Here is a 56878-nt window from a genome sequence, read left to right as displayed (position 1 = left end):
ACTGGCGCCGTTGAAGATGACGGACGAGACGCTCGAACTTTGCAAAGATCTCGCAGGCGTATCGGTGGACGCTATCGCTTCATGCGGCCGCGACAGTTTTCGCGAGAAGGTTCTATTCACCCATCGCGGTCTGTCCGGTCCTGCGATTCTGCAGATTTCGTCGTACTGGCGCGAGGACGAAACGATTTCGCTCAACCTTACACCTTCGTTGGACATAGAAAAGTTCCTCGCGGATCGAAAGCACAAGCGGCCGAAAGCTGAACTCAAAACCGTACTGGCTGAGGTGCTTCCGACGCGCCTCGCGCACGCCCTCGCCATTGATGCTGCGTCCAATCTTCCGATTGCTAATGTCCCAGACCACACGCTTTCCCAACTGGCGCAGCGGCTAAAACGGTGGCAGCTCAAACCGGCAGGCTCCGAGGGATGGCTGAAAGCCGAAGTAACCGTCTGCGGGATCGACGCCGCCGCGCTCTCTTCGAAAACGATGGAAGCACGCGCCGTGCCCGGCCTGTTCGCGATCGGCGAGGCGGTTGACGTCACCGGATGGCTCGGCGGTTACAATTTCCAGTGGGCGTGGTCGAGCGGATGGTGCGCGGGCAACGCCGTCTAATTTCGATGGACGCCAGGTTCACTGCTTACCTTCAGAATCTTCGAGCACGCCTTCCGCGATGAGCTTCGACACTTCCGCGTCGGGCATCGCAAGAATCGCGCGGCAGATTTCGCGCGTATGCTCACCCAGCGCGGGCGCCGGCGCGACGCTCGGTTCGGGGATCGACGACGCGTGAAAGGCCGGCCCCTCGAACATCATTGAGCCCACTCCAGGTTGATCGACTGGTTGAGGATAGCCACGCGCGAGCAGATGCGGGTCGGTCGGCATGTCGCTCGCGTACATCATGAAGCCTGCAGGCACTCCGGCACGTTGCAGTATCTCGGTCACTTCGCGATCGGTATGCGCGCAGGTCCACTCGGCCACGTTTCGATCGAGTTCCCCGCGAGCCTCAATTCGCCCGCGCGCAGTTTCGTATTCGCGGGCGCGCGCCCACTCAGGATCGCCGATAGCCGCGCGGAACCTGCGCCAATCGTCATCGTCGCGAATCGTGATCACGCACCAGCGCTCGTTCCCGTCACATGGGTAAACGCCCCACGGCGCGCCACGAGGATTGTGATTGCCCTGCGGTTCGACGGTGCCCGGCGCGAGCGTAGCTTTGAGCATCAGGTCGGCGAGGAGTCCGATTATCACTTCGACCTGCGCGACTTCGAGATGGCCGCCGCTCTGACGCTCGCGGGCGAGCAGCGTCGCGATTGCTCCCAGAGCCAGCATGCGGCCGACGAGATGATCAGGATGAATCGCGCCGGAGCCTGGTGGCATCCCGCCTTCGGGAAAATTCCACAGCCAGGTCATCGCGCCGGCGGTGCGGCTGTTTGGACCGAATCCGATCCAATCTTTCCACGGGCCGGTCGCGCCCATGAGCTGGCTCGAGGCGAGCACGATCCGCGGATTGATTTCGCGCATCTGCTCGTAGCCGAGCCCAAGTTTTTCCATCGTACCCGTGGCACTGTTCTCGATGACCACGTCGGCGACGGCGACGAGCCGTTTGATAATCTCGAGTCCGCGCTCGGTGCGGAGATTGATACCGAAACTGCGCTTGCATCGGCTCGACGAGGCGAACGCCGGATTCATTTCCGTGCCGTATATCGCGCGGATGAAATCGGGGTGCGCGCGGGTCTCGATTTTGATCACGTCGGCGCCGTATTCCGCCAGCAGCCGGCCCGCTTCGACGCCGACGCCGCCGATTCCGAAATCCAGCACGCGCAGGCCTGCGAATGGATATCGCCGCTGCGTAGCGTCGGCGAGCGTCGACGCCTTCGCGATGGGCGCTAACGGCTCGCGATCATTTTCCCCAACGGCTGGCGCGCGGCCGGTGAAGCCGAGCCGGCGTCCGTCGAGGATGAAAAAGCCGTCGGCGACGCGACCCTTCACGCCATCCGCCACTTCGGCCTCGCGAAACGTTTTGCGATCCGCAAAATGATCGGCCGCCAGCACTTCGTCAGGACTCAGCACTGGTGTCATCGCCAGGCCGCGCCGCTGCGCCTCGCGCGCGAGATCGAGCTTGTTCTTGTCCTTGAAGAATTCCGCGAACATCGGATCGAGGATATCGTGCTGGATCGACATCCGACCGAGCAGGTAGTCGAAGTGATCGGCTTGCAGGACCTGCGGCTCGCCGAGCCACGCACGCATCGCGCGCCACTGCCGGGGATTCAGGATGATCAGGCGGACGTAGCCGTCAGCGCATGGATACATAGTGTAGACTGGCGCCGATCCGGTGCGAATCTCGTAATATGAGCCGCCGCGCGCTTTCGACGCGCTGAAACTCGGCATCGCCCAGTCGGACGTCTGCGCCGCCGCTTCCATCACGGACACATCGAGATGCTGCCCGCGTCCGGTCTTCGCGCGATCCCACAGCGCTGCGACGGTTGCGAAGGCCGCAGTCGTGCCTGCGACGTCGTAGGCGATCGCGCCCGGCGGCAACAGCGGCGGCTTGCCCGGGACGCCGGATCGAAAAAGCAATCCCGACATCGCGACGAGTACCGCATCGGTCGCGGCATAATCGCGATACGGACCCGTCAGTCCAAATGCAGTGATAGACGTGATCACGAGTCCCGGATGACGCCCGAGAACCTCGCGACGATCGAGGTCGCCAGCGCGATGCGATTCGATCCATACGTCGGCCGCGCCCAACAGATTCTCGAGTCGCGGATGGCCTTCGGCGGATTCCAGGTTGAGCGTGACGCTCTTCTTGCCGAGGTTGCGGACCGTGAAATACAAACTGATGTCGTCGTGAAACGGTGGTAAGCGGCGCGACGCTGCTCCGCTCGGCGGATCGACGCGAATCACTTCGGCGCCGAGGTCCGCGAGCAGCCGCCCGCACATCTCGCCGTTCTCGTCCGCTTGATCGATCACGCGGATGCCCGCCAGCGGACGCTCGAAGTCAGACGCCATCTGATCCCTCGTCACTGAAGCTGCGCAGAGTCTTCAGCCTTTACGGCACACGACCTCGATGTTGTTGCCGTCCGGATCGAACACGAATGCGCCGTAGTAATCCGGATGGTATTGCGCGCGAATGCCGGGCTTTCCGTTGTCTCGGCCGCCTGCCGCTATCGCCGCCTGATAGAATGCGTCGACGAGGCCTCGCTCCGGCGCGGAAAATGCAATGTGCGACGGACTCCCCGGCTGAGCCTTGCCCATCCAGAAGTCGGCCCTCGTCTCTGTACCCATCCCGACAGCCTCTCCGAGATCCCTAATCACCTTGTAGCCGAGCGGCGCCAGCGCAGCGATGAAAAACTGCTTGCTGCGGGCGATGTCAGAAATTGGAATGCCGATATGATCGATCATTGTGGCACCTCCAAAGAAAAGAATTTCCGATCTCGAGTACTCTGCTCAGGCGGCTTTGCGCGCGCGCGGCGTAATTCGCACCGGCAAATGCTTCAGGCCGTTGATGAAATTAGATCGCAGGCGTTTCACCGGGCCGGTGCGCTCCACCGACGCGATGCGCTTCACCAGCTCCTCGAACAGGATGCTCATCTCCATCCGCGCCAGGCTCGCGCCGAGGCAGAAGTGCGGACCGCCGCCGCCGAACGCGACGTGCTGGTTGGGCGTGCGCCGGATGTCGAAGGTGAACGGGTCGGAGAAGATCTCCTCGTCGCGATTCGCCGAGATATACCAGATGCTGACCTTGTCGCCCGGCTTGAACTTCTGTCCGCGCAGCTCAGTTTCGCGCGTCACGTTGCGACGGAAGAACATCACCGGCGACGCCCAGCGCAGGATTTCCTCGGTAGCCGAAGGCACCAGCGCGGGATTGTCGGCGAGCATCGCGAATTGATCGGGATGCTCGATCAGCGCGTGCATTCCATGCGACATCGCATTGCGCGTGGTCTCGTTGCCAGCCACCGCGAGCAGCAGGAAGAAAACGTTGAAGTCCATCTCCGAGAGCTGGTCGCCGTCGAGATCCGCCTTGAGCAGCGCCGTGACGATGTCGTCGCGCGGATCTTCGCGCCGCTGCTTCGCGAGCTCGTTCGAGTACATGTACATCTCGATCGCTGCCTGCTGGACCTTGTCCTGGCTGACCGCGTACTCGGGATCCTTGCTGCCAATCATCCGATTGCTCCATTCGAAGAGCTTGTGACGATCTTCGTACGGGACCCCAAGCATCTCGGCGATCACCTGGAGCGGAAGCTCGGCGGCGACGTCGGTTACGAAATCGCAATCGCGCTTCTCGAGCGCCGGATCGAGGATTTTCGTCACCATCTCGCGGATGTGAGCGCTGAGCGCGTTGATCATGCGCGGTGTGAATCCGCGATTTACCAGCGAGCGGTAGCGCGTGTGATCGGGCGCGTCCATCGTGAGCATCATGCGGCCCTGCGACGACAGGTCGGCCTGCGCCTCAACGTCTTCCAGCGCAACGACGCCGCCGCGCGACTGCTCCGAGGAGTAGGTGACGCCGTCCCGGCCCACTTCGACCACGTCGTCGTAGCGCGTAATCACCCAGAAGCCAGGACCGCCGGGCTCGGGATGTCTGAAGATGGGCGCCTCGTGCCGCAGCCAGGTGAACCACTCGTGCGGAACTTTGTCCTCGAAAATTAACGGGTCGAGCAGATTGATCTCGCCAGCTTCCACGGCGATTCCTCCCGGAGCCGAAATTAGAATGGGTTCTAATCTACCAAGAGCGGAGCCGCATGCGTCAACGGAACCTAACGTGAAACCCGCGAACGTTTTCCTCAGCGACGACGCCAAGGAAGGGCCGCTTGCGTTCATGCAGAAGCGCAAGCCGGAGTTCAAAGGCCGCTAGCGGCGTCAATTCGCTATGCAGCGAATCGGCTGCATTTCGCCGTTCCCATTCCGCGGGTAACTAATCTAACATCACGCTGGGACTCGCACTCCGAATAGTGCGAGCAGTCCGGAGGTCTCGATGGATTCAGCGGATGCGAAAATTACGGGCGGAGGCGCCACCACTGCCGCGTATACTTCCCACCAGCCATTGAGCCTCAAGACCAAGATTCTATACGGCGCGCCGAGTTTCGCGGGCGCCGCGATGATTATCCCGATCCTGATCAACATGCCGAAGTTCTATGCCGACGTGGTGCTGGTGCCGCTCGGATTTCTCGCGATGGCGATTGCGATCGCTCGTTCGCTCGACGCGCTGAGCGACCCGCTGATGGGCTGGATTTCCGATCACACGCACACGCGCCTTGGCCGGCGCCGTCCGTATATGTTGATAGGCGCTCCGCTGTGCGGCGTCGCATTCTTCTGCCTGCTGAATCCGCCCGCGGTATTTACGGGTGGCCGCGCGGCAATCTGGTTCGGCGTGACCTTCATACTCTATTTTGTATTTCATACTATCTACGTTCTGCCGCATTACGCGCTCGGACCGGAGCTGACGCAGAACTATAACGACCGCTCGAGCCTGTTCGCGTGGCGCGAGTCGTTTACCATCCTGGGGACGATCGTGGCCGCAGGCGCTCCCGGCGTCATGATCGGGACCTTTCATCTGAGTCAGCGCCAGGCGTACTTCCGGCTCGGTATCTTCTTCGGCATCCTGGTCACCGTTCTCTACACATTGCTGGTAGTGACAATAAAGGAGCGTCCCGATTTCGTCGCGCGTGAGTCGAATCCGCTGGTGCCCGGCGTCAGGCGCGCGTTGCGCAATCGTCCGTTCGGGATTCTGCTCGCCAGCTACGTTGTTGGGAGCATCGCCGGCGCGATTCCGGCGACGATGATGCCGTTCTTCAATGCCTACGTGATCCGCCCGCCCAATCCAGACGTTTGGCTTTCAAAGTTGCTGGTCGGTTACTTCGGACTTGGATTTCTGTCGATGCCGATGTGGGTCTGGATCGCGCGTCGAATCGGCAAGCTCAATACGTGGCTCGCCAGCTTTTTCCTGGGCATCAGCGGCGGCGCTGCGATGTTCCTGCTGCGGCCCGGCGACATCCACTGGCTGATGGTGGTGATTTGCTGGGCCGGTATCGGCTTCGGCGCGGGCTTGTTCCTGACGCCCTCGATGCAAGCCGACGTGATCGATTATGACGAGCTGTACACCGGCAAGCGGCGCGAGGCGCAGTACACCGCGTTCTGGTCGATGCTTCCGAAGTTCATCGCGATTCCGAGCGCTGCGGTTCCGATCGCGATTCTCGCCTCGCTTGGCTACAAAGCGAATCACGTGCAGACACCACAGGTGGTTTTTGCGATTCGGGCGATCTTCGCGCTCGCGCCCGCGACTTGCTCCGCGCTTTCGTTTCTGATCGCATGGCGCTTCCCGATCACGCAGACGATTCACAATGCGATCCTCGAAGGCATCGAGCTTCACGGACGCGGCGAAGTTGCCGTCGATCCGATGACCGGAGCAAGCGTGCCGCCGCCGACTCCCGGCCACGACGAGGACGTTGGATGGTTCCTCGACTACTTCTCCAGCGGCGAGCTGAAGCGCTATCTGGCCAGGGGCGCATCGCAGCCGGTGCGCGACGTGATGAGGGTCGCCACGATGTCGATCGCGGTCTCGATCATTTCGGTCATCTACGTGTTGCATCGCGTCAGCTCGCTCAGAGCCGATCCCGGCGCGATGATCTCGCTGATTGTCGTGGCGGGAGGGCTCGCCTTCGCAATCTTCGTCTTCCATCTGATGCGTCTCGGTCCCGCCCGCCGGCTGGCTGCGGGTGAAGTGCCGGCGGACGTCGTCCGCGCACATTTGGGCCAGGTGGTAGAAGCTATTCGTGAAGGTACCCCTGAACGCGCAGTGGGGTGAAGACGCGCATCGAAGGTCAAATGTAGGTAGTGTCTCAGTTTGAAAGACTGCTCACGCGTCTCGGATGCGCTGCGCGACCTGCGGCATCACTTGGTCCAGCAGAGCCAGGCAGTCCCGATAACCGGCCATCCCAAGTTCGTAGGGGTCCGAGATGCCGCCTTGATGTTCGTTCGCAACCATCACGCTGGCCGAGTCTGCGCTTAGGGCGGAACGCACCTCATCGGCCTCGTCGTGGCCGACACAAACGATCCATCGGTACTGGCCGAGATCTAAGTCCCCGATCCAGCGGCTGATATGGCCGCTCAAATCAACCCCGCGTTCCTTCATGCACGCGACAGAGCGGTAATTGGCGGGACGGCCTGCCAACTCCTTACGCAAACCCGCACTTTCGACTAAGAAGGTGGTACCAAGGTGCTGCTGAAGAACCGCCTGCATCATCGGGCTGCGGCTGATGTTGCCAACACAGACGCAGAGAACCTTCTCCATCATGCGATGAAAGCACAACGGGCCACGCATTTGAACCTCTGGCGGCTGGACTCAATACAGACCGGGCGGATCGGCGACGGCGGAGCCCCGATCTACAGCGCGCCGCGCGGAAATTCAAAGTGAGACACTACCCAAATGTAATACCCGCGGTGGGTTTCACGCTTCCTTCGGCAGGGTGACCCCTGCACCCGGCGAAAAGAGAAGGTGCGGGACTTCGTCTCCGTTCGGAAGTTTGTAGGGGGAAGGATTTCTTTGCGTCCGGTTCCTCTTCCCTCTTGTCTAGTGCCACCTAATTTCCTTTCCGTGAGGACGGAAAAGGGGGAGCGGCAGAGGGGATGTTGAGTGTTCGAGCGCTTCTCGGCCTTGTAATTACACTGTGGATGCAATAACTTCGACCACCTTATGCCGCAGCTAGCCGCCCTCGATGGACGCTTCGCCCGCTCCGCTCGCACGCGCCATGCCGTGGTGGACGCTCTTCTCGACCTCCTCAATGAAGGCGATCTCAGTCCGACTGCTGCGCGTATCGCCGAACGCGCTGGCGTCTCGCTGCGGCTCGTGTTCCATCACTTCGACGATCTCGAAGCCATTTACAGCGAGCTCGCCGATCGGCAGGCCGAGCGCGTCAAGCCACTCACCGTGCCGATTTCTGTCGCGCTCCCTCTGCCGCGACGCGTCGAAGAATTTTCCGCGCAGCGCGGCCGCCTGCTCGAGACCTTGTCGCCCGTGCGCCGCGCCGCGGTGTTGATGGAACCGTTTCGCGCTGCCCTTGCCAAGCGCCTCAAGCATGCGCGCAATCAGACGCGCGCTGCCGCGATTGCCGTTTTTGCGCCCGAGCTATCCAAACTCGCGGCAGATGAAAGGCGGGCGGCGACCGCGGCGCTCGATGTGATTACGTCGTGGGTCGCGTGGGAGCAGATGCGGCGGCATCAGGGGCTGTCCGAAACCGAGGCGCGCGGGGTGATGGCGACGACTATTCGCGCATTGCTCGCAAAATAAAATTCCAACGGGGGAGACCGCAAAGACAAATGGGACGCAACATTCTTTTTATCACCACCGATCAGCAGCGCTACGACGCGCTAGGATGTAACGGCGGCAAGATCGCGCAGACGCCAGTCGCCGATCGGCTCGCCAGCAGCGGAATCAATTATCGGCGCGCGCACAACCAGAACGTGGTCTGCATGCCGGCACGCTCCACTATGATCACCGGCCAGTACGTGCGGACTCACGGCGTCGTCGCCAACGGCGTCGCACTGCCGCCCGACTCGCCAAGCGTCGCCGCGTATCTGCACGAGAAGGCGGGGTACCATACCGCGCTGCTGGGCAAGGCGCATTTCGAGCCCGCCTTCGATTTGCAGGGGCGATGGTTTGAGAACAAGATGGCCGGCAAGAATTCAACCGGGCCATACCGCGGCTTCGATCGGATGGAACTTGCGATGCATGTCCCGATCGGCGGATGGCACTATTCGCAGTGGATGCTGAAGAACCATCCCGACGAAATCGCTGGCTTCGCACCGATTCTGAGCGCACTCCCGGGCGGCGACACCGGCGCGCCCGAAGTGAAGTACAATCCCGTTCCGCGCGAGCATTACCACACCGACTGGGTTGCCTCGCGCACAATCGCGTACCTCGACTCGCTCGATCCCGACGACAACTGGTTCGTGTGGATGAGCTTTCCCGACCCGCACCATCCTTGGGATCCGCCGCAGGACGAGGCGCGTCGTATCAACTGGCGCGATCTCGATCTGCCAGCGGGCTATCCCGGCTCGCGTGAGAAGATCGAAAAGATACTCGCCGGCAAGCCGCGCCATTGGCTCGATTGGTATCAAGGCCGCTTCGGCAATTTCGAAGGCGGCCCCTCCAGCTTCGTTCCGTGCCAAATGACCGAGGATCAGGTTCGCGAAGTCAATGCGATGACCCACGTCGAGAACGAATTGATCGATCAGGCATGCGGACGCGTGCTCGCGCGCGTCACTGAGCGCGGATGGGAATCGCGCACCGACGTCTTTTTCACGACCGACCACGGCGAGCTGCAAGGCGACTTCGGCCTGCTCTACAAGGGCCCCTATCACGTGGACGCTCTGATGCGCCTGCCGATGATCTGGCGCCCAGCGCCGTCGGCCAACGTCGCGCACAACGAAATCGCGGAGCCGGTCGGGCAGCTCGATCTCGCGCCGACCTTCTGCCAAATCGCCGGCCTTCCAGTTCCGGACTGGATGCAGGGCAAGCCGCTGCCGATCGCGCCGGGCTCGGGCCGCGAGCGCGTAATCACCGAATGGGACAGCCAGTTCGCCGCCATCGGGATGCATCTGCGGAGCATCTACCGGGACGGCTACACGCTGACGGTTTACGAGAAGTCGACGCGCGACTACGGCTTCGATCTCGCCGGCGTTCCTCCCATGCTCGCGCCGCGCCTCCCGATCGAGGATATCCGCTACGACGGCACCGAAGGCGAGCTCTACAACCTGCGCGAAGATCCGATGCAATGGCATAATCTGTGGGATGATCCCGCGTATGCGAAATTGAAATCCGATTTGCGCGCCGACCTGTATGACAATTTGCCCCCGGAGCGGAATCCAAAGCTGCCGGTCGAAGCACCGGCGTGAGCGGAGGGATGGAAGGGGAAATCACTTTATTGAATGTGAAACCCGCGGTGGGTTTCACACTTCCTTCGGCAGGGGTGACCCCTGCACCCAGCATTAATCGCGAAATGGCGAGGACGCCATTTCGCTCTCAAGTTCTGCCTTGTGTCATTCAGAGCGAAGCGAAGAATCCCGGCTCCTTCTTCGCCTCGCCCAGTTCGTGGGGAGAGGTCGGCCTGCTGTATTGACGGATCGCTGATGCGCACCTAAGTTCTTGAAATCCACGTCTGGAGCCAGCTGTATGATCAAGCCGTATCGCACCTCGAGCGCATTCCTGACCATCGCCGTTTTGATTCTGACCGTAGTGAGCGCGTCGTCGATGGCGCACGCCGATCGTGAGGCGGAACTGATGAACCGGGTCAATGCTGCCTTGCGCAGTAACCCTCGGCTCAACGGCGCGAAGGCCTACACGGCGGCCGAGGGCGTGGTGGTGCTTTACGGGACGGTCTTCGACGACAAGGATCGGGCGATGGCCGAGCAGACGGCGAACAGTGTGCCCGGCGTCAATTCTGTCGTCGACAATCTGCGGACCAAGACCGGCAAATGGGCCCAGGAAGAAGAGCGTATCAACACCCAGCTCCTCACCAACGGCTTCACCGACGTGCAGGCGCGAGTCGTGGGACCGTACATCTACCTTTCGGGCAATGTTGTCGGGCAAGCTGCCAAGGATCGCGCTGCCAGCGTGGCTTCGTCAATATATCCGAACAAGCAAATCAGCAACATGATTTTCGTCCACCCAGGATCGATGTTCTAAGCACGCCGCCCTGCCTGCTTTGACGGAATCTTCCGGCGTCGGATGATCTTTTTCACTACTCTAAGTACTTATCTGCTACCTTTCGCTCTCCTAAGCAACTCTAATTGTTGCTTACGCTCTAAGACCCACGCAAACTGCTCGTGAAACAACATGTAGTGCTTGACTCCTGTATGTAATATATAGACACTACAGAAAGTAAGTTTGGTAACTAATTCACCATGTGAAGTGATGGTGACTAATTAGTAGCAAACGTTTGGCGAGAGACTAGGCATTACTGCCTCGGGAGGGGAGTACTTATGTCGGACATGGAACATCACGCGAAACCACAGCCCTCGGACGATCAAATCGAAGGTCAATCGACTCAGGGCAGCGCCTTCGAAGAATTCTACGGCGACTTCGAAAGTATCGAGAGCCTGGGCGTCACCAATCAGGAGCTACAGGCATTGTCGCGCGCATCTCTGCTCGGAATTCCGAATAGCAGAGAAGACGTGATCTTCATCCTGCGCCAGATTCGTGAATCGATGAAGAGCATGGAGGCGCAGGCGTCGGACCCGCTCGGGTCTATTGATACGCCAGCAAAAAAGATCGAAGAGCCGGTGCGTGACTTTGGCAAGATCACCGAAGCTATTCGGCGCGAGGCGTTGGCGAACCTGGACGATCGGGACTTGAAGGCTGCCATCCGGCGCAGGACCGCCGTGGGACGCCTGGAGTCGGCCTGGGGGCTCGTTACGATGGTGATGAGCCGGACGCATTCACTCGTCATGCAGGTATCTTACAAACTAGTCGGCCATTCTGTTATTTCGCGGCCAGTTTGAAGCGCTTGGCGCGCCAGCCCAGGTGCGAGCAAGTTCCTCGACAAGTGATGCCCCGGGATTAAACCTTCGCGATCATCTCGAAGTACGACATCTCGATCAGATCGCTCTGCCCTACATTGAGCGCAGCGAGGATTTCGTTCACTGCGCTCCGGCTGCGCTCGGGATCGTCGCCGTCCGCAATCACCGCCTCGATCTCGCCGTAGTCGCCGAGCCGCGTGACCTGATCGAGATGGAACCGCACGTTGTCGCGCATCATCAGGGTACGTACTTTTTCAACGACCGCAATTGGGCCGAGCGCGGTGGCGAGAATTCGTAGGGTCCGCGGCGGATCAGCGACCTTCACAATCTCGTAGTTGCTCAGCATCAGCGGGCCGCTCTCGTCGCGATGGTAGTAGATGAGAACGGCGGTGCCGTTTTCCTCGCGCAGCTTCAGCTTGCCGTTCGCGACGCGAAAAAAGGTGTCGCGCTGATGAAGTACCGCGCGCCGGGTGTATCCAAGGTCGCTCGCGCGCGCCTCGGCCTCGGCATGATTGGTGAGCGGGAACTTCGCTTCCAGGTTCTTCATTTTTCGTTGATCGCGACCTCCTTGCCGTGAAAAACTTGACAGTTCGGGAAGCGCGCGCATAGGCTTCCACGACTTTCGCATCGGCATTCATTTGAGTAAGTCACCCGACACGAATCCGAACGACACCAAGCTGATTGAGGCAGGCTTCGATCCGGCCGCCGCGCCGGCCGACGCGATTGCGAAACTTCGCGACCTGAGAGGCAGCCCTGGAGTCACGGAGGTCGCGATTGCGCGCGCGCTCGGGACGATCGCGGACCCTGCCGCGGCTGCGATGCTCGCCGAACTGGAAACGGGCGCATCGGGCGCGATGCGGCGCGAAGTCCGTCGCGCGTTGTACAAGCTCAAGCAACACGGCATCGACGCGCCTCATTCCGCCATCCCGTCCACGGCCACCTCCATTCAGGACACTGCCCCTGAAAAAACTGAAAAAACGGCGATGCTTTCGCCGATTGACGGTGAAGGGGCGCGGATCGTGTGGATCGTCAAGCCGCGCGTGCAGGGCGGCGTGATCCGGATGTGGGCGCTGATTTCCGAGCGCGAGGGTTTGGTCGGCGCGCAGAATACTCACCTTACCAGGCGCGAGCTGAAGTCCGAGCGCGACGAGCTCGAGCGTCGCGCGCAGGTCAAGCTGGTCGACGCCGACTGGCGCGTCGCCGACTTCATCGCATGCGAGGCGTGGCGCAATACACCCGAGTCGCGCCGTGGCCAGGTCGGAAACTTTCTCGCCCTGCGCTCCGAGTTGATAACGTCGCCGCCGCCGACCGAACTGGTTCATCCCGTCTACGCCGAGCTTGCCACCGAAACTGCCGGGGAGCCGTCGGTCGAGCTGCTGAAGGAACCTGAGCTGCTCGAGTGGCGTTTGCCTGACGATCTGCTCAAGCGATACGTCGACGAAATCAATGAGGCCGGCGAAAGCGTCATCGTTTTGAGCCCGATGCATAAGCAGGAGCGCGTGAATGCGGTCATCGATCGCGCGACCGCCGAACTTTTGCGCGGTGACACCGGCAAGCGGATCCAGCGGCGGCTCGAAGATATCGCCTACTACCTCGCGCGTGTCGGACGTCGCGAGCAAGCGGGATGGGCTGCGGGTGCTGCCTCGCGCCTTCGCGACGGAATCGACGTGACCAAGGTCCTCTTCTTCCAAGCCTTCATCCGCACGGAACTTGGAACGGTCGCGGCGGCCGAACAACAGAAGGCCGAAGAGGAGCCACGCCTGATCATGACGCCGGCCGAAGCGATGCGCGCGCGCGAAGCCAGGACCCGCCGCCGCTAACCGCGCGTCCGTCTCGTCACCAGGTCTTCGTTTCGCCCGGAAACCGGCGCTGGCTCATCGGTATACCCTGGCTGTAGTTCTGAACTCCCTCATACACCTGGCGAGAGCCGTGCCATCGGCGATCGCTCGCGATCAGATCGTTAAGATCCTCGATGCGTTCGTGGTTCAACGGATGCGAGCGCAAATAGTCTCCGAGCGCGTCCACCGTCGCCGAAGCGGCCTCGGTCGCCGGGCCCGGCTGTGCCTGCGATGCGGCCGGATCGGGCGCGACCGTGTCGAACCGCGTCATCTCATTTACCATCGCGCGCGGATCGTAGCCGGCCTCGATTGCGAGCATCATGCCATTTTCGTCGGCTTCGGCCTCCTGGTACTTGCTGTAGCCGATGGTCATCGGCATTCGCGCAAAGTCCACCACCTCTCCCAGCGGCTCCGCACCCACGCGGCGCAGCGCAAGCTGGTATTGGTATTGATCGATGCAATGGCGAAGGTCGATGTGCGAGATCTCGTGTCCCAGCACGCCGGCCAACTCGGCCTCTGAATGAAGGAAGGCAAGCATCCCGGTCGTGATGAAGACGTGGCCGCCGGGAACAGCGAACGCGTTAATCTCCGGCGACTGAACAACGTGAAACTTGTAGCTGATATCTTTGCGTGTGGTGTGTTGCGCGAGGCGGTCGCCGACCGCGGTCAGGTAGGGCGCGGACGCCGACTGCCCATACTGCGCGGCGATTGCGCTCGCGATTCTGTCGCCGAGTTCCGTTTCATCGTGCACGGAGACTCGCGTCAGTTGAAGGCCGAAGTCGTCGGCGTCGCGCAGGACGTCGCCCCACAGTTCCATCGCCGCAGAGAGATTCACCCGGTAGGTCGAGCGTCCCAGCGTCGTGACGATCACCGCCGAGAGCGCCAACATTCCAAGCACGACTGCGAGGCGGATTTGAACTCTGGTCACCATTTAGAGAAACCGCCGCATCTGTTCGCGGTAGCGCGTGTAGACGAATGACATACTGATCAGCAGCGCGCCCAGCACGATGAACGACAGGATTCGCGGCAGCGCGTCGAGGTGCTGCAAGTCGTGGGTGAAGACCTTGATGATGCAGACGCCGAAGAGTCCAAGCCCGGACAGGCGCAGCACTCGCTCACGAATTGCGAAACCCGCTATCAGCAGCGCGACCGCCTGCAAACCCCACGCGACGGTCAGCAGGCGCCCCGAGATTTCGTAGAAGAGCAGCAGCGCGAGGAGCGCCGACGCGAGTATCGAGAAGATTGTGCGCGCGTTGAGGTCGATGTACTCGAGCGCCTGCTCGATTCGATTGCCGTTGGTCGGGGTGAACACGCGGTCGCTTCGCGGCGCGAGCATCTCGCATGCGTACAGGCATCCGATCACGATTGCGCCGGTGACCACGCGCTCCGGCATCCCGCCCAGCGAGCCCGGGATGTAGAAGTTGCTCGCCCAACTGCGCGCAAACGTCGCCGCTGCCAGCGCATAGCTCTGGTAGCGAAAATCGACGTCGCGCAGACGAAGGCCGGCCTCGAGCAGGATCACTGCGAAAATCGACCATCCGATTACTGCGGCGACGCGGCCGGCTTCGAACCGAATCAGCACCACGATTAAAATCGCGCCGGCGTGCCGGAAGACTCGGCGGGCGAGGTATTCGAACCATTCCAGGTGCACCCGCAGCTTTTCCTCGTCGAGGCGCTGGGCGGCGTAGTAGAACGCGACGATTACCGGCGCGACGGTCAGCAAACGCTCCGACACGATGCCGAACGATCCGGTCGCGGTGAAGTTCGCGAGGAACAGTCGCGCGAAGGCGCAGGCGGCGAGCGCGTAACCCTCGATTCGCGGCGCGAGCAGTCCGGTCACGAAGCCCGCCTCGATCAGTACGATCGCGAGCGCTGTCCACGCGACTGCGACTGCCGGCGCAGGGAGCATCTGCCACGCCAGTAGCATCGCAAGGACTGCGCCCGCGGCGGATGCTGCGTCGCGCGCCCAGGAGCGCTCGGGTTCCGGCACGGTAGCGTCGGTCTCGCGCATCAACTGGAAGGTCGCCGCGAACGCCATCAAGGTGGTCGGCACTAGCGAAATCCACGGATGCAGATTGGGGAAGCCGAGATCGCCGACTCCGTTGATCAACGCGAGGGCACCAACTCCCGACACGCTCGCCGAGTATCCTTGCGTGCGGAGATCGAAATCGCGCGCGAAGATGCCGTATTCGAACAGGCATCCGCCGAGGATTATCCATCCAAGCCCGACGTATGCGTCGGGAAGTTCTTGCGCGAGCACGACCCACAGGATGAACGTCGCCGTCCACGCAAATGCACGCCAGCCTTTGAATCCGATTCGATTTGCGTAAGCGGCCGCCGCGGTGAGGATCGCGGTCGGAGTCCCTGCGTAAAACAGGTGACCGGCGATCGCCGTCTTCGCGTCGTCTTGTGAATCGTAAATGAGGACTTTTCCGGCGGCCAGCGCAAACACCGCGCCGCCGAGCATACGCAGATATTTGAGTTGGAGGCGCAGACCGAGGATGAACAAAAACTCCGCTTCGAGCAGCAGAGCGACGTTGATGGCGTAGCCGGTGAAGCGGTAGAAAATCGCCGCGGCCATCAACCCCGACGCCAGCGTCGCGGCAACTTCGAAGCTTCCCGATTCAAGGCGCTCGATGATGACTTTCGGAGACGGCTCGACGACTGACGGCGGCACCAATTTCCATCTCAATGCCGCGGTCGCCGCGAATGCGAGGGCGGCATAGGTGAAAAGAATATGGATGGTCGAGGGTGAGAATGCTGACCACTCGATCGTCGCCATTCCAAGGAAACCGACGGCGTTGAGTGCTGCCAATGCCTTCACCGCGTCGTCGCGATTTTCGCGCCGCATGAGTCCGACCAGGTCGAACGCCTCGAACAGCAGCCAGTAAGCCGCGAGTGCGACCTGTCCGGAGACGAATGTGAGATGCGTATCGGCCGGAATTTTCGCGCCCCAGATGTAAGTGACGTACGCGACAACGACGCCCGCAACCGCCATCCGATCCCACGTGAAGCGATACGCGAGATACAGCATCGAAGCGATCAGCACCACCGACGCGAACAGCGCGAGCGACGTGATCGGGCTGATCGCGAGCGTTGCGAAGCCGACGAAATACGCGACCCCGGTTACGACTTCCGATCGGTAGCGGAGCGAGTGAAGAATCATCCCGAGCGCGACCGCGCATAGCACGAGGCTTGCGAGGAGCGGACTCTGGATTACGCGCGCGCTTTCAAACGCGTGCGCCGCGTATGCGGTCGTGTAGAGCGCGGCCCATCCGCCGCCGATCAGTCCGCGCGAGACAATCACATATCGTGCCCGACGCTCGAGCACGACGCCGCCTGACAGCATCGCAAGGCTGACTGCGAGTCCGGTCGCGACTCGCGCGAGCGGGCCGTGATGCGTCAGCGAGTGAGCAAGAAACAACGAGATACCGATCACCAGCACGAGCACGCCGAGCTTGTTGAGCCAGCTACCGCCGACGATCGCTTCCCATTCCTCGCCGGCGAACTGCTCGCGAACGCGTCGCGCAAAAGCGCGCGCGCTTTCAGTCAGCGGTGCGATCGGCCTCCGATAGCTTTCGTTCGTTTCGAGTGGCGCCTGTGAGATCGGAGGCTGTTCAGGCGAAGGCGGCCATTTCAGATCAGGCGTTCCGACCGACGCCTCGCGAAGTGCACGGGCTACTTGTCTCTCTCGCGCTCGCTCAAGGTCCCGGTCGAATGCTGTAGGTTCAGGTGCTCGCGCCGGTTCCGGCTGTGGCGTGACAGGAGCTGGCTCGCCGGAGAATTGCGCAGCTTCGAGCCGCGCGAGACGCTCCTCGAGACGACGAAATGCCGACAAGACGGATTCATAAGTAGCGAGTGCTGCGTCAACTCGGGTACCGATGTCTCGAAGGCGGCGGAAACCGACCACCAGCGCGATTGCCCCTGCAATGATGAACAAAACATCCAAGCGATCGTTACCCCCAGTTCGGCGCCGGACAAATTGCTCCAAATAAATACCACACCGGGTCGCCAGCCGCGCCTATAAAGGTTTCTCTCGTAATCCACAGTCGGCTACGATGCGTCGAGATCGGCAGTCGGGAAAATAGCGCTGACTTAAGCATTGCTTTAATATTTGAACGGCCCGCCGACAGAAACTTGCACGAGGATAACCTTCGATGATCGATCAACAGCCGCTTCGCGGAGTTCGCGTATTGGACCTGACGCGCGTTTTGGCGGGGCCGTTTTGTACTATGAATTTGGCGGACCTCGGCGCCGACGTGATCAAGATCGAGGTGCCGGGGCGGGGGGATGATTCCCGCAGTTTTGCGCCGACGATGCCGTCGGGCGACTCGGGGTATTTTTACAGCGTCAATCGCGGCAAGCGCAGCGTCACGCTCGACTTGCGTATCGAGGAAGGGGCGAAGGTCTTCCTCGAGCTGGTGGCGAAATCGGATGTCGTGGTCGAAAATTTCTCGCCGGGCACGATGGATCGGTTCAAGGTCGGATACGCGCAGCTCAAGGCGGCCAACCCGAAGATTATTTTGTGCTCGATTTCGGGATTCGGGCAGACCGGGCCCATGACTTCGGCGCCCGCTTACGACATCGTGGCGCAGGCGCTCGGCGGTACGATGAGTATCACCGGCAATCCCGGCGGCGAGCCGGTGCGATGCGGCGTGTCGGTCGGCGATCTGTCGGCGGCGCTGTATGGTGTGATTGCGATCTTGTCGGCATTGCGCGTGCGCGACCGCGACGGTGTCGGCAATCATGTCGATATCGCGATGCTCGATTGCCAGGTCGCGATGCTCGAGGACGCGCTCGCGCGCTACTCGGTGTCGGGCAAGATTCCCGGAAGACTCGGCACGCGGCATCCGTCGATCACGCCGTTCCAGCAGTTTCGCGCCGCCGACGATTATTTCGTGATGGGTGCGGGCAACGAGGCAATCTGGCTTCGCTTCTGCGATGCGATCGCCGCGCCTGAGCTCAAGGACGACCCGCGATTTCTGACTAATGCCGACCGTACCGCGAATCACGCGGTGCTCGAGGCGATCCTCGCGCGAATTTTCGCGACCCGGCCGCGCGACCATTGGCTGCGCCTGCTCGGCGACGCGTCGGTGCCATGCGCGCCCATCGCCAACCTCGAGGAAGTGACTCGCGATACGCATCTGGCGGCGCGCAACATGATTCTGCACGCGGAGCATCCGGAGTTTGACGGGCTGATCGTGCCGGGCTCGCCGCTCAAGAGCGCCGGTGATACGGATATTCCTTCGACGCGCTCGCCGCGGCTGGGCGAGAGTACCGACGAAGTGCTGACGAGCGTTCTCGGTTACGATAATTTGCGGCTATCGGAACTGCGCAAGCGGAGTATCATGTAGGGTCAAGGTTTGCGGCCGCGCCAACATCGCACGATGCCGCCGAAGGAGAACATGGTGCGCGAAGTTGTTATCGTCGATGGAGTCAGGGTTCCGATTGGCAAGGCCGGCAAGGACAAGGGCTACTACAAGGATATCCGCGCTGACGATTTGGGCGCGATCTGTATCCGGCGCCTACTCGAAAAGAATCCGAAACTCGACCCCAAGGAAATTGAGGACGTAGTTTGGGGATGCGCGAATCAGACCGGTGAGCAGGGGCTCAACGTCGCCAGGATGATTGGATTGCTGTCGGGACTGCCGGTGGAAGTCGCGGGCACGACGATTGATCGTCAGTGCGGATCGAGCCTGCAGGCGGTGAACTTCGCGGCGCAGGAAATAATGACGGGCGCGGGCGAAGTCGCGATCGCTGGCGGCGTCGAGCATATGACGCACGTCGCGATGGGATCGGGAATCCTGCCCAATCCCAAGCTGATGGATATGTTTCCGCGCGACATGTTTTTCATGGGAATGACGGCTGAGCGGCTGGCCGAGATGTACAAAATTACGCGCGAGCAATCGGATGCGTTCTCGCTCCGATCGAACATGCGCGCGGTGGCGGCGCGCGAACGCTTCAAAGAAGAAATCGTCCCGGTCAAGCTGCCCGATGGCATCGTCGTCGACGTTGACCAGGGACCGCGCACCGAAACCACGATGGAAAAACTCGCGGGGCTGAAGCCTTCGTTCAAGCCCGACGGCCAGGTGACTGCTGGGAATTCCTCACAGTTAAGCGACGGCGCGGCGGCCGTGCTGCTAATGAGTGCGGAGCGGGCGAAGTCGCTCGGCTTGAAACCGTTTGCGAAGATTCGCGCGACCGCAGTGGCGGGAGTCCGTCCCGAAATCATGGGATGGGGTCCGGTCCCGTCGACGCATAAAGCGCTGGCGCGCGCCGGACTGAAAATCGGCGACATCGACTTGTTCGAGATCAACGAGGCTTTCGGCGCCCAGGTGCTCGCGTGCAACACCGATCTGAAGATCGACGAAGAGCGGCTCAACGTGAACGGCGGCGCGATCGCACTAGGGCATCCTCTCGGATGCTCGGGCGCGCGACTGGTCGTAACGTTGACTCATGAGATGCGCCGGCGCGGAGTCGCACTCGGGGTCGCCACGATGTGTATCGGTATTGGCCAGGGAATCGCGACCGTCATCGAGCAGGTATGAGCGGCAGGCAACAACTACTCCGCGTTTTGGCTTTCGTGGCGTCGCTCGCGTTGATCGCTGGCGCATTCTTTAACCTCGAATCCCTGATGGGCGGAAAGCCCAAGACGTTGCTGCGCCTCGACACGCCGCAAGCGGCCTCGTCGCCGGCGGATGAAGGCCTGGAATTCAGCGCACCGGGCCTTGACGGCAGGAGTATCGACCTCAGCAGCTACCGGGGGCATCCGGTTATCGTCGATTTCTGGGCGACCTGGTGCGGGCCGTGCCGCAAGCAGATTCCGGAACTGGTGGCGCTCTACAAAAAGTACAACCGGTCGCGCGGGCTGGTGATAATCGGGGTCTCGTGCGACCTGATTCAGGGTGACGGGGCCAAGGCGGTCGCGCCGTTCGTCGAGGAGTTCCAGATAAATTATCCGATCGCGCTGGCCGACGAGCGGCTGGTCGACAGCATGGGCGTCGAGGCGATACCGACGACGCTGTTCGTCGGGCCTGACGGCAAGCTGGTATCGCGAATCGTGGGAGCGGGCCATGCGGGCGAAATCACCGACAGCGCGAAGCAATTGCTCGACGGCGTGAAACCTCCGGTCTCGCCCAGCAAGCCCGACGACATCAACGGGCACGTCGTCGACATCTCGGTCGTCAGATAATCTCGAAAGGGAATCGTCAACATGCCCGCCACGGCCACGCCAGCCGACCCTATCGCGTGAAACTGCGGATTGTTCGCGGGATAGAGAAGTTTCGACATCGACCTCGTGCGCCAGTCGAATGGACCAGGAAACATCCAGATTGCGAACGTCAAACTGCCGAAGTACGTTACCAGAATCAGCGGAATGAAAATCCGGATGAGAGTTCGCTGTTTCAGCCTGCCGGAGCAGATATCGATCAAGCGCGAGACAGCGGTGGGCAAACGATTCGACATGGATTCTGCGGCGTACGACGGGCGTCCGCACGTCGATAGCATCATTCATGATGAGCGCGCTGTCGGTGCGAGTTGAATCTTCCCGGTTAGATTACATTTGATTTTAATGATCCAGGAAAAGGCGCAAAAGGATGACCTCGGCGGTCCGGGAGTAGCCAGAATCCCGCTGCTGGTGGATTCATGGGCGCGATGCGGGTTAAGATGCCGGGTTAGTGATGGACCCTAAGGAAATCGAGACGATGATTGCGCGCGGGATTCCTGATGCGCAGGTCGAGGTGCGCGACTACACCGGCGGCGGAGACCATTTCGAGGCGCTGGTGGTGAGCCCGAGTTTCGAGGGCAAGGGTCTTATCGAACGGCATCAACTGGTTTATAAGGCACTGGGCGATGCGATGCGCGTGCAGGTGCATGCGCTGACGCTTAAGACGTTGACCCCGGCGCAGTATCAGAATCGCAGATAGAGGAAAGAACATGGCGAGCATAGTCGAAAAGATCGAAGCAGCAGTCAAAGAAAACAAGATCATGATTTTCATGAAGGGCAATCGCAGCTTTCCGCAGTGCGGATTCTCGGCCGCCACGGTTGCGATTTTCGATGAGATCGGCGCGCCGTATGCGACCGCCGACGTGCTGAGCGATCCCGAGCTGCGCGACGCGATCAAGCAATACAGCAACTGGCCGACGATCCCGCAGGTTTATATCGACGGCAAGTTCGTCGGCGGCTGTGATATCATCCGCGAGATGCACGAGTCGGGCGAGCTCGAGCCGATGGTGAAGGCCGCCGTCGGGGCCTCCGCGCAGCAGTAGAAGTTTCCGGAGATTTTTCCAGTCCCCCTTCCCACTATGGGAAGGGGTTAGGTCGCTGTACCTTCACGGAGGCTCTCATGCTTACCGAACAGGAACGGGCTTTTCTCGACGCTCTCGCCAAGGCTCCGATTCCTACTGACGTGATGGGGCTGCGCCAGGCGATGGAAACGTTCACGCCGATGATGAACTCGAATCCGCCCGAGATTGGTGCGTTTCACGAGGGCGTCGAGATTCGTCCCGGCCTCACCGCGGATGTCGCGGTGCCGAAGGGCAACGGACCTCATCCGGTGGTCGTATATCTGCACGGCGGCGGATGGATCGGAGGCAGCCCGAAGACGCATCGCAAGCTCGGGATGCAATTCGCGGACGCGGGGTATCTCACGATCAATCTCGATTACCGGCTCGCGCCCGAGCATCCGTTTCCCGCGGGACTCGACGATTGCATCTATGCGGTGAAGTGGGCCGGCGACAACGCCAAGCGATGGAACGGCGACGCGGCGCGCCTCGCAGTCGGCGGCGATTCTGCCGGCGGCAATCTTACCGCGGCGACGCTCACGTCGCTGGCGGCGGAGAAATATGCAGGCCCGGCGAAGCCGAAAGCGGCGCTTTTGATTTACGGGCTGTTCGATTTTCCCGCGCAGATGAAACGCGACGGCAACGACACGTTCGATGGAATGATCAGGGCATACGCAGGCGCGGGCTATCCGGCGATTCTCGAGGATCCTCGCGTCAGTCCGCTGCGTGCGGTGAAGGCGGGCGCGATGCCACCGAGCTTCGTCATCTGCGGCACTGCGGACACGCTGCTGCCAGAGACGCATTCGATGGCGGACGCACTCAAGCGCGCCGACATCCGGCATGAAGTTGTGATTCTCGAGGACATGCCGCACGGCTTCCTGCAGATGGACGTGCTGTCGGGATGCAAGCAGGGGCTCGACAAGATGTTCGATTTTCTGCGCCGCACGATTTAGCGCGCAAAGTCCGCGACATCCTCACCTGACACGGCGGTCGACCTTTGTAGCAGGTGCACAACTATGGCTTCCGTCTGGCCGGATGGGTCCGATTGACGCATCGATGTCGGGGTGCGATATCGGTGCGCAGGGAGGATCGAACAGTGGGAGGATCAGCCAGTCGCTCAATGACCGCAATCTGTTCCGCATTTTTGATGGGTTTGCTTGCCAGTTCATCTTCCGCTGTCGCTGGCGGAAACTGCCAAACCAAGCTGTTGGGGAAATCCTTCGCTTGCAACCTCAAGCTCTCGAATGGGCCACCAACCACCGATTGCTTCGAATTCACCAGCGGAACCTCTCAGAATTTTAATTTTTTCGATGATACATTTGGCAACTTCGGCTGCGCGTGCGACACAACAGGTTCCTTCAATTCGCCCAAATTCGATAGTTCATCGGATGCCTTCGAATGCGTCGACGATTCCGGAACTCAAATCAACGGTAAGATAAAAGGTAAGAAGATCAGTGGCCAGGGAACCGATATAGATGGCAACTCGCTGATCTATACCTGCACAGTTGGTCCATCTTGCGGCTGACTCCGAAGGATAGAACGGGACGACTCGCCACCCGATAGGAGTGGGTCTACCAGAAGCGGACGCGGCCGGTGTCTACGTGGACGAAGTTGCTCTTCGGGTAGTAGCCGACGCCGCCGGCTTGCTGCGCGAGTGCTGCGCCGCGAAGTTGCGCGAGGCTTCGGCCCGGGACGCAGATGTCGATCGCCTTGCCGTCGATGTGCAGGCTGTGGACAGCGACGCCTTCGCTGTTCGCATGGAGCATCGCGTTGGTCAGGGGAGAGCGATATCCGGAAATCACCTGGAACGGCTCCTTGGTGCCTAGTCGATGTTGGATCCGGGTGAGCAAATCGAGGAGCGTGGGATCGATCGGCTTTACTTCGTTAGCGCGGAAGTCGCGCAGGACGTAGTTGACGCGATCGAGTTCCCCGGGAATGTAGTGCCCATTTTCCCAATAAGTCGTGGTCAGGCTTTCACCGGTGTGCAGAGCGTAGAACTTGAGCGATCGGCGCCGAAGCTGGACGGTGGTACGCGCCATCGCGACCGCGGGCACAACTAGTTGTGCCGCGGCAATCGCGCTAATGCGGAGGAAGCTCCTCCGCGATAATGCCCCGCGATGCGTCAGTTGCGACTCTGGCTTTTCGGTCACTTGTCGTCGCCGCGATCGAATTCGCCGGCGTTCCCCTTGCGCGTTCGGACCCAAGCGTCACCTCGCGCGCGATTCCTTCTTGATCGTCTAAGACTTCCCCAGCCCGAGACCAGTCAATAAGAGTATCAATACCGTCAGCCCGCGCAAGAGCCTTCACCGCGTCGATTCCGCCGGTGCCTCTGCGGTAAATGTCGCGATCGCTCTCGAGGAAAATCCGGCCGTCGTCCAGCCGCGCCAGCATCAGGGGATAATAGGCGATTACGCCGCGATCATTCAGATCGACGTCGTTGAACAGCGCCTCAATGTCGTCAGGATGCAGGCGGACGCATCCGTGGGTTCGGTAACTGTATACGCTGACGGGGTGATTGGTCCCGTGGATACCGATCACCGGGAAGCTCAGGCCGATCCAGTATTTGCCGAGCGGATTGTCCGGTCCGGGGTCCACTTCGTCCTCGACGTCCTTGCCCGCCTCCTCCTCTTCGCGCTGAATCGAGGCTGGCACGCGCCAGGTCGGATCTTCTTGCAACTGGATCACTTTGAACGCGCCGATGGGAGTCTGCCACTGCCGGGCAGGTTGCCCGATCGCAACCGGATAGGCGCCTCTCAAACGGCCACCCTCGAAGTGAAAAAGCATCCGCTGAGGCAGGTTGACCTCGATCAAGTCGGCGTCTTCGATGGGAACGATATGGCGATTGTCGATATGAACCGTGTCGCCGGCATGCAGCCGATCGGTAACCTGCTTGCCGTTCTCGAGGGCCAATACTTTGGGGCTCTCGCCGAAACGCGATCCGATACTGGTGAAGGTGCTGCCCTCCCAGACGATGAAATCAAACTCGCCGCCGGAGATCTGATGCGAAATCGGCGGGAGCGGCGCGGCGGGCTCCTCGGCCCTGGGAGCGGTAGTTGCGAGTAAAAGAAAAGCGAAGATGATCGCAGTAGTCAGTTTTCCAATCGACGTCGTCACACTTCAATTGTGACGAATTTTGGAAATCGGGACTAATCGGTTCGTCCATAAGGGGTCTCACCGGGACGCTATTGTCGAATATTAATTTCGGCTAGGCGTTCATCGAACGCGAATAGCGAACGGCGCGGCCTACTTTCTTATTTTCTTGAGCGCCTGCTCGACCCCGGGCATCCGCTTGGGAAGCTCCTTGCCTTGCATTTTGACCTGCATCAGACCGCCGATGCCGAGAATCATGTGATGCGAGTGGGCGTTGCGAATCGAGGTGCTGAAGCCCATCGCATCCTGCGCGGAATTGACGGCCCACTTGACCATCCGCAGAGTGAAGCGATCGCTCTCGGCGATTCGATTTGCGAGCGCCATCGTTTCGGCCTCGAGCTCGGCGCGCGGCACCACCATGTTGACGAAGCCGAGGCGGGCCGCCTCGTCGGCGTCGACGAAGCGGCTCTGGAAAAGAATTTCCTTGGCCTTGCGCGGTGGCATGTCCCACGGAATCGAGAAGTACTGCAGCAGCGAGGGCAGAAACTTGGCGTCGTCGGACGCGACGACCAGATCCATCGCCGCCGCGAACATCCAGCCGCCGAAGATGCACAGGCCCTGCACCTGCGCGATGGTGGGCTTGTCGAGATCGCGCCATCGCAAGGTGTTGTCGAGGAACATCTCGCGCGAGCGGGCGTATTCACCGCGGACGCCTTTGGGAAACGGGCGGCGAGCCTGGTCCTCTTTTTCTTCGGGCGTGCCGAGGTCGTGACCCGAGCAAAAATTGTCGCCGGCGCCCGCGAGTATGATTACGCGGATGTCATCGTCGGCTTTGGCCTGGGCGAAAGCGGCGTCCATTTCCTCGAGCAGCCGCCGCGATTGCGCGTTCTTGTAGCGCGGGCGGTTGAGGATGACTTTGGCAACGCGATCATGCTTTTCGTAGAGAACTGGTTTTTCTTCCATAGTCGTTTTCATCCTGACAGCGAGCTTTGAGATGATCGCGCGACCTAACCCCTTCCCATAGTGGGAAGGGGAACAAAAGTAAAAGCGTCGTAGGCCCGCGCGGCGGGCTTGATTGAAGTTCGATGCGTTGGGTACGGTCGGGATCATCTTTGCGGAAGGCGGTGCGAATTCATGGCGCTGTGGAAACCTGATCAAACTTTCTACCCGTCGGCGCGGATGGCGATGCAGGCGCCGCGGGAGAAGCTCGGCTACGTCGTCGCGTTCAATCCGAACACGAGCAACGGAAAGCATGACGCGCTGTGCGTGCTCGATCTCGAGCCGAACTCGAAAACCTACTCGCAAGTCGTCGGCCGCACCGAAGTGCCAAACGTCGGCGACGAGTTGCATCATTTCGGTTGGAACGCATGCAGCGCGGCGCTGTGTCCCTATGCGCCGCATCCTCATATAGAGCGCCGATACCTGCTGGTGCCGGGCCTGCGATCATCGCGGATTTACGTTTTCGATACCAAGCCCGACGCGACCAAGCCGAAGCTGGTGAAGACGATCGAGGCCGAGGAGATTGCGTCGCGCGCGGGATACAGCCGGCCGCATACGATTCATTGCGGGCCCGACGCGATATACGTGAGTGCGCTCGGCGATCCCAAGGGCGACGGGCCGGGCGGAATTTTCCTGCTCGACCACGAGAGCTTCGACGTGCTTGGACGATGGGAAGTCGATCGGGGGCCGCAATTCTTCGCCTACGATTTTTGGTGGCATCTCGGCTGGGACGTTGCCGTCACCAGTGAATGGGGCACGCCCAACATGATCGAAAACGGCGTGGTGCCCGACCTGCTGCTCGGCAACAAATACGGTCACGCGATTCATATCTGGAACCTGCGCAACCGGCGGCATCTCAAGTCGCTCGACCTCGGCGCCGAGAATCAATTGGTGCTCGAGCTCCGTCCGTCGCACGATCCGACCAAGACCTACGGATTCGTCGGAGTGGTCATCTCGACCAAGGATTTGTCTGCGTCTATTTGGCTGTGGCATCGCGACAACGGCGAATGGAAAGTTCGCAAGGTGATCGAGATTCCCGCCGAGCCCGCCGACGAAGGCGTGCTGCCGCCCGCGCTCAAGCCGTTCAAGGCGGTGCCGCCGCTGATTACCGACATCAACCTGAGTCTCGACGATAAATTTTTGTACGTCGCGTGTTTCGGCACTGGCGACCTGAAGCAGTACGACGTGAGCGACCCGTTCAAGCCGAGAGAGACTGGCAGCGTGCGGCTGGGCGGGATCGTGTCGCACGGGAAGCATCCGAAGAGCGGGCCGCTGAACGGCGGATCGCAGATGATCGAGCTCAGTCGCGACGGGCGGCGTGTCTACATGTCGAATTCGCTGTACGGAGCGTGGGACGCGCAGTTCTATCCCGAAGGCATTCGCGGCTGGATCGCGAAAATCGATTGCGCGCCGACGGGTGGCATGACGATCGATCCGAATTTCTTAACGACCTTCGACGGCGAGCGGCCGCATCAGATTCGGCTCGAGGGCGGCGACTCGTCGTCCGACTCGTTCTGCTATCCGTGACCTCCGCGTGGCCGTGGATAGCAGTCGCGGCGCTCGGCGCGTATCACGGGATCGATCCGTCGATGGGCTGGCTGTTCGCGGTCGCGCTGGGGCTGCAGGAGCGTCGGCGCTCGAAGGTGATTTGGGCGCTCGGTCCGATAGCGCTCGGACATCTGGTGTCGATCGCGGCGGTCGTGGCGATTATCGGCGGTCTGCGGCTGTTCTTCGCGATTGCTTTGCTTCGCCCGATCGGCGCGGCCGCGCTGATCCTGTTTGGGCTGTTTCGTTTTATCTGGCCGCGTGCGCATCCGCGATGGGTTGCGATGCGGGTGAATGCGTCCGAGCTGGCGCTGTGGTCGTTCCTGATGGCGTCGGCGCACGGCGCGGGCCTGATGCTGTTGCCGATACTGATCGGGATGACGCCGAATTCCCCGCAGGTACATCAGATGGCGACAGTCTGCGGATCGTATACGGTCGCGCAGGCGATAGCGGTGGTGCTGGTGCATACCGGCGCGATGATCGCGGTGACCGGAGTGATTGCGATCCTCGTCTACGAATGGGTCGGTCTGGCGATCTTGCGCAGCGCCTGGATCAATCTCGACACAATCTGGGCGGGCGCGCTGGTAGCCGCGGGAGTCCTGTCGCTGGCTATCTGACGGTCATCGGAGGTCTGGGGGTCACTTTTTTTGGATGCGGCGGCATGGCAGCATCGGGGGGTATGAACGCATTGCGGATTCTGCTGATCGAGGATGAAGCCCGGCTGGCTAATTCGGTCAAGCAGGGACTTGTCGAGGACGGCTTTGCGGTCGAAATCGCCGGGAGTGCCGAGGCGGCCGAGCCGATAATCGCGCACGGCGCGCTCGACCTGATCGTGCTCGACATCGGGCTGCCCGGGAAAAGCGGGCTCGAACTGCTGCGCGAGATGCGCGCGGCGGGCAACCAGACGCCCGTGTTGATCCTGACGGCGCGCGGGACGCTCGAGGAGCGCGTGGCGGGACTCGACAGCGGCAGCGACGACTACCTGGCCAAGCCGTTCGCGTTTGCCGAGCTGGTGGCGAGAATCAAGGCGCTGGCGCGGCGTCCGCGGACGGCAGTATCGGCGATTCTCAAAGTCGGCGACCTGGAATTCGACACCGTCAAGCGACGCGCGAAAATCGGCGAGCACAATCTCAACCTCTCGCCGAAAGAAAAGATGCTGCTCGAACTGCTGATGCGAAACGCCGGGCAGGTGGTGACGCGCGACATGATCGCGGAGACGGTCTGGGATTCGAACTACAACTCGCTGACCAACCTGATCGAAGTATTCGTGAATCGGCTGCGGCAGAAGATCGATCCGCGCGCCGATCGGTCGCTGATAGTCACCGTGCGCGGAGTTGGATACACGATGCGCGCGGAATGACGCCGCGGATGACAACGAAACGCGATCGCCGCCAATGACGATCAGACTCAGGCTGACAATTTATTGGGCGACGGTGCTGGCGGCGATTTTGCTGGTCGCGGCAATCGCAGCGATCCAACTGTTCGAGCGTCAGCAATTCGGCGCGCTCGACGCCGCGCTGCTGGAGGAGGCCGAGAACGCAGCCGACCAAATCCAGCGCGGCGGCACTTCGAGTGCGATCGGAATTCTGCAACGGCTCAGTCTCGAGACCGATATCGGGCCGGGCCGACGCGTGCGAATCGTCACGGCGCACGCCGAATTTGGAAATGCCGGCGACGTCCACACGATCCCGCCGCCATTCGATCCGTCACTGCCCACTCATCCGGCGATCGTCGGCAACCGCCTGTTCAGGTTCGCGGTGGTTCCGATGCTCTACAACGGCGATATCGCGTATCTGCAGAGCGGCGTGCAGGCGGGCCTGGTCGAGGAATCGGTGAGCGGCCTGCGCAACCTGCTGTTGTTGATGTTGCCGATCGTGCTGATGCTATGCGTCGGCGGCGGGTACCTGCTGGCGGGCCGGGCGCTGCGTCCGATTGAATCGGTGACCGAGGAGCTCGACGCGATTGGGCCCACCAATCTCAGCTCGCGGCTGACGGTCCCGCCGGTGGCTGACGAAGTCGCGCGGCTCACGGCAGAAATCAACTCACTGCTGGATCGCCTCGAGCGCGCGTCCGCGACCGAACGCCGGTTCGCGTCCGACGCGGCGCATGAGCTGCGGACGCCGCTGGCTGTTCTGCGCACGGGGCTCGAGGTTGCGCTCGCGCGCGACCGCACGCCCGCGGAAAATCGCGCTGCCCTTGGCGCGGCGCATCGCGAGGCGCTGGCGCTGTGCAGGATTGCCGACGAGCTGCTGATGCTGTCGCGGCTCAACGGCGAAGTGATGGTCGACAGGCACAAGCTGAACCTTCGCGCGCTGCTGAGCGAGATAGCCGGGACGGTTGGACCACTGGCGCAAGCGCGGGAGATGAAACTTTCGGTCAGCGCGCCCGAGGACGTGTTCGTCAACGGCAACGAGGGGCATCTGCGCCGCCTGATTGTGAATCTGCTCGACAATGCGCTGAAGTTCACGCCGGCGGGGGGATCGATCGACGTCAGCCTGAAGAGCGACGCCAATCGGGCGGTTATCCGGGTCGCCGATACCGGCGAGGGGATCCATCCGGCGGAGCTGCCGCATATTTTCGATCGCTTTTTTCGCGGCTCAGGATCGCCCGGCGAAGGTAGCGGCCTGGGTTTGAGTCTGTGCCGGGAAATTGCGCGGGCGCACGGCGGTGATATTGCCGCCGCGAATCTCCCGTCGGGGGGATCGGCGTTCGTCGTGACGCTGGCGCTGTTTCACGAAGATCCAAACAAAGCGACCGTGCCGCTCCGATAGCCGCCGCCCACATTTAGCTTAACTTCCATTAATTTGGACCGTTGGCGGGCCGCTGTTAGAATTTTCAAAATGGAGCCGTCTTGCCGCCACCTATCTGCGGCCGTTCTTGCTACCGCGATCCTTTGCTGGACGCCGGTGGCGCGCGCCGCGAGCATCACTCTGTCCGACGCGATCGATCGCGCGTTGCACGTAGCGCCTTCGGTCGATGTCGCCGCCGCGGCGAGCGACATGAGCGTCGCGCACGTGCGCGAGCAGCGCGCTCCACTGTTTCCCACGATCGGAGCGGGCGCCGAGTATTACCAGGCCCCCGGCTACAACGAGGTCGTTACCAACCGCGGGCTGTCGGCCGCGATGTTGACGCTCGACTATACGGCGTGGGACTGGGGACGGCGGCGGGCGCTGCTGCGCGCGGCTGAGTACGTGAACGAAGCGTCGCGGCTCGGGGTGGCGGCGGCGCGTGCACAAATTGTTTTTGATACTTCGATCGCGTACTTCGATCTGCTTCGCGCCCGCGGTGAGCAGCGCGCTTTGCAGGACAGCCTGGAGCGGATGACGCGCTACGTAACGACGATCCAGGCGCTCGAAAAAAGCGGGCGCGTGATCACCAATGACGTTTTGAAGTTCCGCACCGCGCGCGACAGCGCCGAACTTGCACTCGACGCGGCGCGGAGCAACAGCGAGCGCGCGACCGCAACCCTCGGCATTTTAATCGGCGAGCCGAATCAGCCTGATCTCGACATCGCGAGCCTGACCGGACTTCCGCCGCAGCCGTCGGGCGATCTGGCGCAAAGCCCGGTGATACAGGCGGCGCAGCGCGCGATAGCGTCGGCGAACTCGCAAATCGAGGCAGCGAAGGCCGAGCGCCTTCCGACCTTCCAGGTCGCATTCACCACCGGGTTTGTCGGTATCGATCCACCCGAGACTGTCTCGCACAACTTTGGCGGATCGTACGACGGCGTCATGTCGCTGCCGATATTCGACGGCGGGCTGATCGCGTCGCACATCGATCAGGCGAAGGCGAAAGCGCATTCAGCGGCGGCGCAAGCACGTCAGGCCGAGTACATCCTCAAGCGGCGAGTCGCGGACGCGTCGCTTCGCTACGATGAGGCGAAGCGGCAGCTCGATATCCTGTTGCGCGCGCAGCCGACCGCGGACGACAACTTCGGGCTGACGTGGTCACGATTCCTCGGCGGCGGATCCGCGACGATGCTCGAGGTGCTCGACGCCTATCAACAGGCCGAGCAGTTGCGGCTCCAGCGCTTCGACCAGGAATTCAACGCGCGCGAAGCGGTGGCGGAGACCAGCCTCCTCTTCGGCCATATTCAGTGATGAAGCGCGCGGACGGGAACCGTCGCGCGATCGCGGCCTTCGCGGCGGTGCTGGCGATCGCGATGGCGCTGCTGACGGGATGCGGCGGCGGAAAATCAGCGGACGACGAAGACTCGACGCCGCCGTCCAATCCCACCCTGCTGGTGAGTGCGGCCAGGGCCGAAGTTCATCCGATGACGAGTGAGCTGCGGCTGCTCGGCAAGACAGTCGCGATGCGCCACGTGATCATACGCGCGCCGACCGCGGGTCGGGTCACGGGAATGAAGCTCATCACCGGCGATTCGGTGCGCAAGGGCCAGGTCGTCGCGCACGTAATCAATCGCGAAATCGAAGCGGCGGAAGCGGGACTTGCGGTCGCACGCAAAATCGATCCGCAAGACGCGCCGCGGCTGGCTGCGTCGGTGCAGCGCTACAATCACAGCGTGGGAATACCGGTGGTCGCGCCGGAACCCGGCATCGTCTCGCAACCGCCGGTTACCAGCGGCCAGATGGTGGCCGACCTCGACACGATTGTCGACCTGATCGATCCGGCGAGTCTCTATATCGAGACGTCGGTGCCGGTGAGCCAGCTTTCGCTGGTGAAGCCCGGAATGACCGCAACCGTGACGACGCCGTTTCGTCCCGGCGTCGAGTTTCCTGCGCGCATCGCGGCGATTCTGCCGACCTTCGACGCGGCCAGCGCGACCTCGTCGGTGCGGACGGACTTCACCGGCGCCGAGCGTCTCGCGGAAGCGGGCGCGCCGGTTGAAGTTCGGGTCGAGACGGCAAGCGCGCCTAACGCGATCGTGGTTCCGGTCGCCGCGCTGTTTCAGGATCAGGGCGTCGATCGTTACCACGTGTTCGTGATCGGTCCCGACGGCAAGGCGCATCGTACGGACATCAAAGTCGGACTGCGCGATCAGGATCATGTTCAAGTGACTGAGGGCATCAAGGCGGGCGACCTGGTCGTCACTTCGGGCGGCTACGCTTTATCCGACGGCCTTGGCGTTCGCGTTGCGCAGGGAAATCAATGACGCGCAGCAGCTCGACGCTGGCAGTGCTGTCTGTCCTGGCAGCAAGCGTGCTCGGGGTGATCCTGGCGCGGACGATTCCGAGCGCGGTGTTTCCCGAGATCATTTTTCGCCGCGCGACGATTCTCGCCGACAGCGGTGACTTGCCCGCTGACCAGATGCTCGCTTCTGTCACGCGGCCGTTGGAGGAGAGCGCTTACAGCATTCAGGGCGTGCAGCTGGTGCGATCGACGACGACGCGCGGCAGCTCTGAGATAGACGTCACCTTCGGCGAAGACTCGGACCCGCAGATCGGTTTCCAGGTGCTCAGCGCCGCGGTCGCGCATACGCGCGCGCAGTTGCCCAACGATACCTCGGTCGACGCCGTGCTGCTGACGACCGGCACGTTCCCAATCGTCGATATCAGCCTGAGTTCAAAGACTCGCAGCCTGCCGGAGCTTACCGACGTCGTAAACTACGACCTGGTGCCGAGTCTGCACAGAATCGAGGGCACTTACCGCGTCGGCGTGATCGGCGGCAAGCATCGCGAGTTCGTGGTGCGGCTCGATCCGGCGCGGATGCTGCAGCATGACATGTCTCCGGGCGATGTCGTCGCCGGGCTGACGAAGAACAATGTGATCGCGTCGGCGGGCAGGATGAACGAATCGCATCGGATGCTGCTGACGGTAGTGACCACCGACCTGCATCAGGCGGATCAGATTGCGTCGGTACCGATAACGTCGGTGAATGGTCAGCCAGTGCGCGTCAGCGATATCGGCTCGGTGGAACTTGGAATCCAGGAAGACTACGTCCGCGCGGCGTCCGAGCACGGCCCCTCGGTGCTGGTGGGAATCTCGCGGCGGCCGAGCGGCAGCACTGAACAGGTCGCAGCCGAGGCGCGCCAGATCCTCGCGGAGTTTCGCCAGCGCTATCCCGACATTCAGTTCTCGATCTCGTACGATCAGTCGGACCTGGTTGCCGAATCGCTCAAAAGCGTGCGCGACGCGATCGTGCTGGGCCTCGCGTTGTCGGTGCTGGTGGTGCTGGGCTTCACGATGAGCCCGCTCAGCGCGCTGGTCGCCGCGATCGTGGTGCCATGCACCGTCGCGATCACTTTCATCGTGATGAAGGCGGTCGGCCTGACCTTCAACATGATGACGCTGGGCGGGCTGGCGGCGGGAATCGGACTTTTCATCGACGACGCAATCGTGATGATCGAAGCGATTCATCGCGAGCTCGGAGCCGGCAAGTCCGCCGGCGATGCGGTGGCCGAGGCGCTCCATAGTCTTCGGCGACCGCTGATCGCCTCGACCATGACGGTGATCGTCGTATTCGGGCCGCTGGTATTCACTTCAGGCGTGACCGGCGTTTTCTTCCGATCACTGGCAGCGACGCTCGGCGGAGGATTGGCGATTTCGTTGATCCTCGCAATCTACTTCACGCCGGCAATGGAACTGGCGATTGCGCGGTTTCGCGGCCGCGCGCGCGAAGCAGGACGCATCTATCACGGCGTTCAGACTGCATTTCTCATGGCAGTCCGGCCTTTCGTCCGGATTCCGGCGCTGGCAATTCCGGTCGCGATCGTTTCAATGCTCGTTGCGTACTTCATCTACAACAACATCGGTACTGACTATCTGCCGCCGCTCGATGAAGGCGCCTTTGTTCTCGACTACATCACGCCGCCGCAGAGCACGATGGCCGACACGACCGCGATGCTCGAGTCTATTCAATCGATTCTGAAATCGACGCCGGAAGTAGCTTCGTTCAGCCGCCGGACCGGCACCCAGCTTGGATTTTTTCTGACCGAATCGAATACCGGCGACATGTCCGTGCGGCTCAAGCCTGACCGCAAACGTGATATCGACGAGGTCACTGATTCGATCCGCGGGCGCATCCTGAATACGGTGCCCGGAGTACAGGTGGAGTTTTCGCAAGTGCTGCAGGATTTGATCGGCGACCTTTCGGGCGTTCCGGAGCCGATCGAAGTGAAGGTTTTCGGCACCGATCAGAAAGTTATCGAAGCGACCGCGCGGCAGGTGGCCGACAAGATGCGCTCGATCCACGGGCTGGTGGACGTCAAAAACGGAATTATCGAAAGCATCCCGGAAGAAGCGGTCGTCGTCGATAACACTTCGGCGGCGCGCTACGGATTGAACGCCGATGATATCCGCACTGCGCTCGATTCCGTGATTCAAGGGACCGTCGCCACCAGCGTGCTGTCTGGAGATCGCCTGGTCAACGTGCGCGTCCGCTATCCAGACGCATTCCACGAAGATCTCGGGACTCTGTCGGAGGTCATCCTCAAGTCGAGCACCAATGCGCGCGTGCCGCTCTCGTCGGTCACCAAGCTAAACTTTCTCGGCGCGACCAACGAAATCGATCGGGAACGTCAGCGGCCCGTCGTGCACGTCACCGGGCGGCTCGAGGGTGTCGACCTCGGCACGGGCGTCAACGCTGTGAAGCAGAGCCTCTCGAAGATGCCGCTGCCTGCCGGAGTATCGCTCGAATACGGCGGGCTATACGCACAGCAACAACAGGCGTTTCACGAGCTCGCGCTGGTGCTGGTGGCGGGCACGATCTTGATGTTCCTGATCCTGGTCTGGGAGTTCGCGCGAATTGCGCCCGCGCTCGCATGTCTGATAGCCGCGATGGCGTGTCTGGCCGGTAGCTTCATCGCGCTCGACGTGACCGGCATGACGCTCAACATCTCGTCGTTCATGGGAATCATCATGGTAGCGGGAATCACCGCGAAGAACGGCATCCTGCTGCTCGACCATGCCGAGCGTGAAGTCTTCTCCGGCACCAGGCCGAGAGCGGCGCTGTTGGATGCCGCCACGGTGCGGCTGCGGCCCATCATGATGACAACGCTCGCGACGGCGGCGGGCCTGTTCCCGCTGGCACTCGGCTACGGGGCCGGCGCCAAGGTTCAGCAGCCGTTGGCGATAGCGGTGATCGGCGGCCTCGCGTTCGCGATGTTTCTATCAACTCCGCTGGCAGGTGGAATCTATCTGATGGGGACGCGTAGCAGTGGCCGCAACGAAGATCGCTCGTCGGGCAGCCTGCCTTAGATCACGCCGGGCAGCAGACGGTACCCGACGTGATCCATGTAGCCGCGGTACGCGGTATCTGCGCTCAGGTGGGTTTCTTCCTGGTCGATTCGCCACACCATGAACGGAAGCGTCGCGACGATCAAAATAACATTGCGCGGGTTCGTGTAGGACATCGCATAGCCAATCGAAAGGATGAGCCATCCTAAATATATTGGATGACGGACCCATCGGAACGGGCCTTTCGACACGATTCCACGGTTCGCCGGCAAGATACCGAAGCTGCGGCCCATGTATACTCGCGCGACCTGGGTCAGCACGACGCCGCACAACTCAAAGAGGAGTCCGGCCGTGGCGAGCGCGCCGGTCGATCGATCGATCGGACGCATGAAGCACGGAAGGATCAGCATCGCGCCAGATGCGGCGATCGTCCGTAGATTCACAGTCGCGCTGCGCGGGGCGAATCGCGCAAATGACATCACGGCCATAATTGCGGCGCCGGTCAACCAGACAATGTTTGCGGCTCCGGCCAAGCTAAAGCTGAGTTCGCGGCCGGCTGGCAGCGTCGCGAGTAAAAAGGATACAGCGAGCAGGCAATCGCCGAGAGCGTGCCTCAATCCCGCGACTGTCACATGCGATTGCGGAGCCGTGGTGGGCGCCGGAATACGGGCGGCGACTGCTTCCATGAATACATAGTGCGCTGCTCACATTATATGAAGCAAGCAATCGTGATTATAAGTGAGTATTGTACTTAGTATTCACATCTATACTCACTCGTAACAGTCAAGGTCCCGCGAAGCTCGTCACTGATTAGCTATTCAGGTCGCAGCGTCGCGTGATTAGTGCAATCGGATAAAGGATCTAAATGTAGCGTCGGGGATTGATACGTAACTGGGCCGAATCGGCGCCATTGCCGCCCGCGATACCTTTGCTAAGATGACCGACCTGAGTCTGGGAATCTCCTCGAGTGCCGAGGTGGCGGAATGGCAGACGCAGAGGACTCAAAATCCTCCGTGGGCAACCACGTGCGGGTTCAAGTCCCGCCCTCGGCACCACCTCGCGCCCCAGGATGGCAATCGCCGTCACGCTAACTCCTGCATCCGATCGCGCGTGGATCTCGCGTTGATCCGAGTGCTTCAGCACACGCAGTCACTCATAGCGGAGCGCTTCGATAGGATCGAGTCTCGACGCCTTGCGCGCCGGATACCATCCGAAGAACAGCCCGACCGCCGCCGCGAAGGCAAACCCGCCGAAGACTGCGACCGGCGAAATCAGGGTAGGCCAGGACGCCAGCGCGGACAGTATCTTGGACGCAACTATTCCCAGCGCGACACCCGCGAGTCCTCCCACGATGCTGAGTAGCGCGGACTCGACCAGGAACTGAAAAAGTATCTGCACACGCCGCGCGCCGACCGCCATCCGGATTCCGATCTCTCGCGTTCGCTCAGTAACCGATACCAGCATGATGTTCATGATTCCGATCCCGCCGACCAGCAGCGAGATCGAAGCTACCGCAGCCAGCAGCAATGTCATCACCGCGCTGGCACTTTCCGAGGCTTGTGCGATTTCGCTGAGGCTGCGGACGGTAAAGTCGTCGTCTTCACGAGGACCGATGCGATGACGCCGATGCAACAATTGCTGGACCTGCGTTTGCACCGAATCGACTTCCTGGGCGCTGCGAGCCGTGATGAAGATCAGATTTACCACTCCTGAGATCTTTGACGACCCGCTGAATGGGCTGATCATTGTGATACTTGCTGCATAGATCGGATTGGTGGCGGTGGTGCTTGGTACACCAATATAAGGGTTGAGAACGGGATTGCTCGATCCAGTAGAGCTCGGAGGGACGCTCTCCGTTACTTGCGAAGTACCCAGCACCTTTCGCTCCGCGGTGTTGAAAGGAAGGAGGACCACATCGTCCTGGTCTGTGCCGAAGCTGGATTGCCCTTTGACGCCGAGGACCCCGACAACGCGCAGTGGAAAATTTTTCACCCGGACTACAGTGCCGACCGGATCCTCACCCGGACCGTACAGATTGTTAACGACTGTACGTCCGAGCAAGCACACGGGCGCGGCGCTGCGCTCTTCCTCGTCCGTAAAGTTGCGCCCATCGACCACCGGCCAGTCGCGAATCGTCAGGTAGATCGGAGTGGTGCCAGCGATGCTGGTGCTCCAGTTCTGATGCGCGTATACGACCTGTGCCACCTGGTGGTCAGCGTAGCTGACGGCGGCAGCGCCAAGGACTTCTTTCTGAATTGCCTCGCCATCCGCGACGGTCAGAGTCGAGATACTGCCCGCCCCCGCACGAACACCGTTGGCGGTCGTCGCACCGGGCAGCACCACCAGCAGATTGGTGCCGAGGCTTTGGATCTGCTGCTGCACCGAATATCGCGCGCCATTGCCCACCGCCACCATCGCGATCACCGCGGCGACTCCTATGAAGATGCCGAGCATGGTCAGCGCGGCGCGGGTCTTGTTGCGCCTGAGCGCTCGTGCCGCGGCACTCAGCGCCATCGTGCCGAATTTGCGCGTGCGGTTTAGGCCGTTGCCGTTCGCCGCCTGCTCGAGAGACCCACTCATTGCGGCGAGGGTTTCGGCCTTGGCTGGGGCGCGTGTTCGAACGTCCGACAGAATCGCGCCGTCGCGGAATGTCACCACCCGATCGGTGTAGGCGGCAACGTCCGCGTCGTGTGTCACTACCAGGACAGTTATCCCCTGTTCGCGGTTAAGCCGGCTGATGATCTCCATGATCTCGGCGGAGTTCTTCGAGTCCAGATTTCCGGTGGGCTCGTCGGCCAGCAGGATCGCAGGACGGTTGATTAGCGAGCGCGCTATGGCAACGCGTTGTTGCTGGCCGCCGGAGAGCTGATTCGGATTGTTGTTCTCGCGACCTTTGAGCCCGAGCATTTCGAGCAGTTCTCCGGCGCGTTGCTCGCCATGGAGGTTGCGCTCCGAGTAAAAGAGCGGTAGCTCGACGTTCTCGATCGCGGTGGTTCGCGCTAGCAGGTTGAAGGTTTGGAAAACGAAGCCAATTCGACTGCTGCGAATCGCTGCCAACTGTTCTTCTTTGAGCGAGGCGACATGGATGCCTTCGAGCAGGTAACGGCCACCGGTGGGACGATCGAGGCATCCGATGATGTTCATCAGGGTCGACTTGCCCGAACCCGACGCACCCATGATTGCGAGGAATTCGCCGCGCTCGACGCTAAGCGAGACGTTCCGCAGAGCCTGCACTTCGACCTCACCCATGCGGTAGGTCTTGTTCAGTCCTTCGATCTGGATAACCGCCGACATCGTTATGTTCAATGCGCGAGCCGCAGTGGAGATGATGAACCCGCCAGCGATGCCGTGGGACTCGTATCTCCTGAACGCAACTCCGCGGTTACGACCAGATCGCCCTGCTTGAGCCCGCCGCTCATGACCTCGACATAGTGGCCATCGTCGAGTCCGGTCACGATGGATACTGGCTTGATTGCACTCCCATCCGCGATCCAGACTTGCTTTTCGCGCGCAGTTAAAGGATTTGCGGACTTGCCCTTCGCGAACGTCGGCGAGAACTGTATCGCTTGAATTGGAATGCGAAGCACATTGTCCCTGCGTGCAGAAATGATTGTCACATTTGCGGTCATACCGGGCTTCAGGAGGAATTCAGGATTGGGTACATTCACGACGACGTCGTAGGTCGTGACGTTCTGGATACTGATCGGGACCTGGCGTACCTGCCCTACGGTCCCCTCGAACACACGGTCCGGGAATGCGTCAACGCCGAAGTCCGCAATTTGTCCGTCGCGCAGATCGCCGATATCAGATTCGCTCACGTTGGTATCGACCTGCATCTGCGTCAGGTCCTTGGCGATCAGGAAAAGCGTCGGCGTCTGAAAGCTGGCAGCGACTGTCTGACCGACGTCGACATTGCGCGAGACCACGGTGCCGTCAACCGGCGAGATGATGTTGGTATAGTCGAGATTGACTTGCGCTTCCTCGAGGTTGGCCTTCTGCTGTTTGACCATCGAGCCGTCAAGCGCGACTTGAGATGCTGCTTGTTGATATGAACTGCGCGCATTGTCGAGGGTGTCTTGCGAGATAATGTTTTCCGCCATCAGCTTGCTGTCACGGTCGAACAGCAGCTTTTTGTAGGCCCGGTCCGCCTGGTCTTTGGCGAGTTGTGATTGGGAATTGCCGAGCGCGGCCTGAGCCTCATGCACTTTGACAGTGAAGGGGCGGGGATCGATTTTCGCGATCAGTTGCCCTGCTTTGACTGGCGAGTTGAAATCCGCATAGATGCCGATAATTGGACCCGAGTCGTAGGTACCTACTTGCACTACGATCACAGGATTGACCGTGCCGGTCGCTGTAACCGAACGGACAACCGAACCGCGACCCACCTGTGCTGTGACGTATCGAGGAGCCCGAACGCTACCGGCCATCCACCAGAACGCACCGCCGGCAACTATTAGTATCGCGGCGGCAAACGGCCATAGTCTTTTGATTTGCTGCACCTTCATATGCAGTAGAGTTCTGCATTCGTTATGCCAAATAAAATCCAGGACTTAGGGCGATTGGTCTCACGAAAAACTGTATCCGATCGCACCACCTCCGAAGCGTGCTCGCGGATCGTGAGTCCGCTCGAACCAAGAATCCGCACTCCTCCCCGTGGGCTTAGCGTGGAAGCAAAGGGTAGTTTCGCATCCGATCCGTACGGTGGTCGATCCCGAAGAGCGCTCTTCGAATCGTCGGGAAGAGACGACGCTCTTCGTCATCGATCGCATCATCCAGGCTGACCGCGATTCCGCTCAACGCTCGTCCTACCTCGCGGGCCTGCACCTCGGTGAGACTCTCCGCGCCGGCCTTATCCATGGCGCCAATCAGAGTTCGAAGTCGGTCATGGTATGCACTGACCTTTCGCCCCGCTTCCGGCGGAAGACTGCCATGCTGCTCCAACCATGGAAGTAGCTCCTTGTCTTCGGTGTCGAGGTGATGGGACAGGATCGGCTCGATCGTCGCCCAAAGCTCAGCTGCATCTCGTCTTAGTTCGCGAGATTCCGGATTGCGTTCAAGGCGCAGCCCTGCGAGCGCCGCGTCGAGCAGGCGTGATCTCAGCCTGGAATCTTCGCGATTCAGTTCCAGCCAAAGACGACGGATTCCAGCGTCGGTCGGTGCTGGGATTTCGCTGCTCGATTCTTTTGCTTTCATATTTGACTTTCTGACTTCTAAAGGCGCGACTCGTCCACTCACTTGTTGCGCTTGTAAAAATGATTCCAGCACCTGCCCGAATCGATCGAACGACAATGGCTTCGATACGTAGTAGTGAGCGCCGTTTGCGCGCGCGCGTTTCTCGTTGCCCTCGTTTGGACTGCCGGCGACGTAAAGCAAGGGAACGCCCGAGAAGTGTTTACGAATTTGTGCGAGCAATCGTCCACGGTCATTCTCATCGACCGCTTGATCGTCGAGTATGGCGAGCCGCAGATTTGGCTGAGCGAGAATCTCGCGAGTCATGAATTTGTCGGCTCTTTGTCGAACCAGCCCCCACGGACGCTGGACGACCCCCCGAACGAAATTCACCAACTCCTCGTCATCGGAGAGGAGCAGTGCTCTGGGCATCAGCCGCGTTTCTTTCAAATAAGTGTTCACTTTCTATCGATTCTGTTTCGTTCAGGAACAAACGTGATATTGTTTCGACGGTTCTGGTTGATAACGGAGCAGCAAATGTGCCAAGGCTGCGGCCCCTTTCAGACCGCATTGGCGTGAGCAAAAGGAAGCAATTTCTCAAAGATGTCTCCATCGGATACAGCGGAAAAGGGCCAAATGAATCATCCTCGAGGGCCTGAAGGAGCTCCGCGCCATTACCACCTCCTTTGGGATGAAGAACTCGAAGCGCTCCGTCCGGTTCTCGGCTTGGTGCTGGAGCACTTGGCGGAGGTTATCGACCACTGGTATCGGCTCTACGTTCTCCATTTTGGCGACCGGCGGAGTCTGTCGGAGCCGGAGTTTCGCGATCTCTTCTATAATGCGTTGTCGCGGAACACGAAGGATTTGCTCGAAGGTGACATGGATCGCTACGCGATCGATACGATCCGAACCGGTGAGCTTCTTTGCGAGCGCAACGTGCCGTTTGCGGAAATCGTCGCGTCTCTCCATCTCTACGAGGAAAGCGCCTACACAGCCTTCCCCAAGGACCCGCAGCCTCCGCTCGAGATCTACACGGCCTTCGACAAGCTGAGTCACATTCGCATGATTCTGCTGGCGGACGCCTACTTCCGGTCCGCATCAGCAAGCGCGGGCGCGCGCATCCAGGCGCTCGAGCGACAAGCAACATTGCTTGCGCGCGAGAACCGCAGCATCTTTCACGGCCTGGTTGGCTCCAGTTCCGCGATGCGCCGGCTTTACGACCGGATCGAAGCCGCAGCAGGGACGCGCGGCACGATCCTGATTGTCGGCGAAAGCGGAACCGGGAAGGAACTCATAGCGCGTGCTATTCACGAATGCGGCGCCGTGCCGATGGCCCCGTTCGTGGCCCTCAACTGCGCCGCGATTCCGAAGGACCTCATTGAGAGCGAATTGTTTGGGTACAGGAAGGGCGCGTTCAGCGGTGCGAATGCCGACTACCTGGGACTCTTCCGGGCGGCCGAAGGTGGCACGCTGTTTCTCGACGAAGTTACCGAGATGGCGCCGGAGACGCAGAGTAAACTGCTGCGCGCAGTACAGGAACGAAGCGTTCGACCGGTGGGATCGACCAAAGAGACTGCAGTAGACGTGCGTCTTATAGCGTCGACCAACCGCGATCCCGAGGCAGCGGTTCGCAGCGGCAACCTGCGCCAGGATCTCTATTACCGATTGCAGGCAGGCGTTCTTAGTGTGCCACCCCTTCGAGAGCGCTCCGAGGATATCCCGCTGTTGGTCGAACACTTCATCGAGTACTTCAACGAGAAGCTCCAGCCGCGTATTCCGGTGCGGGGTATCGAAGAAGACGCACTCACGGCAATGGTGGAATATCCCTGGCCCGGCAATGTTCGCGAACTTTCAAACTGTATCGAGGCTGCATTTACCTTCGGCCGCTCGCCAATGATCCCGCTTCACGACCTTCCCGCCGGCCTATCAGGGAATCGGCCTGGTAAGCATCCGCTCCCGCAGACCCTCGCGCGAGAACCTGAGCAGTCGATTGGCACCTTTGCCGACGCAGAGCGCGAACTGATCGCACGTGCACTCAAGAGTACCGACGGCAACAAGGTGCAAGCCGCTGCTCTGCTTAGAATCTCGCGCAAGAAGCTTTACGCGAAAATCGAAAAGTACGGACTGTAAGCCTACTTATCGAGCAAGCTGCCCTTGGCGTCGGAAGCGCTGGTGGGACCGCTCGAGAACCGAATCGAACTCTTGTCCTCGTTTACGAGCGGGAGGCAGTGAAGAAGGCGGCGGCGTGATAAGAGTCATCTAGCGCCGCTTCTAAGTAGGGCAACTATGACCCCTGCTCGACGAATCTCTCGAACAGATCTATAGCCGTTCCAACTCCATCCTCAGAGGAAATACGCCTGCCGATGTCAGAGGCGCGTTGCCGCATAGCAGTGTCTGATATGGCCTGACGAATGTCATCTGCGAGGAGCTCAGCCGTAAGTTCTCTAAATGGGATTGCGCGCGGCCCGACACCCATCTCCTCAATCCTCCTCGCCCAGTTTGGCTGGTCCGCTACGAATGGTGTGACTACCGAAGGAACTCCTGCCCGAAGCCCTGCCCCTGTAGTGCCCGCGCCCCCGTGGTGAACGACCGCGCTCAAGCGTGGGAACAGCCAACTGTGCGGAACGCTCTGCACTCCGAAAGCATATTCCGGCAGCTTGCGTTCCTCTCCGATACCAGCCCAGCCGGAAAGCAAGATGCCGCGCTGATGTGACAACTCCAATGCCTTCAGGATCAACTTCAGGGTGTCCTCGGCGCTGCCGCTTGGCATGCTGCCAAAGCCGACGTAGACGGGCGGCGGTCCGTTCTCCAAAAAGGCGACCAGGTCAGATGGAGGCGTCCAGCCTGACGGTGGGTCGGAGAACCAGAACCCTGTCACGTGAATACTGGCCGGCCAATCCGTGGGACGAGGCAGCACGATAGGACTATAGGCGTAAAAGAGCGGAGTCCGTTCCAAGCGGCGGGCGGACGGTCCCCAAAATGGCAATCGTGGAAGGTCCAGGAGTTCATTGCGCATCTTGTTGTCAAAATTCCGCGACACCTGCCAGATGAATTGCTCTGTGATTCGCCAAAGCAACGAATCGATCATCCTGCCGCGATTCTTGCCTCCACCGATGAGAAAGCTGGGAAAGGAACGGGTCCGGGTGAGCGGCATGAACATCGCGGAGGCAGAGGGAACGCCGAGTTTCTCCGCGATGCTGTAGAAAGGAATCCAGCTGCTTTTGTAGATAATTGCCTCGGCGCCTTCGACCGCTCGCATCGCATCAGTATCGAGCCGATCGAAGAAAGCCTTTCTTTGTTTTGAGTCCGAGGCTTGCTTTATGATCATCTTGAGCATGTTCCCCGACCCAATCGCCGTCGCTACCTCTTCATTCCTTAGCAGCGACTTGTAAGGGTTTCCCAGCGGAGAGAACTCAACATCGTATGAGGCTGCGAGGGGGGCGAAGTCTGGCCGCGCCGCAAGTTTGACGGTATGCCCGCGTTGTTTTAACCGCACTGCGAGCGAGACAAAGGGTTGCGTGTCGCCCATAGCGCCGATGGTCAGCAAAGATATGTTCAATTTCCGTCCCACTGTCCGCCCATGAACACTACCTCGTAAAATCTGGCCCTCGAGCCACCGTTACAGTATCAAAGCTGAGGACAGCCCCAGGAGGATCATCCAAAGGTATTTGTCGCAAGCGGGAACGCGGCGCCGGAAATTCTCAATCTGGCCGCCGAACAAAAAATCGACCTGATTGTGATGGGGACGCACGGCCGCACCGGAGTAAAGCACTTTCTTCTAGGAAGCGTTGCGGAGCGCGTCGTTCGCGAATCTCCGGTCCCAGTCCTGACGATTCATCCCAGGCACGCTGAACATTAAGCAGCTTTTCGGACCTGCACCTTTGAATGCGCCGTAAGAACCGGCATCGGTGATTCTCGCACGACCCGCTCGGCGACGCTGCCCAGGACCAGGTGCCCCAATCCCTTGCGGCCGTGCGTGCCCATCACGATCATGTCGGCTTCGATACTGCGCGCGATACCGAGCACCTGCTTTGCTGGATCGCCGTTCACAACTAGTGTTTCGTAGCGCACCGAGCCAGGAATCTTTTCGCGCGCGAGCTTGACCAGTTGCTCCTGTCTCTCTTTTTCGAGGTAGGGGTAAGGATCCAGAGGCACCGGCTGGAATCCTGCCGCGCCGGCCGGCATAGGTGCGACGTTCAACAGGTAGAGCTTCGCGTCATTCTGCTGCGCCACTTTCAATGCGACGTCGAGCGCCGCCAACGAGTGCTCCGAAAAATCGATCGGGCACAGAACCTTCCGAAATAGTTGAATCATCGCAGCCTCCTTTTTCGCCGCGCAGTGCTAGTCGTCCGCGGCCTCATCCATCTCCTCAGGCGGTGTCCAGACATTTCGTGATGGCTCGTCGATATCGCCCTCACCGGGAGGTCGTCGCTCGTTCCGCTTCCGCTGGCAGTCGATGCAATACGCGGCGAACGGGATTGCTTTCAGGCGCCGAATCGGGATCTCCTGCTTACATTTCTCGCAGATTCCATAACGGCCGCCTTTGAGGCGGCTGAACGCGTCATCTATTGCCAGCAATCTGGCTTCGCATCGTTCGATTAGCCCCGCGTCCATCTCAACCTCTTCAAGCGAGTGGGCCACGTCCAACCCGTCGCCCGGAATTGCGACTGCGTCCGTTCCCTCTTGCTCGCGGAGAACGCGTATCCGGTCTAATGCCGCCTCGCGCGCCTTGTCGAGTATACCGACCAGATTCTCTCCCGACGGATCGTTTGAGGTTGTTCGTGGCATCCTGGTTTTCGCTTCCCTTATGGCTTTCATAGAGCCTCCGCGAACCGCTTTGCTAAGCGTTCGAAGTAAGACAGAGCAATTCGCGGACCAGCAAATTGAATCGCAAATCGGGGCGAGGAACCTGTTTAGCGCCGAAGGTGTGGCGCGATCGGATACATCGCCTCGATACCACCGTCACCTAACGCTGCACTCGATGCTCAGGCAGCCAACCTGGGACGTTCAAAGCTCGCGTTTTGGTGTGGCACGGAAGCCGCTATAGGCCTTCAGCTTTTGCGCTCTGAACGATGGACTCGACATGTACGAAACAGAATACAAGTCAAAGTTGATGGCGCCCGCGGACGCGGTCGAGTTAGTCCCTTCGCGCGGCACCCTCTCAATGGGCATGGCGGTCAGCGAACCTCCTGCTTTGTTGACCGCGCTCGAGAGTCGAGTGAAAACCGGCAAGATTAAGGAGCTTCGCCTTTACTACTCGCACTCGGTCGCGGCCGCCGCCTTCACGATTCTGAAATATGAATACCTGGACGTTATCAAACCGCATCCGTTCTTTCCGACGATCGTTGAACGGCGGCTCTTCGAGCTGGGCCAACAAGATAATCGCCGCGTTGTCTTCTATATGCCGGGGAACTTCAGCGCGATGCCGCGTACGTTGCGCGAAATAGGGATAGACGCGTTTATCATGATGGTCGCGCCGATGGACAAGGGTGGATTCTTCAGTTGCGGCACCAACTCCGACTACACGATCCCGACCGCGCGCATCGCAAAGAAATTGATCGTCGAGGTCAATCCCAGGATGCCACGCGCGTTCGGCGATTCCTCGGTGCATATCTCGGAAGTCGCGGCGATTGTCGAGAATGAAAGTCCCTTGTTTTCCCTACCCAATCGGCCGCTGACTCCGTTGGACAAGTTGATCAGCAAGCACATCGTCGAGATGGTTCCTGACCGGGCTTGCCTCCAGGTAGGAATCGGCGGCGTGCCCAACGCAGTGTGCGCTGCGCTGCACGATCACAAGGACCTGGGTATCCACACCGAACTCATGATGCCGTCGCTGGTAGCGCTGATTCAGTCCGGCGCGGTCACGAACAGGCACAAGAATCTGAACCGGTACAAAAACGTGTACACTCTCGCGGCGGGTGACGAACCTTTCTACGAATTTCTAAACGACAACTCGAGCATGGAAGCCCGCGCCGTCGATTACGTGAACGACCCGAGCGTCATCGGACAGAATGATCTTGTAGTGTCCATAAGCGCGTTTCTCGAGGTCGGCCTCGACGGCGAGGTGAACTCCGAAGCGATAATGGGCAAGCAGTACAGCGCGCCTGGCGGCCAGTTGGATTTCATGCGCGGCGCCCAGCTATCGAAGGGCGGCAAGTCGATTCTTGCCGCGTACTCGACCGCGAGTGATGGTGCTATCTCCCGCATCGTGCCAAAGGTCGAAGGCCCTACCACCGATCCAAGAACCGATACCCAGTATGTTGTCACCGAATATGGCGTTGCTTGTCTCACCGGAAAATCGACGGCGCAAAGAGCCGAGGCTCTGATTGAAATAGCTCATCCAAAATTTCGCGAGGAACTTCGTTTCGGCGCGCGGCAGTTGGGTTATCTGTAAGATGACAATGGAGAAAGCGAGTATGAAAGAACTGAAGGTTCGCGAGGCGATGACGGCCGATCCGACCACCCTCAAGCGCAACGACAAGCTGACGCTGGCCGACGACATCATGCGCCTGGGCCGGGTGCGTCATTTGCCCGTGCTCGACGACGATGATCAGACTCTCGTCGGTATCGTGACCCAGCGCGATCTTTTTCGCGACGCGCTCGCGCAGGCGCTTGGCTATGGCAGGCACGCTCAGCGCAAGATTCTCGACACCCTCGCGGTCAAAGATGTGATGGCCACCGATGTGGTCACGATCAAACCAGATGCTCCCCTGGTCGAGGCCGCGAAACTCCTTACGGAGCGCAAGATTGGTTGTCTTCCGGTGGTCGAGAACGGACGCCTGGTCGGCATCCTGACCGAGGGAGATTTTGTCGCTCTGATCGCGCGCGGAGAGCCGTAACCGATGCTCACTGGATTTCGGCGCGGCGCGACCGCATTCCTATTGGTGGTCATGATGCCCGCGGTTACCGTCCCACCCGCTGCAGCTCAGTCGGGAAAACAGGACTACGACACTTACTGCGCCGATTGTCATGGTTCGGATGGCAAGGGAAACGGCCAATCAACGCAGGTCATCCCGATGAATCCGCCACCGCCCGACCTCACTCAGCTCGCGATCAAGAATGGCGGGAAATTTCCCATCGATGAGGTCGTGGAGATAATCGATGGCCGCAAGAATATCCCGTCGCATGAGCGGCTTCAGATGCCTTTCCTCGGAACCACCCTTCAGAAGCCAGGCCAGGAGTTCACACCCGAAAGTAATGCTTCGGTGAAGAAGAGAATCGAGGCGATGGCGCTATACGTGGAGACCCTGCAGCGGAAGTGAAGTTTCGTGCGCCTGGATTTATCTCTGCATGATCTCGCCAGTTGCCTTGACAACGTTCAGAAACGCCTTCAGCAAGTCGCTACTAGTTACGATGCCGACCAGCTGGCCATCCGCGACAATCGGCATTCCACCGATCTTGTGCTTCAACATGAGGCAGGCTGCGTCTTCCACCGTGTTGTATGGCGTGATCGTGATGAGCGCCGTGCGCATCGCCGCGTTCACCCGTATCGATTTCAGGTAGCCGGTGAATTCGCGCAGGTCGCGTTCAGTCACAATGCCGACGAGGCGCCCATCTTCCATCACAGGAAGACGCCTGAAGCGACCCTCGTCCATGATGGTCTTCGCCTTCGACAGCGTGTCGTGCTGATCAATCGTAATCGGGTCCGAAGTCATCACATTGACGATCTGCATCTGTTTGTCCTCCAAAAGCCTCAGTTGCTGAGTTTGCAAATCGCTTGCCACTAACTTTGTGACCTTCAGGAAGAAGGCCCTCGCATTGAGGGGTGCCATTTAGCTCCATCAACCTTTCTGAGTGGCGCGATCGGATGCAGATCGCCGCTTGTGTGCTGTTCAATACGAAATTCCGAGAAGCGAATAGCGAGAGCCAGCGCTTTCAACGAACTAGGCACGAAATCAATCGGGCAACCTCCGCGCTTTATGGATTCGGGGTTTCGTTCTCTAAAGAACAGCTCTTGACTGTTTCGAATTGCAGACTATTAGACATTTGGTTAGGTTTTCCGTTCGAGCGTGGGTGCTTCGGCATCCTTGAGCAATCGTAACCATCCAGGGGTACCAATCATGATCCAGTTCAGGCACATAACAGCATGCACTGTTACTGCGGCGGCCACTCTTCTCGGTGCTATCGTTCTTGCCGGCCCTTGTTCAGCGGCTACTGGCAACCTTTCCGCGGCAGCTGCGACCGGGGCGCCGGCGGAGCAAGTTGCGCAGGCCGCTTCGCCCGAGGCGATGCCTGCGCCTGCGCCGGGACCTGCCGCAAACTCAGGGGTTGAGGCGCGTATCAAGGACCTGCACAAAAGGCTCCACATCACCGATGCTCAGAAGACTCAATGGGACGCCCTCGCCGAGGTGATGCGCGAAAACGCGCAGGCGATGGTGGACCTGCAAAAAAAACGGGCTGCTGACGTCCAGTCGATGAACGCAGTCGACGTCGTGAAATCCTACGCGGAAGTGATCCAGGCCCATGCAGATGGAATGAAGAAATTCATTCCGGCCTTTGAGGCGCTCTACAACAGCCTGTCGGATGCGCAGAAGAAGATCGCCGACTCCATGTTCCGCGGCCGTGCACGGACGTCCGCAGCAAAAGCGGTCAAAGAAAATTAGTCAACCGGGAGTCACTCCGGCGATGGAGGGTCACCATGGAAATATTGTCCAAGCGGAGAAAAGCATTGCGCTCCAAGATAGGCAGGATCGCGACGGCTCTCGCTTTTGCTCTCCTGATTGGTAGTGTCTCGGCCGGTTTGGCTCGCGCCGCGGATCATGGCGGAGGCGGCCATGGCGGCGGTGGCCATGGAGGAGATGGCCATGGAGGAGATGGCCATGGAGGAGGCGGCTACCATGGGGACGGAGGCTACCATGGAGACGGCGGCTACCACGGAGGAGGGGGCCATTGGGGCGGCGGTTATTACATACCGGGACCCGACTACTACGTGGCGCCGGAACCCTACGTCTATGCCCCGGTTCCCGCGCCGTGCTACGGGCCGGGTTACGACGGTCCGGACTACGACTACGGCTGCGCTCCCCCTCCGGCGCCTGGCGTCAGCCTCTTCTTCGGGCTCTAAGCGCGCGACCGGCTCGACCGCAATAGAGAATCTTCTTGCGCGAGAATGGGAACCGCGCGGAATCAGCGCAATCTTGTGACGCAAGTTTTGGGTTTAATGCCCGGCTGTCTGCACCGTCGGTGGCACAAGTCCGAGAGTAGCTCTCGTAGTTTCAGCGCACTCAAGAGCTTCGGCTGACAGCAGGCATCAATATGAGCCGCCATGAAGCCTACCAGATCATGGTAGGACTGCCGACTTCCAGATGGGCAGCGCTCTGCGCCGAAGCTGCCTTTTGAATGGAGCGTCGTTTAACCCGGATTTCCGCCTTACTTGTAAACCACTAAGCAGAGATTATTTTCGCAGCTTGTACCGGATTGGAATCCGCTTCGGTGCTCCTACGAAGGTCGCCGCAGTGTATTGGGTCGTCCCCGTCAATTCGATTTGTTCAAGTCTGGGTAACAGTTCGCGGAAGAAGGTGCGCAATTCCATCCGCGCGAGAGTCGCTCCAAGGCAAAAATGAACACCAACTCCGAACGCAAGATGGTCTTCCACGTTCTTGCGCTGGACATCGAAGCGAAATGGCTGTTCAAACACTTCTTCATCGCGATTGGCGGAGAGATATGACATCAGCAGGCCGTCGCCTGCCTTAATCTTCCTGCCGCGCAGCGTGTAGTCCTCTTGCGCAAAGCGCATGAAATGGCGCACCGGAGTGACCCATCGGATCATCTCTTCCACCGCGTTATCGATCAAATCCGGGTTCTGCTGGAGCAGCTTTATCTGATCCGGATTGCGAATCAGTTCTTCGAGTCCTCCTGCCAGAGTACTGGACGTGGTGTCGTGTCCCGCCGTTGCCACGAGTACGTAGTAGCTAAATGTGTGCAGGTCTTCGAGCGGCTTGCCGTCGATCGTACCGTTCGCAATCGTCGACGCCAAATCGCCGCTCGGATGAGCGCGGCGATCCGCAGTCATGTCTCTGAAGTACGAAATGAAGTCCATAACCGCGGCCAGCGCCGCCGTCCGCCGGTCAGGTCCGCCGGCGAAGTCGGGATCATCGGCGCCGAATAACTTCTGCGTCAGGTCAAGCATCTTCAGTTCATCTGATTCCGGCACGCCGAGGATGCTCATGATGACCTGCAGCGGGTAGAAGCGGGCCACGTCCATTGCAAAATCGCATTCGCCGCCTAACTCGACCATTCGATCAACGTATTTGCGGGCAAGCTCCGCAATTCTCGGCTGGAAGTTCCGTTTCAGATTGTTAGGTTTAAACCAGTCGTTGGTAACTGCACGGTAGTTTCGATGCTCCTGCCCGTCCATGTTGATCAGCGTCTTCAACATCGGGCCCAACTGCCGCATCTGGGCGGTTTGATCGTGCGTCTGGAGGACAGACGCGATCGTATTATGGAACTTGTCGTTTTGCCGCTCGATCTCGATCACATCGGCATGCCTGGTGACCGCCCAAAACGGCTCGAACCGTGGAGCCTCGATTCTACAGACCGGGTCTTCTTTTCGCAGCCGCGCCGCGACACTGTGCCAGGCCTGCAAGTCCGCGTATGCGTTCGGATCGGTAAAGATCGTTACCGGCGTGTTTTCTGAATCAGACATAAGTCAGTCTCAGCCGCTCTTATTGGGAATTTCGGTGGTGCTCTACCTGTCGCGGTCTATTGATGCAGCGAAAGCGGCGATCGCGCGAACGCTGTCCGTGTCCTCAGCACTCATGCGCTCGGCGGCAATTCGCTCGTATAGCCGTGCTGCCCCACGATAGATCATCGCGCCGCGATCGTCAGCATCAGACGGCGGCCGACGGCCGCCCCCATCTCGCCCGCGCCGATTATCGCTACGATCGGGTTGTCGCGATTACTCATATCGGTCAAACACTCGCAACCGAGCCGCCGTCGACGCGGAAATTGCTTCCCGTTATGAACGATGCCTGGTCGGAAGCAAGGAATACCACGATTCCGGCGACCTCTTCAGGGCGGCCGGCACGCTTCAGCTCAATATGCGGCCGGAAGGTGCTCATGAACCCCTTCAAAGCTTCCGCCGGGGTGATGCCGCGAGCCTTCGCCTGCGCTTCCATCGCGTTCGTGATGAGCGGCGTTTCGATGAACGCGGGTGAGACCGTATTCACCAGAATTCCATCGAGTGCCACCGCCTTGGAAAGACTCTTGGTGAGACTGTTGAGCGCGGCTTTTGAGGCGTTGTAGGGCGACATCTGCGCGTCCGGTTGCGTTCCCGACTCGCTCGAAATGTTGATGATGCGCCCCCATTTCTGCTTGCGCATGATCGGCAAGACCGCGCGCGTCAGGCGAACCACCGAGAACAGATTGAGGTCGAAGGTCTCCTGCCATTCCTGATCGCTCGCTTCCTCGAAGGCATTGAAGCCTTTAGCGCCGCCGGCGTTGTTGATCAGCACGTGTAAGGTGCCGAAGCGCGCGACGGTTTCCTCGACGATACGTTTGAGATCGGCCTCTTTCGTAACGTCGCCGGCGATAGCGAGCGTCTTTCCTCCCGCTTTGCGAATGTCCTCCGCCGCGCGATTCAATTCCTCGGCGCCGCGCGCGGTCATCGCGACCTGCGCGCCCTCTGCGGCAAAAGCAGCTGCAATCGCGTGACCGATTCCTTTGCTGGCACCCGTAACGAGCACCGATTTTCCTGTCAGGTTCAGATTCATTTTGGGATTTCTCCGTAACTTCCTTAGATATTTTCCTGCGTAGAATCAACAGGAAATATTCTATTTAATATTGTGAATCAAGCGGCTTCGTGCCATATTAATCCACCATGATAGAGGCTGCACCCGAGACGCGTTCCGATTGGGTTTATAAACGACTCAAGCACGCCATCGTCAGTGGCGAATTGCCGCCTGGCGCGCGACTGGTGGCTGCCGACCTGGCCCAGCGCTGGGCGCTCAGCCCTACGCCACTGCGTGAGGCGTTTCAGCGGTTGGAAGGCTTAGGGTTGGTGGAGCTGAGCTCACAGCGCGGCGCCCGCGTGGCGCCTACCTCGCTGGCCGAGGTTGAGGAAATCTACGAGTTGCGCTTGCTGCTTGAGCCTTGGGCACTACGGCGCTCGTTGGAGCAGAGCGATGACGCGCACCGTGCCGAGGTTGCCGCGGCCCACAAACGGTTCGTGGAGATCCTCACCGCTGTTCCTACTTCTGACGATCGCTTGATATTGGAGGCGCACCGCGCTTTCCACGGGGCGCTGCTGGCGCGTTGCGAATCGCTGTGGTTGCGGCGGCTGACCAGCCTGCTGGCAGATCATTCGCAACGTTATCTAATCCTGAACGCTCGCTACTCACAGCGCGTCAGCGAGTCGATAGCCGAACACGAGCAGCTGCTCGAGGCGACGCTCGCGGGCGATGTCGAGCGAGCGGCGAGCGTGCTCGTCGCTCATCTACAGGAAGCCTTGGTTACGGCACGCGCCGTCTTTGAAGCGCGCGAGGAAACTCGCCGGACCGATCTTTTGAACCAGGCGAAGTGAGAAAGTCATATCGCATTTGGCACCCGGAAATGCGGGCGCAAAGGCATTGAGGTGAACACGCCATGACGGCAGAGGAACGACGCGAATTTGTCCGCGCGCATCGCACCTGCGTGTTTGGGTATGGTCGCAAGCACGATGGTCCATCGATGACGATCGTCTACTACGTGATGGACGGGGACGACCTTTTGGTCTCGACGATGACTGAGCGCGGAAAGGCGAAGGCGGTCCGGAGAAATCCCAAGGTCTCGCTTTGCGTCCTGGACGAAAAGTGGCCAGCGACGTACTTGCAGGTGTATTGCGACGCGTCGGTGGAGACTGATGTCGAGGCCGCGACGGATCTGGCGATGAGAATTGCCGGTGTGATGGCGGGCCAGCCGATGCCTGAGTCGGTACGTGGACAAGTTCGACAAGGTGTGATCGCTGAGAAGCGGGTGGTGTTGCGCCTTCGTCCGTATGAAACATTCGAGACGCCGCCTCGGCATGTATATTCGGCCAAGGATATCGAAGGTCTCACGCATAGTCTTGGCCTACGCCTGCCGTGGAAATGATCGGGTCGCACAAACTCGTCCCACTTTCGCGGCTCTGAACAAGATCGCGGCGGTCGCATCGATTTTGCCGTACAAAAAGGAACTTATATGGGAATCAAGGTTCAGGATCTTGCCTTCGTGAGATTCAGCGCGCCCGACCTGGACACGATGGAAAGTTTTTTGACTGACTTCGGGATGGCGCGCGCCGAGCGCAGCGCAGAAGCGGTCTACATGCGCGGCTTTGATCCGGATCAATTTCTGCACGTGACCCATCGGGGCGACCCCGGATTCGTGGCCGTGGCGTTCGAGGCGGCTTCGATTTTGGATTTGGAAGCGCTCGCGAAGTCGGAGAATGCCTCGATTGGCAAGCTTGATGGACCCGGCGGTGGCGCGGTGATCAGATTGAATGATCCGAACGGCTTCAGGGTCGAAGTCGTCGCCGGTCGCGCGCCCGCCGATCGAATCGAGGTTCGGCGTGCGGTGCTGGCCAACGATGCGTACGAAACGCCGCGCCAAAACACGCTGAAGCGCCTTCCGCATGCGCCATCGCACGTGAAGCGGCTCGGCCACTGCGTGCTCAATGTGAAAGACTTCCGCGAGTCGGAGGCATGGTACAAATCGCGCCTCGGGCTGATCACGTCCGACGAGATAGACTTGGGCGGTGGGAAAGCGTTGGGCGCGTTTCTGCGCTGCGATCGTGGCGCAATTCCGAGCGATCATCACACCTTATTTCTGGTCGGCGCCGGAAAGCCGAAGTTTAATCATGCCGCGTTCGAGCTCGCGGATTTCGACGACCTGATGTGCGGGAACGACTGGCTTCGCGAGAAGGGACGGCATCATGAATGGGGCGTCGGCCGCCATGTCCTGGGCAGCCAGATTTTCGACTACTGGCGTGACCCGTGGGGCCATACCGTCGAACATTGGACCGACGGCGACCTGCTCGATACTGCCTGGGGCTCGCGAGTCGCGACGGTCCAGGAATTGATGGGCACGCAATGGGGACCGCCGGCACCGCCCACGATGGGCTGAAAGGAGATCACCGATGAAGCTGGTCAGATATACGGATCGTCGCGGCACAAAGCTGGGAGTCGTGAAGGGCGACGGTGTGATCGATTTGTGCAAACGCTGGCCGTCGTTGTCCGACGACATGATAGGTCTAATCAACATGTGGTCCGAGGTGCGCGCGGCGGTGTCTGAGCTGGTGGCCGATGCGCCGGCGGACGCGGCCTTAGCCGACGTTCATCTGATCGCGCCGGTTTCGCGGCCGGGGAAAATAATGGCGATCGGGCTTAACTATGCCGACCACGTCCAGGAATCCGGGCAGAAGACGCCGCCGCATCAAATCTGGTTCACCAAAGCGGTAACTGCAATCAACGGGCCTTTCGATCCGATTCAGCTTCCGCTCGCCTCGGAGGCGACCGATTACGAAGCCGAGTTGGTCGTGATCATCGGCCAGCGCTGCAAGCACGTGACCAAAGCACGCGCCGCCGAGGTGGTGTTCGGGTACTGCGCGGGCAACGACGTCTCGGTCCGCGATTGGCAGCTGAGGACCTCGCAATGGGCGCTCGGCAAGTCGTTCGACACCCACGCGCCGATCGGTCCCTGGATCGTCACTTCCGATGAACTCGGCGATCCGCATGCACTCGGGATCCGATGCTTCGTCAACGGCGAGCAGCGCCAGAACTCCAACACCAGGAATCTGATCTTCAACGTCTTCGATCAAATCGAGCTCCTGAGCCGCGCGATGATGCTGGAGCCCGGGGACGTGATTTTCACCGGCACTCCCGGCGGAGTCGGCATGGCCATGAACCCGCCGCGGCTGCTCAAGCCGGGTGACAGGGTACGCGTCGAAATCGATCGCATCGGCGCGATTGAAGCTATCACGCGTCCCGAGACGCTCGCCTAAGGACAACGCTGCGCGCGACTGCTACGGGTGCGCAGCGTTAGGCAATCTTGCTGGCCTTGGTTGGGGGGTCGACGACCGCCATTCCTGCCCGCTCGCGTCATAGCTTCAGCTAAAAATATCGGACGCGCGTGGGAGATACCGACTACGAGTAAGGCTGGCCAGCCCCGCGTAACCTGAAGCTGACCTCCGACAAAAATGAAACCGAGGGACACGGAAATGGATCTGATCAAGAAACTGTATGCGAACGCAGCCTCGGCACCGATGAAAACTTACGACCGAGAGCAGAAAGTATTCAGTGACGGCGAACTTGCCTGCGCGTTAGACGCGGATATAGCGGCTTGGCTCGAAGCAGCACCCGACGATCTGAAGGAACTTATGGTGGCTTACGGCCAGTCGGACGGGAGAGTCATGTTTAACGTGCTCCGTATTACGGTCTACATGTCCGCGCAAAGGTAGGCGCGTTCCACTCGCTTGACGACTCCTCTCGCTTTCCGGTTTCCTTGGTCACCGAATCAGTTCGACGGCAGCTGACGCGCTCGCCTCAGACGAACCTCCACTCGTGATGATTTCCTTGGCGCGCCCGGCGGATGGCGAATTGTTGATTTTGCTTGAAAATTAACAATTCGCCCCAGACACCTTCTACTGCCGGATTTCTGCTCCGGGCGCGGCCGGACTACCCGGCCGCTCTGTGAGGGATTTTTCCACCGGCGCTCTCAGTTGGCTTGATAATATTTTGGTCAGACCAGTATAAGGTCTTACTAATCGATTTCTATCCAAGCGCTTCGGTTGAGTCGGCTGCCGTCTGAATGTTTCCCTTATCGCAAGAGAATTTTCCTACGACGCGGGTATAGGTAAATGACTCAGGATTCGCGCTCGACCGGCGTCCACTTCAGAGCCCGAGGCAGGATGGCTGTTCACACGATCTGGGACTACATCACTCGCCCGATCGCCAAAACCATCGACGACGTCCCTTGGTGTGCGGAAGCGATAACGCCTGACTGGCTCACCGCTGTTCTGTGTGGCGATGTCAGGGGCGCGCGGGTGGTCACGGTGGAAATTTGCGGAGGCGATCAGGGCTCGAGCGTTCGCAGGCAGCTCAGGGCCTCATACAACGAAGAGGGTAGAAATGCCGGGTTGCCGGAAAATCTGTTCTGCAAGACAACCCCGACTGTTCTCACCCGGCTTGCGACCGGCCTCTCCGCCGCGGGTGAAGCGCGCTTCTATCGCCAAATCCGTCCTGAACTGAATATTGAAGCGCCCACCTGCTATCACTCTGCATGGGACCGCAAGTCTGGACGTTCAGTACACCTTTTCAACGATCTGATTGCGACCAGGGCGGCCCAGTTCTGCAAGTGGCCG

At 60.3% G+C, this 56878-nt stretch carries 53 protein-coding genes, 1 tRNA gene and 2 pseudogenes (1 of these 56 cut by a window edge); 36 read left to right on the top strand and 20 right to left on the bottom strand.

All coding sequences use genetic code 11. The features are described 5' to 3' along the window. Nucleotides 1–610, top strand: the 3' portion of a protein-coding gene (locus WB650_RS23850; RefSeq protein WP_422305700.1) for an NAD(P)/FAD-dependent oxidoreductase. Its footprint begins 566 nt before the window's first position; the window shows 610 of its 1176 coding nt (coding positions 567–1176); the start codon falls outside the window, past its left edge; it ends in the stop codon at nucleotides 608–610. An 18-nt stretch (nucleotides 611–628) separates the two neighbouring features. On the opposite strand, the gene WB650_RS23845 is transcribed toward WB650_RS23850, so the two are convergent. The 3 genes from WB650_RS23845 to WB650_RS23835 are packed head-to-tail and all read right to left on the bottom strand — an operon-like array spanning nucleotide 629 to nucleotide 4675. Further along, nucleotides 629–3001, bottom strand: coding sequence for a CaiB/BaiF CoA transferase family protein (locus WB650_RS23845; RefSeq protein WP_423962307.1), 2373 nt, complete (start codon nucleotides 2999–3001; stop codon nucleotides 629–631). Nucleotides 3002–3034: 33 nt separating this feature from the next. Further along, nucleotides 3035–3394, bottom strand: coding sequence for a VOC family protein (locus WB650_RS23840; protein WP_422305704.1), 360 nt, complete (start codon nucleotides 3392–3394; stop codon nucleotides 3035–3037). A gap of 45 nt (nucleotides 3395–3439) precedes the next feature. Continuing rightward, nucleotides 3440–4675, bottom strand: coding sequence for a cytochrome P450 (locus WB650_RS23835; RefSeq protein ID WP_422305706.1), 1236 nt, complete (start codon nucleotides 4673–4675; stop codon nucleotides 3440–3442). A 292-nt stretch (nucleotides 4676–4967) separates the two neighbouring features. Here WB650_RS23835 and WB650_RS23830 point away from each other — a divergent pair, with 292 nt between their 5' ends. Beyond that, nucleotides 4968–6797: an MFS transporter gene (locus WB650_RS23830; RefSeq protein ID WP_422305708.1), complete on the top strand. Its 1830-nt coding sequence runs from the start codon at nucleotides 4968–4970 to the stop codon at nucleotides 6795–6797. 51 nt (nucleotides 6798–6848) lie between these two features. Here the strand turns inward: WB650_RS23830 and WB650_RS23825 are convergent, their stop codons facing one another. Then, nucleotides 6849–7313: a low molecular weight phosphatase family protein gene (locus WB650_RS23825; protein WP_423962305.1), complete on the bottom strand. Its 465-nt coding sequence runs from the start codon at nucleotides 7311–7313 to the stop codon at nucleotides 6849–6851. Between the two features lie 372 nt (nucleotides 7314–7685). Here WB650_RS23825 and WB650_RS23820 point away from each other — a divergent pair, with 372 nt between their 5' ends. The 4 genes from WB650_RS23820 (at nucleotide 7686) to WB650_RS23805 (ending at nucleotide 11491) form a co-directional block, all read left to right on the top strand. Next, a complete protein-coding gene (locus WB650_RS23820; RefSeq protein WP_422305712.1) occupies nucleotides 7686–8279 on the top strand; it encodes a TetR/AcrR family transcriptional regulator in 594 nt (197 codons plus the stop codon). 29 nt (nucleotides 8280–8308) lie between these two features. Continuing rightward, the gene (locus tag WB650_RS23815) at nucleotides 8309–9886 is read left to right on the top strand and encodes a sulfatase (protein ID WP_422305714.1); all 1578 of its coding nucleotides are present in this window, start codon (nucleotides 8309–8311) and stop codon (nucleotides 9884–9886) included. 277 nt (nucleotides 9887–10163) lie between these two features. Next, complete coding sequence (locus WB650_RS23810; RefSeq protein WP_423962302.1) at nucleotides 10164–10676, top strand: BON domain-containing protein; 513 nt, start codon at nucleotides 10164–10166, stop codon at nucleotides 10674–10676. Between the two features lie 296 nt (nucleotides 10677–10972). Continuing rightward, nucleotides 10973–11491 carry a hypothetical protein gene (locus WB650_RS23805; protein ID WP_423962300.1) on the top strand — a complete coding sequence of 173 codons (519 nt, stop codon included), beginning with the start codon at nucleotides 10973–10975 and terminating at the stop codon, nucleotides 11489–11491. Nucleotides 11492–11549: 58 nt separating this feature from the next. Here the strand turns inward: WB650_RS23805 and WB650_RS23800 are convergent, their stop codons facing one another. Then, entirely contained in the window at nucleotides 11550–12056 is a 507-nt protein-coding gene (locus WB650_RS23800) for a class IV adenylate cyclase (RefSeq protein WP_423962298.1), read from the bottom strand. A 91-nt stretch (nucleotides 12057–12147) separates the two neighbouring features. Here WB650_RS23800 and WB650_RS23795 point away from each other — a divergent pair, with 91 nt between their 5' ends. Further along, entirely contained in the window at nucleotides 12148–13329 is a 1182-nt protein-coding gene (locus WB650_RS23795; protein WP_422306916.1) for a hypothetical protein, read from the top strand. A 16-nt stretch (nucleotides 13330–13345) separates the two neighbouring features. Here the strand turns inward: WB650_RS23795 and WB650_RS23790 are convergent, their stop codons facing one another. Then, nucleotides 13346–14278: a M48 family metalloprotease gene (locus WB650_RS23790; protein WP_422306914.1), complete on the bottom strand. Its 933-nt coding sequence runs from the start codon at nucleotides 14276–14278 to the stop codon at nucleotides 13346–13348. After that, nucleotides 14279–17296, bottom strand: coding sequence for a DUF2339 domain-containing protein (locus WB650_RS23785; RefSeq protein ID WP_422306912.1), 3018 nt, complete (start codon nucleotides 17294–17296; stop codon nucleotides 14279–14281). Between the two features lie 208 nt (nucleotides 17297–17504). On the opposite strand from WB650_RS23785, the gene WB650_RS23780 reads away from it, so the two are divergent. From WB650_RS23780 to WB650_RS23745, 8 genes are all read left to right on the top strand, one after another. Then, on the top strand, nucleotides 17505–18701 hold the full coding sequence (locus WB650_RS23780) for a CaiB/BaiF CoA transferase family protein (RefSeq protein WP_423962296.1): 1197 nt from the start codon (nucleotides 17505–17507) through the stop codon (nucleotides 18699–18701). Nucleotides 18702–18752: 51 nt separating this feature from the next. Continuing rightward, complete coding sequence (locus WB650_RS23775) at nucleotides 18753–19895, top strand: thiolase family protein (protein WP_422306374.1); 1143 nt, start codon at nucleotides 18753–18755, stop codon at nucleotides 19893–19895. Continuing rightward, complete coding sequence (locus WB650_RS23770; protein WP_422306371.1) at nucleotides 19892–20539, top strand: TlpA family protein disulfide reductase; 648 nt, start codon at nucleotides 19892–19894, stop codon at nucleotides 20537–20539. The genes WB650_RS23775 and WB650_RS23770 overlap by 4 nt, the downstream gene beginning before the upstream one ends. Nucleotides 20540–20734: 195 nt before the next feature. Continuing rightward, nucleotides 20735–20887: a hypothetical protein gene (locus WB650_RS23765; protein ID WP_422306369.1), complete on the top strand. Its 153-nt coding sequence runs from the start codon at nucleotides 20735–20737 to the stop codon at nucleotides 20885–20887. A 139-nt stretch (nucleotides 20888–21026) separates the two neighbouring features. Continuing rightward, on the top strand, nucleotides 21027–21272 hold the full coding sequence (locus WB650_RS23760; protein WP_422306367.1) for a BolA family protein: 246 nt from the start codon (nucleotides 21027–21029) through the stop codon (nucleotides 21270–21272). Nucleotides 21273–21282: 10 nt separating this feature from the next. Continuing rightward, nucleotides 21283–21615 (top strand): Grx4 family monothiol glutaredoxin, encoded by a 333-nt coding sequence (gene grxD, locus WB650_RS23755; RefSeq protein WP_423962294.1) that lies wholly within the window; start codon nucleotides 21283–21285, stop codon nucleotides 21613–21615. A gap of 77 nt (nucleotides 21616–21692) precedes the next feature. Beyond that, a complete protein-coding gene (locus tag WB650_RS23750; protein ID WP_422300642.1) occupies nucleotides 21693–22583 on the top strand; it encodes an alpha/beta hydrolase in 891 nt (296 codons plus the stop codon). A 143-nt stretch (nucleotides 22584–22726) separates the two neighbouring features. Next, nucleotides 22727–23155: a hypothetical protein gene (locus WB650_RS23745; RefSeq protein ID WP_422300641.1), complete on the top strand. Its 429-nt coding sequence runs from the start codon at nucleotides 22727–22729 to the stop codon at nucleotides 23153–23155. Nucleotides 23156–23201: 46 nt separating this feature from the next. Here the strand turns inward: WB650_RS23745 and WB650_RS23740 are convergent, their stop codons facing one another. The 3 genes from WB650_RS23740 to WB650_RS23730 all read right to left on the bottom strand — a co-directional run bounded on the left by WB650_RS23740 (nucleotide 23202) and on the right by WB650_RS23730 (nucleotide 25683). Beyond that, a complete protein-coding gene (locus WB650_RS23740) occupies nucleotides 23202–23669 on the bottom strand; it encodes a DUF882 domain-containing protein (protein ID WP_422300640.1) in 468 nt (155 codons plus the stop codon). Between the two features lie 40 nt (nucleotides 23670–23709). Continuing rightward, a complete protein-coding gene (locus WB650_RS23735; protein ID WP_422300639.1) occupies nucleotides 23710–24744 on the bottom strand; it encodes a L,D-transpeptidase in 1035 nt (344 codons plus the stop codon). Between the two features lie 129 nt (nucleotides 24745–24873). After that, the gene (locus tag WB650_RS23730; protein ID WP_422300638.1) at nucleotides 24874–25683 is read right to left on the bottom strand and encodes an enoyl-CoA hydratase-related protein; all 810 of its coding nucleotides are present in this window, start codon (nucleotides 25681–25683) and stop codon (nucleotides 24874–24876) included. Nucleotides 25684–25854: 171 nt separating this feature from the next. Here WB650_RS23730 and WB650_RS23725 point away from each other — a divergent pair, with 171 nt between their 5' ends. The 7 genes from WB650_RS23725 to WB650_RS23695 all read left to right on the top strand — a co-directional run bounded on the left by WB650_RS23725 (nucleotide 25855) and on the right by WB650_RS23695 (nucleotide 35421). Continuing rightward, the gene (locus tag WB650_RS23725) at nucleotides 25855–27246 is read left to right on the top strand and encodes a selenium-binding protein SBP56-related protein (protein WP_422307899.1); all 1392 of its coding nucleotides are present in this window, start codon (nucleotides 25855–25857) and stop codon (nucleotides 27244–27246) included. Continuing rightward, nucleotides 27243–27881: a hypothetical protein gene (locus WB650_RS23720; RefSeq protein ID WP_422307901.1), complete on the top strand. Its 639-nt coding sequence runs from the start codon at nucleotides 27243–27245 to the stop codon at nucleotides 27879–27881. Before WB650_RS23725 ends, WB650_RS23720 begins: the two co-directional genes overlap by 4 nt. A 44-nt stretch (nucleotides 27882–27925) precedes the next feature. Then, complete coding sequence (locus WB650_RS23715; RefSeq protein ID WP_422307903.1) at nucleotides 27926–28624, top strand: response regulator transcription factor; 699 nt, start codon at nucleotides 27926–27928, stop codon at nucleotides 28622–28624. A gap of 34 nt (nucleotides 28625–28658) precedes the next feature. Further along, nucleotides 28659–30035, top strand: coding sequence for a sensor histidine kinase (locus tag WB650_RS23710; RefSeq protein ID WP_423962288.1), 1377 nt, complete (start codon nucleotides 28659–28661; stop codon nucleotides 30033–30035). Between the two features lie 69 nt (nucleotides 30036–30104). Next, a complete protein-coding gene (locus tag WB650_RS23705; RefSeq protein ID WP_422307908.1) occupies nucleotides 30105–31364 on the top strand; it encodes a TolC family protein in 1260 nt (419 codons plus the stop codon). Next, on the top strand, nucleotides 31364–32377 hold the full coding sequence (locus tag WB650_RS23700) for an efflux RND transporter periplasmic adaptor subunit (protein ID WP_422307910.1): 1014 nt from the start codon (nucleotides 31364–31366) through the stop codon (nucleotides 32375–32377). The genes WB650_RS23705 and WB650_RS23700 overlap by 1 nt, the downstream gene beginning before the upstream one ends. After that, on the top strand, nucleotides 32374–35421 hold the full coding sequence (locus WB650_RS23695) for an efflux RND transporter permease subunit (protein ID WP_423962286.1): 3048 nt from the start codon (nucleotides 32374–32376) through the stop codon (nucleotides 35419–35421). The genes WB650_RS23700 and WB650_RS23695 overlap by 4 nt, the downstream gene beginning before the upstream one ends. Here the strand turns inward: WB650_RS23695 and WB650_RS23690 are convergent. Then, nucleotides 35418–36086 carry a methyltransferase family protein gene (locus WB650_RS23690; protein WP_422305015.1) on the bottom strand — a complete coding sequence of 223 codons (669 nt, stop codon included), beginning with the start codon at nucleotides 36084–36086 and terminating at the stop codon, nucleotides 35418–35420. The genes WB650_RS23695 and WB650_RS23690 overlap by 4 nt on opposite strands. A gap of 283 nt (nucleotides 36087–36369) precedes the next feature. Here WB650_RS23690 and WB650_RS23685 point away from each other — a divergent pair. Continuing rightward, nucleotides 36370–36455, top strand: a tRNA-Leu gene (locus WB650_RS23685). A gap of 94 nt (nucleotides 36456–36549) precedes the next feature. On the opposite strand, the gene WB650_RS23680 is transcribed toward WB650_RS23685, so the two are convergent. The 3 genes from WB650_RS23680 to WB650_RS23670 form a co-directional block, all read right to left on the bottom strand. Next, entirely contained in the window at nucleotides 36550–38694 is a 2145-nt protein-coding gene (locus tag WB650_RS23680; protein ID WP_423962284.1) for an ABC transporter permease, read from the bottom strand. Between the two features lie 8 nt (nucleotides 38695–38702). Continuing rightward, nucleotides 38703–39905 carry an efflux RND transporter periplasmic adaptor subunit gene (locus WB650_RS23675; protein WP_422306438.1) on the bottom strand — a complete coding sequence of 401 codons (1203 nt, stop codon included), beginning with the start codon at nucleotides 39903–39905 and terminating at the stop codon, nucleotides 38703–38705. A 154-nt stretch (nucleotides 39906–40059) separates the two neighbouring features. Further along, nucleotides 40060–41001 (bottom strand): hemerythrin domain-containing protein, encoded by a 942-nt coding sequence (locus tag WB650_RS23670; RefSeq protein WP_422306436.1) that lies wholly within the window; start codon nucleotides 40999–41001, stop codon nucleotides 40060–40062. A 204-nt stretch (nucleotides 41002–41205) separates the two neighbouring features. Between WB650_RS23670 and WB650_RS23665 the strand changes: the two genes are divergently transcribed. Next, a complete protein-coding gene (locus tag WB650_RS23665) occupies nucleotides 41206–42699 on the top strand; it encodes a sigma 54-interacting transcriptional regulator (RefSeq protein WP_422306434.1) in 1494 nt (497 codons plus the stop codon). A gap of 154 nt (nucleotides 42700–42853) precedes the next feature. Here the strand turns inward: WB650_RS23665 and WB650_RS23660 are convergent, their stop codons facing one another. Beyond that, on the bottom strand, nucleotides 42854–44140 hold the full coding sequence (locus WB650_RS23660; RefSeq protein WP_423962281.1) for a glycosyltransferase: 1287 nt from the start codon (nucleotides 44138–44140) through the stop codon (nucleotides 42854–42856). 87 nt (nucleotides 44141–44227) lie between these two features. Between WB650_RS23660 and WB650_RS23655 the strand changes: the two are divergent. Further along, a pseudogene (locus WB650_RS23655) lies at nucleotides 44228–44428 on the top strand (universal stress protein); the annotation flags it as partial. Here WB650_RS23655 and WB650_RS23650 read toward each other — a convergent pair. After that, the gene (locus tag WB650_RS23650; RefSeq protein ID WP_422307343.1) at nucleotides 44425–44883 is read right to left on the bottom strand and encodes a universal stress protein; all 459 of its coding nucleotides are present in this window, start codon (nucleotides 44881–44883) and stop codon (nucleotides 44425–44427) included. The pseudogene WB650_RS23655 and the gene WB650_RS23650 overlap by 4 nt on opposite strands. A 27-nt stretch (nucleotides 44884–44910) precedes the next feature. Beyond that, nucleotides 44911–45387: a TraR/DksA family transcriptional regulator gene (locus WB650_RS23645; RefSeq protein WP_423962279.1), complete on the bottom strand. Its 477-nt coding sequence runs from the start codon at nucleotides 45385–45387 to the stop codon at nucleotides 44911–44913. Between the two features lie 265 nt (nucleotides 45388–45652). On the opposite strand from WB650_RS23645, the gene WB650_RS23640 reads away from it, so the two are divergent. From WB650_RS23640 to WB650_RS23630, 3 genes are read left to right on the top strand one after another with little or no spacing between them, the layout of a single operon-like run. Next, nucleotides 45653–46963, top strand: a complete 1311-nt coding sequence (locus tag WB650_RS23640; protein WP_422307347.1) for an acetyl-CoA hydrolase/transferase family protein — start codon at nucleotides 45653–45655, stop codon at nucleotides 46961–46963. 22 nt (nucleotides 46964–46985) lie between these two features. Further along, nucleotides 46986–47408: a CBS domain-containing protein gene (locus tag WB650_RS23635; protein ID WP_422307349.1), complete on the top strand. Its 423-nt coding sequence runs from the start codon at nucleotides 46986–46988 to the stop codon at nucleotides 47406–47408. A 3-nt stretch (nucleotides 47409–47411) separates the two neighbouring features. Beyond that, nucleotides 47412–47831: a c-type cytochrome gene (locus tag WB650_RS23630; protein WP_422307351.1), complete on the top strand. Its 420-nt coding sequence runs from the start codon at nucleotides 47412–47414 to the stop codon at nucleotides 47829–47831. An 18-nt stretch (nucleotides 47832–47849) separates the two neighbouring features. On the opposite strand, the gene WB650_RS23625 is transcribed toward WB650_RS23630, so the two are convergent. Next, on the bottom strand, nucleotides 47850–48242 hold the full coding sequence (locus tag WB650_RS23625; RefSeq protein ID WP_422307353.1) for a CBS domain-containing protein: 393 nt from the start codon (nucleotides 48240–48242) through the stop codon (nucleotides 47850–47852). Between the two features lie 387 nt (nucleotides 48243–48629). On the opposite strand from WB650_RS23625, the gene WB650_RS23620 reads away from it, so the two are divergent. Further along, entirely contained in the window at nucleotides 48630–49172 is a 543-nt protein-coding gene (locus WB650_RS23620) for a Spy/CpxP family protein refolding chaperone (protein ID WP_422307355.1), read from the top strand. A 65-nt stretch (nucleotides 49173–49237) separates the two neighbouring features. Beyond that, nucleotides 49238–49630, top strand: coding sequence for a hypothetical protein (locus WB650_RS23615; RefSeq protein WP_422307357.1), 393 nt, complete (start codon nucleotides 49238–49240; stop codon nucleotides 49628–49630). Nucleotides 49631–49960: 330 nt separating this feature from the next. On the opposite strand, the gene WB650_RS23610 is transcribed toward WB650_RS23615, so the two are convergent. Together WB650_RS23610 and WB650_RS23605 are read right to left on the bottom strand one after the other, a co-directional pair. After that, complete coding sequence (locus tag WB650_RS23610) at nucleotides 49961–51211, bottom strand: cytochrome P450 (protein ID WP_423962275.1); 1251 nt, start codon at nucleotides 51209–51211, stop codon at nucleotides 49961–49963. A 265-nt stretch (nucleotides 51212–51476) separates the two neighbouring features. Further along, nucleotides 51477–52277 (bottom strand): SDR family NAD(P)-dependent oxidoreductase, encoded by an 801-nt coding sequence (locus WB650_RS23605; protein WP_422307361.1) that lies wholly within the window; start codon nucleotides 52275–52277, stop codon nucleotides 51477–51479. A 107-nt stretch (nucleotides 52278–52384) separates the two neighbouring features. On the opposite strand from WB650_RS23605, the gene WB650_RS23600 reads away from it, so the two are divergent. The 6 genes and pseudogenes from WB650_RS23600 to WB650_RS23575 all read left to right on the top strand — a co-directional run. Further along, complete coding sequence (locus tag WB650_RS23600; protein WP_422307363.1) at nucleotides 52385–53086, top strand: GntR family transcriptional regulator; 702 nt, start codon at nucleotides 52385–52387, stop codon at nucleotides 53084–53086. 62 nt (nucleotides 53087–53148) lie between these two features. Then, on the top strand, nucleotides 53149–53634 hold the full coding sequence (locus WB650_RS23595) for a pyridoxamine 5'-phosphate oxidase family protein (protein WP_422307365.1): 486 nt from the start codon (nucleotides 53149–53151) through the stop codon (nucleotides 53632–53634). Between the two features lie 87 nt (nucleotides 53635–53721). Next, entirely contained in the window at nucleotides 53722–54642 is a 921-nt protein-coding gene (locus WB650_RS23590; protein WP_422307367.1) for a VOC family protein, read from the top strand. A 13-nt stretch (nucleotides 54643–54655) separates the two neighbouring features. Continuing rightward, a complete protein-coding gene (locus WB650_RS23585; RefSeq protein ID WP_422307369.1) occupies nucleotides 54656–55519 on the top strand; it encodes a fumarylacetoacetate hydrolase family protein in 864 nt (287 codons plus the stop codon). Between the two features lie 216 nt (nucleotides 55520–55735). Then, nucleotides 55736–55975, top strand: a complete 240-nt coding sequence (locus WB650_RS23580; RefSeq protein ID WP_422307371.1) for a hypothetical protein — start codon at nucleotides 55736–55738, stop codon at nucleotides 55973–55975. A gap of 450 nt (nucleotides 55976–56425) precedes the next feature. Next, a pseudogene (locus tag WB650_RS23575) lies at nucleotides 56426–56878 on the top strand (aminoglycoside phosphotransferase family protein); the annotation flags it as partial.

The sequence above is a fragment of the Binatus sp. (SeqCode) genome, from assembly GCF_049584895.1.
Lineage (GTDB): Bacteria > Desulfobacterota > Binatia > Binatales > Binataceae > Binatus.
Note: the sequence above shows the minus strand (reverse complement) of the source record. Positions and strands in the feature narration are given on the sequence as shown.

Coding starts and splice junctions, on each gene's coding strand:
- WB650_RS23845 (WP_423962307.1), bottom strand. CDS start 3,001: ATGGCGTCTGACTTCGAGCGTCCGCTGGCGGGCATCCGCGTGATCGAT.
- WB650_RS23840 (WP_422305704.1), bottom strand. CDS start 3,394: ATGATCGATCATATCGGCATTCCAATTTCTGACATCGCCCGCAGCAAG.
- WB650_RS23830 (WP_422305708.1), top strand. CDS start 4,968: ATGGATTCAGCGGATGCGAAAATTACGGGCGGAGGCGCCACCACTGCC.
- WB650_RS23825 (WP_423962305.1), bottom strand. CDS start 7,313: ATGCGTGGCCCGTTGTGCTTTCATCGCATGATGGAGAAGGTTCTCTGC.
- WB650_RS23820 (WP_422305712.1), top strand. CDS start 7,686: ATGCCGCAGCTAGCCGCCCTCGATGGACGCTTCGCCCGCTCCGCTCGC.
- WB650_RS23815 (WP_422305714.1), top strand. CDS start 8,309: ATGGGACGCAACATTCTTTTTATCACCACCGATCAGCAGCGCTACGAC.
- WB650_RS23810 (WP_423962302.1), top strand. CDS start 10,164: ATGATCAAGCCGTATCGCACCTCGAGCGCATTCCTGACCATCGCCGTT.
- WB650_RS23805 (WP_423962300.1), top strand. CDS start 10,973: ATGTCGGACATGGAACATCACGCGAAACCACAGCCCTCGGACGATCAA.
- WB650_RS23800 (WP_423962298.1), bottom strand. CDS start 12,056: ATGAAGAACCTGGAAGCGAAGTTCCCGCTCACCAATCATGCCGAGGCC.
- WB650_RS23790 (WP_422306914.1), bottom strand. CDS start 14,278: ATGGTGACCAGAGTTCAAATCCGCCTCGCAGTCGTGCTTGGAATGTTG.
- WB650_RS23780 (WP_423962296.1), top strand. CDS start 17,505: ATGATCGATCAACAGCCGCTTCGCGGAGTTCGCGTATTGGACCTGACG.
- WB650_RS23775 (WP_422306374.1), top strand. CDS start 18,753: ATGGTGCGCGAAGTTGTTATCGTCGATGGAGTCAGGGTTCCGATTGGC.
- WB650_RS23770 (WP_422306371.1), top strand. CDS start 19,892: ATGAGCGGCAGGCAACAACTACTCCGCGTTTTGGCTTTCGTGGCGTCG.
- WB650_RS23765 (WP_422306369.1), top strand. CDS start 20,735: ATGAGAGTTCGCTGTTTCAGCCTGCCGGAGCAGATATCGATCAAGCGC.
- WB650_RS23760 (WP_422306367.1), top strand. CDS start 21,027: ATGGACCCTAAGGAAATCGAGACGATGATTGCGCGCGGGATTCCTGAT.
- grxD (WP_423962294.1), top strand. CDS start 21,283: ATGGCGAGCATAGTCGAAAAGATCGAAGCAGCAGTCAAAGAAAACAAG.
- WB650_RS23750 (WP_422300642.1), top strand. CDS start 21,693: ATGCTTACCGAACAGGAACGGGCTTTTCTCGACGCTCTCGCCAAGGCT.
- WB650_RS23740 (WP_422300640.1), bottom strand. CDS start 23,669: ATGGCGCGTACCACCGTCCAGCTTCGGCGCCGATCGCTCAAGTTCTAC.
- WB650_RS23730 (WP_422300638.1), bottom strand. CDS start 25,683: ATGGAAGAAAAACCAGTTCTCTACGAAAAGCATGATCGCGTTGCCAAA.
- WB650_RS23725 (WP_422307899.1), top strand. CDS start 25,855: ATGGCGCTGTGGAAACCTGATCAAACTTTCTACCCGTCGGCGCGGATG.
- WB650_RS23715 (WP_422307903.1), top strand. CDS start 27,926: ATGGCAGCATCGGGGGGTATGAACGCATTGCGGATTCTGCTGATCGAG.
- WB650_RS23710 (WP_423962288.1), top strand. CDS start 28,659: ATGACGATCAGACTCAGGCTGACAATTTATTGGGCGACGGTGCTGGCG.
- WB650_RS23705 (WP_422307908.1), top strand. CDS start 30,105: ATGGAGCCGTCTTGCCGCCACCTATCTGCGGCCGTTCTTGCTACCGCG.
- WB650_RS23700 (WP_422307910.1), top strand. CDS start 31,364: ATGAAGCGCGCGGACGGGAACCGTCGCGCGATCGCGGCCTTCGCGGCG.
- WB650_RS23695 (WP_423962286.1), top strand. CDS start 32,374: ATGACGCGCAGCAGCTCGACGCTGGCAGTGCTGTCTGTCCTGGCAGCA.
- WB650_RS23690 (WP_422305015.1), bottom strand. CDS start 36,086: ATGGAAGCAGTCGCCGCCCGTATTCCGGCGCCCACCACGGCTCCGCAA.
- WB650_RS23680 (WP_423962284.1), bottom strand. CDS start 38,694: ATGTCGGCGGTTATCCAGATCGAAGGACTGAACAAGACCTACCGCATG.
- WB650_RS23675 (WP_422306438.1), bottom strand. CDS start 39,905: ATGAAGGTGCAGCAAATCAAAAGACTATGGCCGTTTGCCGCCGCGATA.
- WB650_RS23670 (WP_422306436.1), bottom strand. CDS start 41,001: ATGCCCAGAGCACTGCTCCTCTCCGATGACGAGGAGTTGGTGAATTTC.
- WB650_RS23665 (WP_422306434.1), top strand. CDS start 41,206: ATGAATCATCCTCGAGGGCCTGAAGGAGCTCCGCGCCATTACCACCTC.
- WB650_RS23650 (WP_422307343.1), bottom strand. CDS start 44,883: ATGATTCAACTATTTCGGAAGGTTCTGTGCCCGATCGATTTTTCGGAG.
- WB650_RS23645 (WP_423962279.1), bottom strand. CDS start 45,387: ATGAAAGCCATAAGGGAAGCGAAAACCAGGATGCCACGAACAACCTCA.
- WB650_RS23640 (WP_422307347.1), top strand. CDS start 45,653: ATGTACGAAACAGAATACAAGTCAAAGTTGATGGCGCCCGCGGACGCG.
- WB650_RS23635 (WP_422307349.1), top strand. CDS start 46,986: ATGAAAGAACTGAAGGTTCGCGAGGCGATGACGGCCGATCCGACCACC.
- WB650_RS23630 (WP_422307351.1), top strand. CDS start 47,412: ATGCTCACTGGATTTCGGCGCGGCGCGACCGCATTCCTATTGGTGGTC.
- WB650_RS23625 (WP_422307353.1), bottom strand. CDS start 48,242: ATGCAGATCGTCAATGTGATGACTTCGGACCCGATTACGATTGATCAG.
- WB650_RS23620 (WP_422307355.1), top strand. CDS start 48,630: ATGATCCAGTTCAGGCACATAACAGCATGCACTGTTACTGCGGCGGCC.
- WB650_RS23610 (WP_423962275.1), bottom strand. CDS start 51,211: ATGTCTGATTCAGAAAACACGCCGGTAACGATCTTTACCGATCCGAAC.
- WB650_RS23605 (WP_422307361.1), bottom strand. CDS start 52,277: ATGAATCTGAACCTGACAGGAAAATCGGTGCTCGTTACGGGTGCCAGC.
- WB650_RS23600 (WP_422307363.1), top strand. CDS start 52,385: ATGATAGAGGCTGCACCCGAGACGCGTTCCGATTGGGTTTATAAACGA.
- WB650_RS23595 (WP_422307365.1), top strand. CDS start 53,149: ATGACGGCAGAGGAACGACGCGAATTTGTCCGCGCGCATCGCACCTGC.
- WB650_RS23590 (WP_422307367.1), top strand. CDS start 53,722: ATGGGAATCAAGGTTCAGGATCTTGCCTTCGTGAGATTCAGCGCGCCC.
- WB650_RS23585 (WP_422307369.1), top strand. CDS start 54,656: ATGAAGCTGGTCAGATATACGGATCGTCGCGGCACAAAGCTGGGAGTC.
- WB650_RS23580 (WP_422307371.1), top strand. CDS start 55,736: ATGGATCTGATCAAGAAACTGTATGCGAACGCAGCCTCGGCACCGATG.